51 protein-coding genes and 4 tRNA genes (1 of these 55 running past the window's edge) are annotated in these 57671 nt (G+C 38.1%); 13 read left to right on the top strand and 42 right to left on the bottom strand.

Features of this window, described 5'->3' with window-relative positions; translation table 11 throughout:
• Both AKG34_RS22325 and AKG34_RS22320 read right to left on the bottom strand, forming a co-directional pair.
• Positions 1 to 183 carry the beginning of a pyridoxal phosphate-dependent decarboxylase family protein gene (locus AKG34_RS22325; protein WP_053348345.1) on the bottom strand. Its footprint begins 1326 nt before the window's first position, so only the first 183 of its 1509 coding nucleotides appear in the window; the start codon lies at positions 181 to 183; its stop codon lies off the left edge, out of view.
• A 7-nt stretch (positions 184 to 190) separates the two neighbouring features.
• Positions 191 to 1543 (bottom strand): aspartate aminotransferase family protein, encoded by a 1353-nt coding sequence (locus AKG34_RS22320; RefSeq protein WP_053348344.1) that lies wholly within the window; start codon positions 1541 to 1543, stop codon positions 191 to 193.
• A gap of 273 nt (positions 1544 to 1816) precedes the next feature.
• Between AKG34_RS22320 and AKG34_RS22315 the strand changes: the two genes are divergently transcribed.
• The 3 genes from AKG34_RS22315 (at position 1817) to pepT (ending at position 5704) form a co-directional block, all read left to right on the top strand.
• Positions 1817 to 2287 (top strand): VTC domain-containing protein, encoded by a 471-nt coding sequence (locus tag AKG34_RS22315; RefSeq protein ID WP_053348343.1) that lies wholly within the window; start codon positions 1817 to 1819, stop codon positions 2285 to 2287.
• Between the two features lie 485 nt (positions 2288 to 2772).
• Positions 2773 to 4230 carry an alpha-amylase gene (locus AKG34_RS22310; RefSeq protein ID WP_053348342.1) on the top strand — a complete coding sequence of 486 codons (1458 nt, stop codon included), beginning with the start codon at positions 2773 to 2775 and terminating at the stop codon, positions 4228 to 4230.
• Between the two features lie 238 nt (positions 4231 to 4468).
• Positions 4469 to 5704, top strand: coding sequence for a peptidase T (gene pepT, locus AKG34_RS22305; protein ID WP_053348845.1), 1236 nt, complete (start codon positions 4469 to 4471; stop codon positions 5702 to 5704).
• A 195-nt stretch (positions 5705 to 5899) separates the two neighbouring features.
• On the opposite strand, the gene AKG34_RS22300 is transcribed toward pepT, so the two are convergent.
• The 4 genes from AKG34_RS22300 to AKG34_RS22285 form a co-directional block, all read right to left on the bottom strand.
• Positions 5900 to 6508 (bottom strand): hypothetical protein, encoded by a 609-nt coding sequence (locus AKG34_RS22300; protein WP_053348341.1) that lies wholly within the window; start codon positions 6506 to 6508, stop codon positions 5900 to 5902.
• Complete coding sequence (locus AKG34_RS22295; protein WP_053348340.1) at positions 6505 to 7146, bottom strand: hypothetical protein; 642 nt, start codon at positions 7144 to 7146, stop codon at positions 6505 to 6507. The genes AKG34_RS22300 and AKG34_RS22295 overlap by 4 nt, the downstream gene beginning before the upstream one ends.
• Positions 7147 to 7429: 283 nt before the next feature.
• A complete protein-coding gene (locus AKG34_RS22290) occupies positions 7430 to 8329 on the bottom strand; it encodes a LysR family transcriptional regulator (protein WP_053348339.1) in 900 nt (299 codons plus the stop codon).
• Positions 8330 to 8699: 370 nt separating this feature from the next.
• Positions 8700 to 10148: a DEAD/DEAH box helicase gene (locus AKG34_RS22285; protein WP_053348338.1), complete on the bottom strand. Its 1449-nt coding sequence runs from the start codon at positions 10146 to 10148 to the stop codon at positions 8700 to 8702.
• A 374-nt stretch (positions 10149 to 10522) separates the two neighbouring features.
• On the opposite strand from AKG34_RS22285, the gene AKG34_RS22280 reads away from it, so the two are divergent.
• A complete protein-coding gene (locus tag AKG34_RS22280) occupies positions 10523 to 10855 on the top strand; it encodes a heme oxygenase (protein WP_053348337.1) in 333 nt (110 codons plus the stop codon).
• Between the two features lie 309 nt (positions 10856 to 11164).
• Here AKG34_RS22280 and rlmN read toward each other — a convergent pair whose 3' ends face one another.
• The 25 genes from rlmN to AKG34_RS22160 form a co-directional block, all read right to left on the bottom strand.
• Positions 11165 to 12232, bottom strand: a complete 1068-nt coding sequence (gene rlmN, locus AKG34_RS22275) for a dual-specificity RNA methyltransferase RlmN (protein WP_053348336.1) — start codon at positions 12230 to 12232, stop codon at positions 11165 to 11167.
• Between the two features lie 81 nt (positions 12233 to 12313).
• Positions 12314 to 12793, bottom strand: a complete 480-nt coding sequence (gene rlmH / locus AKG34_RS22270) for a 23S rRNA (pseudouridine(1915)-N(3))-methyltransferase RlmH (protein WP_053348335.1) — start codon at positions 12791 to 12793, stop codon at positions 12314 to 12316.
• Between the two features lie 738 nt (positions 12794 to 13531).
• Positions 13532 to 13696, bottom strand: a complete 165-nt coding sequence (locus AKG34_RS27240; protein ID WP_376182820.1) for a CxxH/CxxC protein — start codon at positions 13694 to 13696, stop codon at positions 13532 to 13534.
• Positions 13697 to 13867: 171 nt separating this feature from the next.
• Positions 13868 to 15091 carry a S1C family serine protease gene (locus tag AKG34_RS22265; RefSeq protein ID WP_053348334.1) on the bottom strand — a complete coding sequence of 408 codons (1224 nt, stop codon included), beginning with the start codon at positions 15089 to 15091 and terminating at the stop codon, positions 13868 to 13870.
• Between the two features lie 267 nt (positions 15092 to 15358).
• Positions 15359 to 16153: an exodeoxyribonuclease YycJ gene (locus AKG34_RS22260; RefSeq protein WP_053348333.1), complete on the bottom strand. Its 795-nt coding sequence runs from the start codon at positions 16151 to 16153 to the stop codon at positions 15359 to 15361.
• A 6-nt stretch (positions 16154 to 16159) separates the two neighbouring features.
• A complete protein-coding gene (locus AKG34_RS22255; protein ID WP_053348332.1) occupies positions 16160 to 16957 on the bottom strand; it encodes a two-component system regulatory protein YycI in 798 nt (265 codons plus the stop codon).
• A complete protein-coding gene (locus AKG34_RS22250; protein ID WP_053348331.1) occupies positions 16944 to 18281 on the bottom strand; it encodes a YycH family regulatory protein in 1338 nt (445 codons plus the stop codon). The genes AKG34_RS22255 and AKG34_RS22250 overlap by 14 nt, the downstream gene beginning before the upstream one ends.
• Positions 18278 to 20110: a cell wall metabolism sensor histidine kinase WalK gene (gene walK, locus AKG34_RS22245; RefSeq protein ID WP_053348330.1), complete on the bottom strand. Its 1833-nt coding sequence runs from the start codon at positions 20108 to 20110 to the stop codon at positions 18278 to 18280. Before walK ends, AKG34_RS22250 begins: the two co-directional genes overlap by 4 nt.
• Before the next feature lie 5 nt (positions 20111 to 20115).
• Positions 20116 to 20823: a response regulator YycF gene (gene yycF / locus AKG34_RS22240; protein ID WP_034316131.1), complete on the bottom strand. Its 708-nt coding sequence runs from the start codon at positions 20821 to 20823 to the stop codon at positions 20116 to 20118.
• Positions 20824 to 21107: 284 nt separating this feature from the next.
• Complete coding sequence (locus AKG34_RS22235; protein WP_053348329.1) at positions 21108 to 22529, bottom strand: M23 family metallopeptidase; 1422 nt, start codon at positions 22527 to 22529, stop codon at positions 21108 to 21110.
• A gap of 412 nt (positions 22530 to 22941) precedes the next feature.
• Positions 22942 to 23014 (bottom strand) — tRNA-Phe (locus AKG34_RS22230).
• A gap of 42 nt (positions 23015 to 23056) precedes the next feature.
• Positions 23057 to 23132 (bottom strand) — tRNA-Asp (locus AKG34_RS22225).
• Positions 23133 to 23155: 23 nt separating this feature from the next.
• A tRNA-Glu gene (locus AKG34_RS22220) sits at positions 23156 to 23227 on the bottom strand.
• Between the two features lie 7 nt (positions 23228 to 23234).
• Positions 23235 to 23310: transfer RNA gene (locus AKG34_RS22215), tRNA-Lys, on the bottom strand.
• A gap of 406 nt (positions 23311 to 23716) precedes the next feature.
• Complete coding sequence (locus AKG34_RS22210; protein ID WP_053348328.1) at positions 23717 to 25009, bottom strand: adenylosuccinate synthase; 1293 nt, start codon at positions 25007 to 25009, stop codon at positions 23717 to 23719.
• A 507-nt stretch (positions 25010 to 25516) separates the two neighbouring features.
• Entirely contained in the window at positions 25517 to 26881 is a 1365-nt protein-coding gene (dnaB, locus tag AKG34_RS22205; protein WP_053348327.1) for a replicative DNA helicase, read from the bottom strand.
• A 150-nt stretch (positions 26882 to 27031) separates the two neighbouring features.
• On the bottom strand, positions 27032 to 27481 hold the full coding sequence (gene rplI, locus AKG34_RS22200) for a 50S ribosomal protein L9 (protein WP_053348326.1): 450 nt from the start codon (positions 27479 to 27481) through the stop codon (positions 27032 to 27034).
• The gene (locus tag AKG34_RS22195; RefSeq protein WP_053348325.1) at positions 27478 to 29448 is read right to left on the bottom strand and encodes a DHH family phosphoesterase; all 1971 of its coding nucleotides are present in this window, start codon (positions 29446 to 29448) and stop codon (positions 27478 to 27480) included. The genes rplI and AKG34_RS22195 overlap by 4 nt, the downstream gene beginning before the upstream one ends.
• 35 nt (positions 29449 to 29483) lie before the next feature.
• The gene (locus AKG34_RS22190; protein WP_053348324.1) at positions 29484 to 30425 is read right to left on the bottom strand and encodes a YybS family protein; all 942 of its coding nucleotides are present in this window, start codon (positions 30423 to 30425) and stop codon (positions 29484 to 29486) included.
• A 277-nt stretch (positions 30426 to 30702) separates the two neighbouring features.
• Positions 30703 to 30942 (bottom strand): 30S ribosomal protein S18, encoded by a 240-nt coding sequence (gene rpsR, locus AKG34_RS22185; RefSeq protein ID WP_053348323.1) that lies wholly within the window; start codon positions 30940 to 30942, stop codon positions 30703 to 30705.
• Between the two features lie 47 nt (positions 30943 to 30989).
• A complete protein-coding gene (gene ssb, locus AKG34_RS22180) occupies positions 30990 to 31520 on the bottom strand; it encodes a single-stranded DNA-binding protein (RefSeq protein ID WP_053348322.1) in 531 nt (176 codons plus the stop codon).
• Positions 31521 to 31589: 69 nt separating this feature from the next.
• On the bottom strand, positions 31590 to 31874 hold the full coding sequence (gene rpsF / locus AKG34_RS22175) for a 30S ribosomal protein S6 (protein ID WP_053348321.1): 285 nt from the start codon (positions 31872 to 31874) through the stop codon (positions 31590 to 31592).
• A gap of 208 nt (positions 31875 to 32082) precedes the next feature.
• Entirely contained in the window at positions 32083 to 33183 is a 1101-nt protein-coding gene (gene ychF / locus AKG34_RS22170; protein WP_053348320.1) for a redox-regulated ATPase YchF, read from the bottom strand.
• 168 nt (positions 33184 to 33351) lie between these two features.
• Complete coding sequence (locus AKG34_RS22165) at positions 33352 to 33549, bottom strand: DUF951 domain-containing protein (RefSeq protein ID WP_053348319.1); 198 nt, start codon at positions 33547 to 33549, stop codon at positions 33352 to 33354.
• 20 nt (positions 33550 to 33569) lie between these two features.
• Entirely contained in the window at positions 33570 to 34406 is an 837-nt protein-coding gene (locus AKG34_RS22160) for a mechanosensitive ion channel family protein (RefSeq protein WP_053348318.1), read from the bottom strand.
• Between the two features lie 394 nt (positions 34407 to 34800).
• Here AKG34_RS22160 and yyaC point away from each other — a divergent pair, with 394 nt between their 5' ends.
• Positions 34801 to 35436, top strand: coding sequence for a spore protease YyaC (gene yyaC / locus AKG34_RS22155; protein ID WP_053348317.1), 636 nt, complete (start codon positions 34801 to 34803; stop codon positions 35434 to 35436).
• Positions 35437 to 35503: 67 nt separating this feature from the next.
• Here the strand turns inward: yyaC and AKG34_RS22150 are convergent, their stop codons facing one another.
• From AKG34_RS22150 to rpmH, 11 genes are all read right to left on the bottom strand, one after another.
• Positions 35504 to 36205: a DUF554 domain-containing protein gene (locus AKG34_RS22150; protein WP_053348316.1), complete on the bottom strand. Its 702-nt coding sequence runs from the start codon at positions 36203 to 36205 to the stop codon at positions 35504 to 35506.
• 76 nt (positions 36206 to 36281) lie between these two features.
• On the bottom strand, positions 36282 to 37142 hold the full coding sequence (locus tag AKG34_RS22145) for a ParB/RepB/Spo0J family partition protein (RefSeq protein ID WP_053348315.1): 861 nt from the start codon (positions 37140 to 37142) through the stop codon (positions 36282 to 36284).
• Entirely contained in the window at positions 37135 to 37896 is a 762-nt protein-coding gene (locus AKG34_RS22140; protein WP_053348844.1) for a ParA family protein, read from the bottom strand. Before AKG34_RS22140 ends, AKG34_RS22145 begins: the two co-directional genes overlap by 8 nt.
• Before the next feature lie 225 nt (positions 37897 to 38121).
• The gene (gene noc, locus AKG34_RS22135) at positions 38122 to 38982 is read right to left on the bottom strand and encodes a nucleoid occlusion protein (protein WP_053348314.1); all 861 of its coding nucleotides are present in this window, start codon (positions 38980 to 38982) and stop codon (positions 38122 to 38124) included.
• Positions 38983 to 39392: 410 nt separating this feature from the next.
• Positions 39393 to 40109 carry a 16S rRNA (guanine(527)-N(7))-methyltransferase RsmG gene (gene rsmG / locus AKG34_RS22130; protein ID WP_053348313.1) on the bottom strand — a complete coding sequence of 239 codons (717 nt, stop codon included), beginning with the start codon at positions 40107 to 40109 and terminating at the stop codon, positions 39393 to 39395.
• Positions 40110 to 40139: 30 nt separating this feature from the next.
• The gene (gene mnmG / locus AKG34_RS22125) at positions 40140 to 42026 is read right to left on the bottom strand and encodes a tRNA uridine-5-carboxymethylaminomethyl(34) synthesis enzyme MnmG (RefSeq protein ID WP_053348312.1); all 1887 of its coding nucleotides are present in this window, start codon (positions 42024 to 42026) and stop codon (positions 40140 to 40142) included.
• 20 nt (positions 42027 to 42046) lie between these two features.
• Positions 42047 to 43432, bottom strand: coding sequence for a tRNA uridine-5-carboxymethylaminomethyl(34) synthesis GTPase MnmE (gene mnmE, locus AKG34_RS22120; protein WP_053348311.1), 1386 nt, complete (start codon positions 43430 to 43432; stop codon positions 42047 to 42049).
• A gap of 345 nt (positions 43433 to 43777) precedes the next feature.
• Positions 43778 to 44398: an RNA-binding cell elongation regulator Jag/EloR gene (jag, locus tag AKG34_RS22115; protein ID WP_053348310.1), complete on the bottom strand. Its 621-nt coding sequence runs from the start codon at positions 44396 to 44398 to the stop codon at positions 43778 to 43780.
• Positions 44395 to 45183 (bottom strand): YidC family membrane integrase SpoIIIJ, encoded by a 789-nt coding sequence (spoIIIJ, locus tag AKG34_RS22110; protein WP_053348309.1) that lies wholly within the window; start codon positions 45181 to 45183, stop codon positions 44395 to 44397. The genes jag and spoIIIJ overlap by 4 nt, the downstream gene beginning before the upstream one ends.
• A 181-nt stretch (positions 45184 to 45364) precedes the next feature.
• Positions 45365 to 45721, bottom strand: coding sequence for a ribonuclease P protein component (gene rnpA / locus AKG34_RS22105; protein WP_053348308.1), 357 nt, complete (start codon positions 45719 to 45721; stop codon positions 45365 to 45367).
• 80 nt (positions 45722 to 45801) lie between these two features.
• Positions 45802 to 45936, bottom strand: a complete 135-nt coding sequence (gene rpmH, locus AKG34_RS22100) for a 50S ribosomal protein L34 (protein WP_034316183.1) — start codon at positions 45934 to 45936, stop codon at positions 45802 to 45804.
• A 984-nt stretch (positions 45937 to 46920) separates the two neighbouring features.
• Between rpmH and dnaA the strand changes: the two genes are divergently transcribed.
• The 8 genes from dnaA to AKG34_RS22060 all read left to right on the top strand — a co-directional run bounded on the left by dnaA (position 46921) and on the right by AKG34_RS22060 (position 57435).
• Positions 46921 to 48270: a chromosomal replication initiator protein DnaA gene (gene dnaA, locus AKG34_RS22095; protein WP_053348307.1), complete on the top strand. Its 1350-nt coding sequence runs from the start codon at positions 46921 to 46923 to the stop codon at positions 48268 to 48270.
• 193 nt (positions 48271 to 48463) lie between these two features.
• Positions 48464 to 49600: a DNA polymerase III subunit beta gene (dnaN, locus tag AKG34_RS22090; protein WP_053348306.1), complete on the top strand. Its 1137-nt coding sequence runs from the start codon at positions 48464 to 48466 to the stop codon at positions 49598 to 49600.
• Between the two features lie 220 nt (positions 49601 to 49820).
• Positions 49821 to 50033, top strand: a complete 213-nt coding sequence (gene yaaA, locus AKG34_RS22085; protein ID WP_053348305.1) for a S4 domain-containing protein YaaA — start codon at positions 49821 to 49823, stop codon at positions 50031 to 50033.
• 21 nt (positions 50034 to 50054) lie between these two features.
• Complete coding sequence (recF, locus tag AKG34_RS22080) at positions 50055 to 51173, top strand: DNA replication/repair protein RecF (protein ID WP_053348304.1); 1119 nt, start codon at positions 50055 to 50057, stop codon at positions 51171 to 51173.
• A 12-nt stretch (positions 51174 to 51185) separates the two neighbouring features.
• Positions 51186 to 51449, top strand: coding sequence for an extracellular matrix regulator RemB (gene remB, locus AKG34_RS22075; RefSeq protein ID WP_053348303.1), 264 nt, complete (start codon positions 51186 to 51188; stop codon positions 51447 to 51449).
• A 77-nt stretch (positions 51450 to 51526) separates the two neighbouring features.
• A complete protein-coding gene (gene gyrB / locus AKG34_RS22070) occupies positions 51527 to 53452 on the top strand; it encodes a DNA topoisomerase (ATP-hydrolyzing) subunit B (protein WP_053348843.1) in 1926 nt (641 codons plus the stop codon).
• A gap of 95 nt (positions 53453 to 53547) precedes the next feature.
• On the top strand, positions 53548 to 56112 hold the full coding sequence (gyrA, locus tag AKG34_RS22065; protein ID WP_053348302.1) for a DNA gyrase subunit A: 2565 nt from the start codon (positions 53548 to 53550) through the stop codon (positions 56110 to 56112).
• A gap of 327 nt (positions 56113 to 56439) precedes the next feature.
• Positions 56440 to 57435 (top strand): HD-GYP domain-containing protein, encoded by a 996-nt coding sequence (locus AKG34_RS22060; protein WP_152952394.1) that lies wholly within the window; start codon positions 56440 to 56442, stop codon positions 57433 to 57435.
• The last annotated feature ends 236 nt before the right edge of the window (positions 57436 to 57671 follow it).

The following is a 57671-nucleotide window of genomic DNA, read 5'->3' as shown; positions in this document are numbered from 1 at the left end:
ATTTAATCTCGCTTCTATTTCATGCGGTTTTTTCCCAGAATACGGCTGATTATTCTCTTTTAAAAAGTCGGTAAGTCTTTTTTCGATGATTTTTAAAGAATCGGTGTAATTATTGAAACCGGCCTCGTTATTCAAGAAAAATGGAGAATAAGCAAAATTAGTTTTATTAATCGTTTCAATCATTTATTCTTCACCCTCTTGCAACAGCTGCACGAACAGCTTCTTCAAAAATTGCAGTAGCTTCTCGAAGCTGGGATTCCGTTACGATTAATGGAGGCAAAAACCTCACGACGCTACCATGTCTGCCACCGACTTCTAAGATTAATCCTCTTTGGAAACATTCCTGTTGAATGGTGCTGGCAAGTTCAGAATTAGCCGGATAGCTTCCATTCGAGTTTTGCGGTTCTAAATGGTTAACCAGTTCAACACCGACCATCAATCCCCGGCCTCTAACATCCCCAATTTGTTGGATATCTTTTTGCAAATCTTTAAGAATATTCTTTAAGATTTCTCCCATTTTAGCTGCATGCTCCACAAGATTTGTTTCTTTCATGAACTTTAAAGTTGCTGTTCCTGCTGCCATTGCCAATTGATTTCCGCGGAACGTACCAATATGAGCACCCGGAGACCATAAATCCAGATCTTTGTTATAAATCACGACGGATAATGGAAGGCTGCCACCTATTGCTTTTGATAGTACAAGAACATCTGGAATGATTCCTGCATGTTCGAAGGCAAACATTTTACCTGTTCGGCCGATACCTGATTGAACTTCGTCGATAATTAATGGAATGCCTCTCTCTTTTGTAATTCTCCTGATCTCCTTAAGCCACGGAATTGGTGCTGGAATGGAACCTCCCTCACCCTGTACTGCCTCTAAAATCATTCCTGCAGGTGCTAATAATCCAGACTCAGGATCGTTCAACAAGTTTTCGATATACTGGCTACTAATTTTGTGACTTTCCTCTCCGCCAATTCCAAATGGGCAGCGATACTGGTATGGATATGGTAGGAAATGCACGTCTGGCATTAACCCTTGAACTTTTTCCTTTGGTTTTGTATTACCGCTAATTGACATGGTCGCATGTGTTGCTCCGTGATAAGCACCTTGGAAAGATAAAATGCTTCGGTTGCCTGTAGCTGTTTTAACTAATTTAAGTGCCGCCTCAATAGCATCTCCGCCAGTAGGACCACAGAATTGAATCTTTGCATTTTTTCTGAATTCTTCAGGCAGACATTCAAAAATTTCATCAACAAACTGCTCTTTGATTGGCGTAGTAAAGTCCAATGTATGTAAAGGTCGTTTAGCTTTTAGAACATTTTCCATTTCTTCTAGCACAGCCGGGTGATTGTGTCCGAGCGCTAATGTTCCAGCACCGGCAAGAAAATCAATATATTTTTTTCCGTCCATGTCTGTTAGGTATATTCCCTCCGCCTGATCGATGGCCATAGGTAATCTTCTAGGATAAGATCGAGCATTTGATTCCCTTGTGTTTTGTTGTTCCAGTAATTGATCATTTTTGGTAAGTGTGGTTGTTCCCATAATGAGCCTCCCTGTATATTAATTAATTGAGAATAATTATCATTATCACACAATTCATTCTAATGATAATGATAATTATTCTCAATAAGTAAATCCGCTCATTTTTCTTCTAATAAATTCCAATAATGTTAAACAGAGGTTAAAAATGGTATTTAAATGGTTGTAACTAGGATATTCTGTTCATTTTATGACCTGGAAATTTTTCTTAAGGTTTAATTAAGATTATATAAATAAGCTTGACCTAGATAAAAACACAGAAAAGGAGGAACAAAAATGAATGGTTTGAAAGGCAGGCGTGAACTCAAACATGCAATTACCAAAGCGGATTGTTATCTATTAAGAAATAACCTACAGAACTTTATGAAGCTTGATCCCCATGGACATGATGGAAAGTATTTAATTCGCAGTGTCTATTTCGATAACTTTGACAATAAAATACTAAGGCAAAAAACAGAGGGCTTCTATCATAGAGATAAATTTAGAGCCAGACTTTATGATTATGATTCCGACTTTATTAACCTAGAAAAAAAGAGTAAGCGGGATAATTTAACCTATAAACAGAAATGCAGGCTCTCTGCTGAGGAATATGAACGAATTCGTTTAGGGGATATAGAATGGATGTTTGGGGATTCAAGGGATTTACTTCGAGATTTATATATTCAAATGACCCTTTTTCAGATCAAACCGACAACCGTCGTGGACTATGAAAGAGAAGTCTTTATCTATGAATATGGAAATGTCTAAATTTTGGGATACCCTTTTTTATTTCATTAGTTAATACCCTCTATTTATTTCCCAACCAAATGAATCTACGTACAAAAATAATTTCTTTCCCTATTATTCTTTATTTCTATAAAAGTTCACGAAAAAAACCAAAAATCAACTTGGACAGACGCCAAAAAAAAAATCTAAAAAAATAAATACCTTGATTTCCTACTAATATGATTAACCACGTTCCAAGCGCCTTTTCATAACTTTTCATAACACTTTCTTGAGCTTATTCCTCCCTCTTCTTGACTTAACAAACTGCTCTCATCGATTATTTTTAAACTTATAATTACCCTTATTTGGTATAAAATAGTAAAATAGAGAGAGGATTTGAACCTCTATTCAGAGAGACTGGTTACTTGTTTATTATTTTTATATACGGGGTAAAGATTTCCATCATTAATTTTCCGATTGTCCATTACCAATCTTGTCAAAACGTGTCGGTGTCAGGGGGGGAACGAATGAAAAGAAATCATACAATGATGCAATTTTTCGAGTGGCATCTTGAAGCAGATGGCTCTCATTGGGACAGATTGAAGTATGAGGCTTCCAAGTTGAAAGATATAGGAATTGACTGTGTTTGGCTTCCGCCAGTTACAAAAGGGCAATCCGTAGGGGATAACGGCTATGGAATTTATGACGGATACGATTTGGGTGAATTCGACCAAAAAGGATCCGTTCGAACCAAATACGGAACAAAAGAGGAATTGCTTCAAGCAATAGCTACATGTCATAACTACGGTCTTTGCGTGTATATCGACCTAGTTATGAACCATAAGGCTGGAGCTGATGGAACTGAAAAATTTGAAGTCATTGAAGTCAACCCGGACAACCGGATGGAAGACATTTCAGAACCATTTGAAATTGAAGGTTGGACAACATTCGATTTTCCAGGCCGTAATAATCAATACTCTGATTTTAAATGGAACCATACTCATTTTAATGGAACGGACTATGATGCCGGAAACGACAAAATGGGTGTGTACCGGATAACAGGGGAAAATAAACATTGGAATAAGCATGTTATTGATGAATTTGGTAATTACGATTACTTAATGTTTGCGAATATCGATTACAGTCAGCCAAAAGTTCGCCAGGAGATGATTAGCTGGGGAAAATGGATGGTCGACACGTTAAAATGCGATGGTTTTCGATTGGACGCTGTAAAACATATTGATTATGATTTTATTAATGATTTTTTACAGGAACTCCTCCCTTATACAAAGGAACATTTCTTCATGGTCGGAGAATTTTGGAAGGCCGATGTGAAGGCTTGCCAAACTTACTTAGAACAAACAAATCATGACCTCAGCTTGTTCGATGTTTCTCTGCATTATAAATTTCATGAAGCCTCAAAAGCAGGCTCTAAGTTCGACCTCTCAACCATCTTTGATCATACCCTCGTTAAAACCAATCCGGCACAGGCCGTTACTTTTGTCGACAACCATGACTCCCAGCCACATGAATCACTAGAATCCTGGGTAAAAGACTGGTTTAAACCATCAGCATATGCCCTTATCTTGCTGAGACTTTGCGGTTACCCCTGTGTCTTTTACGGAGACTATTACGGAATCGGCGGACCTTCTCCAGTTCCTGGAAAAAAGGATATTTTAGACCGCCTCTTATTTGCTCGATATGAAAAAGCCTATGGAAAACAAGAAGACTATTTCGATGATCCAAACACGATAGGCTGGGTCCGACTTGGAGTCGAAGAACTAGAAGGGTCTGGATGTGCTGTTATTGTTTCCAATGGAGACCACAACAGTGAAAAAAGGATGTTCGTCGGTGAACATCGTGCTGGTGAAATCTGGATTGACCTGACCTTTCATAGAGATGATCATATCACCATTGAAGAAGATGGTTTCGCAACCTTTCCTGTTCATGGTAAAAGTGTATCTGTTTGGGCATTGAATATGTAAAAGTACATGCTCTTAGACCCATACTTTCAAAAAACAACAGCAAAGAACAGCATGTGGGTACTAACATGCTGTTCTTTGCATTTTTGTACAAAATCTATTTTAAAGTTCATATCTAAAAAAGATAGAAGGACGAATCATTCATCCACTAGAACAAAATATACATACAGGGAAAATGAAAGATGATTTTTTCATCCTAATCAAACATGGTAAGATAAGGGAAAAAGGAGCTGAGGGAAAAATGAAAAATGAAATTATTAAAAGATTTACTTCCTATGTAAAGGTGGATACGCAATCCAATGAGGAAAATCCCACATGTCCTTCTACAACCGGACAGCTAACTCTGGCAAATACATTGGTAGCGGAATTACAAGCAATCGGGATGACAGAAGTGACAATTGATAAAAATGGCTATGTTATGGCGACTTTGCCTGCCAATTCAGAAAAGAAAGTACCGACTATCGGATTTTTGGCTCATATTGATACAGCGACGGATTTTACTGGGAAAGATGTAAAACCGCAAATTGTTGAAAATTATGATGGTAGTGATCTTACTTTACATGAAAAATTGAATGTCATCCTATCACCTAATGATTTTCCTTCGCTTAACGACTATAAAGGGCATACCTTAATCACAACAGACGGAACAACCCTACTCGGCGCAGATAATAAGGCTGGCATTGCCGAAATTATGACAGCTATGGACTATTTAATTCATCATCCAGAAATCAAACATGGAAAAGTCCGCGTGGCCTTTACCCCCGATGAAGAAATCGGTAGAGGACCACATAAGTTTGATGTAGCTGCTTTCGATGCTCAATTTGCCTATACAGTAGATGGCGGTCCACTTGGTGAACTTGAATATGAAAGCTTTAATGCGGCATCAGCCAAGATCACTATCAAAGGGACGAATATACACCCTGGTACTGCCAAAGGGAAGATGATCAACTCGGCTAAGATTGCCATGGAGCTCCACAGCAAGCTCCCTCGAGAAGAAGCACCGGAATATACAGAAGGTTACGAAGGATTTTATCATCTCCTTTCATTTCACGGAGATGTTGAGGAAACCAAGCTTTCCTACATTATTCGAGATTTTGACCGCCAACAATTTAACAACCGTAAGAACTATATAGCGAAAGTCATAGAAGAATTAAGAGAAAAATATGGTCAAAATCAAATCCTTCTTGAATTGAATGATCAATACTACAACATGAAGGAAAAAATCGAGCCGGTCAAAGAAATCGTCGACATTGCCTATGAAGCAATGGAGAAACTCGGAATCAAACCAAAAATCTCACCAATCCGCGGTGGTACGGACGGTTCTCAACTATCGTATATGGGCCTACCAACACCAAATATTTTTACAGGCGGCGAGAATTTTCATGGCAAATACGAATTCATTTCCGTCGATAATATGATGAAGGCCACCAATGTGATTGTTGGAATTGTCTCTCTCTTTGAGGAAAAAGCAAATTAAAGATGTGGAGAGTTATTACAATAATAATTTCTAAATCACACTAAAAACCCAGACTCCTTAAAGTCTGGGTTTTTACATTCAAGAATTAAGAACGTGCCCAATGACGGTGCTGAGCAATCGCATCGATAAAGGCAGCAGTAGATTCACTATTTGTATCCGAAACGCTACCTTTTGGAAGATTTTCAAATTACATCATTATACATCGCCTTCAGCAAGCCAAGGGAAGAATCCATTCAGAAACCTTTCCGTTGCTGGCATAAAATAAGAGCCATAATGGTAATCAGGGTCAAGAGTCATAACTACCCAAGTACCTTTTGTACTGACCTTATCAATATAAAGAACGGCTCCACCATCCTCAGTAGAAACAAGGATATCTGAACCTTTAGGCGGCCAATATACGCCATGCTGATGCCAAGTCGAATCAGCAAGTGTTAGATAGCGGCTGAATAAATCATGGTCAGGCTTTTGGAGGACTAAACCGCTTTTGGGATCCTTTTCAAGCCACCACCAAAAATTCGTTTCCCTGAACTCCCAATTATGGCCTGGAATCCATTCATTCAGCTGTGGACCAAAGGACACAATGATCCCACCCCTATTAGCGAATTCATATATTTTATCCATGGACTTCATGAGAAGGCCCATATGTAGTTGGGAAGGAAGGAGCAGGACATCAAATTCATCAATTGACGTTTCAACTAGATCAGGAAGATAAATTAGTGTATCAATATTTTTACGATATTTCGGCTCGGTATATGTCCGATGGTGCTGTGAACTACCACCGTCAATTACTGCAATTTTCCTCATTTCACTTCACTCTTCTCTTGAAGTATTTGGTATTCATTCCGTACCCACTGCATGAGTTGGAAGCTAATACGGACTGTTGTTTTTTTCACATTCATCGAACCAAATAAATCGTTTCCTGAATGAACAAGAATTGTTCCTTTTGTGCTGTGCCTATCAATATATGTGATTGGTTCTCCACCAGGCAACGTCAACAAAACCTCAGATCTATCAGGAATTGGATGATGACCTCTTGCAAAAAAGCCTGAAACCCCTTTATTATAGGTCATATCATCCTCTTCCACCCCTTCAAAAATCGGGTGGGGTTGGTGGACTGATACAACATAGTCTTGAAAACTGTGTATCGTTTTAGGGATAAAGTTCGAGCCCCCTGGTAGCCAATCCATAAATATGTTGCCACAAAAAACGATGACTTTTTTATCATTTAAAAATTCATGAATTAACTCTTTATGTTTATATAAAAATTTCTGATCTATCAAACCCTGGATAACCAGGCATTTAAAAGGTTTTAAATCAATATCTGGTAGTTCGTAAGTATCAATAAATGTAAAATCCTCCTGATACTTAGGGTCGTTCACCCTTGCTTTTCCAAAATAGCTTCCTGTATCAAGCATCAGAAAGTCGTTTTTTTTCTCATTCATTTTTTTCCTCCTCAACAATGCATCTATCAAACTTTGCTTAAAACAGATGTTGGCGATATCTTCATAGCTTCCTTTTACATCCTTAATTATCAGAATCACCTTTGTGTAATCTCAAACTACCAAAGTTGATAATGATTATCAATATCGATTATTCTGCTTTTTTATGATAATCCTTAGTTTCATTGCCGCCATATTCCTTTTGTAATATTTATGAATGGCACTATTCATTTTCTTAATACAAAGGTTAGATATACAAATAAAAAAAATCCTCTCGATGAGGATCTTAAACGAATTGAAGGAAATGTTGCTTTAACTTATTACAAAAATCCTGTTCATAATCTGTAAGCTGAGTATTCTTACGGATTACTAATCCGTTTTTCCGCTTAATTGATAGCCCTGATACCGGCCTTGAAACTAACTCTCCTTTACTTAATTCCTCCGCAACAGCAAAGCTGGGTAGAAAGGCAATCCCATGTCCAGCTTTTACAGCCTTTTTGATTAATTCAAAGTTGCTCATTTGTAAATACCTCACCTTAACTTGTCGACTACGTAAATGACTCTTGATATATTGCTGTAAGTAATGACTCTTTGGCAAGAGGACGGTTTGGTTATGTAAATCACGGCAGTAAAGTGTTTTTCTTGTATCCCATAAATAATCGTTTGGGAAAATCAGGGATAGTTCATCCTCGAATAAAACTGACGTGTCATAGTGGTCCATTAAATAGTAGTCTTCAGGATAGATTGGCATGATTGCAAAATTGGTCAAGTTATCTTGAAGGCTTCTTTTTAAATCATCGTAACAAAAACTATTGATTTCAATGCACTTCTTTCGTGAAATCTCCTTGTATTGATGGAGAAGATCCGCAAAGAAGTAATCCGCAATATAATTGCTGACGAATACCGAGAGTGTCTGTTCAAAGTAGTCTACTTTTTTTATCGTTACTGAAGCCTCATCCACAAGACTCAGAATCTGTTTTGCATAAGTCAAGAGAACTTCCCCTTGCTTCGTTAACTCTACTTTCCTACCAGTACGATGAAAAAGCCTTGAATCAAAGTCTTGTTCTAAGTGATTGATATGATGACTAATAGTAGGTTGTGAGCAATAAAGTCGGCGGGCAGCCTCTGTGAAAGAGCGACACTCGGCAAGTACGATAAACGTCTCCATTTTCTCCAGTGTATTCATGTGTTTTTTCCCCCTCAAGACCGTCCTTTTATGAAAATGATAATCATTATCATTTATATATTATCAGGACATGCTTATCCTGTCCATGTCAAAAATGCATCTATGCTTTCTCTTTCATATGCTGTTCCTTAAAATTCAGCTTAAAGGAATATTTCTATGTAGTTTCCTTTATACTCCTGCCGCTATGAGCCTTTGTATAATGAAAAGATGTTAAACATCCCTTAATTGAAGTTACTTTTCTAGCATGTGATTGCCCTATCTACCGCTATATAACGTAGTAAAAATTTCTCATAAATAATCAATAACAAAAATAAAGAAGCGGCAAAGACCAATCATTCATCTTTACCGCTTCTTTATTTATCATTCTCTTTTAGTTCTTAAAGGCCTCTGAAACCTTTAAAAGCTTACCTTTGACTTTCGTATTTTTCATCACTTTCAAAACTAGAGGTCCCTTTTCATTCAATATTTCCACATAGGAAACATTGTCCTGAATGGTGATAATTCCAATATCTTCGGCTTTAACACCATCAATCTTCGCAATTGTACCCACGAAATCAACGGCCCTGATTTTCTTTTTCTTACCGCCATTAAAATATAGCTTCATGATTTGCTTATTCAATTGTTCACTTTTATCTTTTTTTATTTTGGGACGAGCCTCTAGTTTCGCTTCAAAATCATTCATCTTATTCGAGACATCTTCTTCTGATGGAGGCGAGATTTTAGGGATGTCAAATCCGATATAGCTTTGAATCTCTTTAAGGAACTTATCTTCGTACGGTGTCACGAAAGTAATAGCTTTCCCTTTTTTACCGGCTCGACCTGTTCTTCCAGTTCGATGTACATAGCTTTCTTTTTCTAGTGGAAGATCATAATTAATAACATGAGTAATATTATCAATGTCAATTCCCCTTGCAGCTACATCTGTAGCAACTAAATAGCGGAATTCACCTCTTCTGTACTCGTTCATCACAGCAAGACGATCTTCTTGAAGCATACCTCCATGAATCATATCGCAAGGATAATCTAAATCCATTAACTTTTCACATACTTCGTCCACCCGATCTTTCGTCCGACAAAAAATGATACAGCTATCCGGATTCTCAGTGATTGTAACGTCTTTAAGCAAGGAAAACTTATCATCTTCCTTCACTTCGATTAGGGCATGTTCAATCTTTTCAGTCGTTATGCCCGTTGCCTTAATCTCAATATCTAAAGGATCGTTCATATATTTTTGACAAAGTTTCTTTATACTCTCTGGTAAAGTAGCAGAAAACAACATGGTAACTCGGTTTTTTGGAAGCTCTTTAATAATGGCTTCCACTTGTTCGATGAACCCCATATTTAACATTTCATCCGCTTCATCAATAACCAAATGTGTTAATCGCTCCAAAACAAACGTACCTTTTTCAATATGATCGAGTACTCGTCCTGGCGTTCCTACAACTACATGACTTTTTTGTTTAAGTTCTGCTTTTTGTAGAGCAAATGGAGATTTTCCATAAACCGCTGTTGCTTTAATTCGTTTAAATCTACCTATATTCGTAATATCCTCTTTCACCTGTACAGCAAGCTCTCGCGTAGGTGTTAAAATAAGTGCCTGCGGCTTATTCTCCTGCCAATCAACCATATCGCAGATCGGTATGCCAAATGCAGCTGTCTTACCACTCCCTGTTTGCGACTTCACGACAAGATCCTTTCTTTTCAATGCAACAGGAATCACTTCACGTTGAACCTCCGTTGGTTGCTGATAACCCAGACTCTCCAATGCCCTTACAATTTCATCACTTAATGTATAATCAGTAAAACTTAATTCAGTCATATAATAGCCTCTTTTGTTGTTTAGTATCTTACTTTATTGTTTCCACAATCGTTATTTCCTTATACTGATTTCTATTATACGCGATATGAAGTGATAAACCTCGTAATAACCAAACTACTAGATGCTTTTTTCATGTAATCTATTCTTCGATTTTTAAAAGACATGTCTTTAAAAAATAATAAAATGAAGCTCCTTTACCTATTTTTTAGTGAAAGGTTGCCTTCTGAAAAATTTATTTCTTTCAACCTTCTTAACCTTTGCTTTGATTAATCAAAATAGATTATATTCCTGCTAATATGCTAAAATATGTATGATACAAGAGAGTTAAAAAAAGGGAAAAACCATTAAATTCTATCTAAAAGGAGCGTTGATTTATGATAATCGTAACGAATAGAATTAGAGTTAAAAAAGGGATGGGTGCAGTTATGGCCCCAGGATTTACCGCACCAGGTCCACTTGATACAACAGAAGGCTTCGTAAAAGTAGAAGTATTATTAACACAAAACTTAACAGATCATGATGAACTAAACGTAAATATGTACTGGGAAAACCTTGATAACTTTACTGCTTGGAGAAATAGTGATGCGTTTAAAGCTGCACATAAACGACCTGAACCTAGTTCCGATGAAGCAAAAAAAGAATCACCTATTCTAGGCAGTGAACTTACTACTTATGAAGTTGCCTCAGTAAAAGAAATAGCTAAATAAGGAACTTCAATAAGAGTTTTGAACGAAGTTCGACCTTCACGAAGTATATTTCGACCTTCTGAGTGATTTTTCGACCGTCGCGAAGTATATTTCGACCTTCTTGGAGATTTTTCGACCTTCACGAAGTATATTTCGACCTTCTGGAAGATTTTTCGACCGTCGCGAGGTATATTTCGACCTTCTGAGTGATTTTTCGACCGTCGTTACAATTAAATCGACCTTCCAGTATTTAATAAATCAGAAAAAACAGTATGTGTTCAATAACATACTGTTTTTTCTGTTGGATTTTGGCTTTTATTCATCAAATTCTTATTGAACTTCAGCCTTTTTAATTTGTTTACTTCTTAACTGTCCGCATGCCGCATCAATATCCGTTCCATGTTCTTGGCGGATTTTACAATTTACGCCTCTCTTTTTCAACGTATCATAAAACGAGAGAACTGACTCTTTCTCACTTCTTTGATATTGACTATGTTCATCTACAGGATTATATGGAATTAAGTTAACATAAAGCCGATGTTTTTTGTCATCAAGAAGATTGGCAAGTTGCTCGGCTTCTTCTTTATGATCATTTACATCTTTCAATAGGATATACTCAATAGTAATTCTTCTGTTTGTTTTTTCTAAATAATAATCAAGCGATTTCATTAATTTTTCTATTGGAATACCTCGGTTTATTTTCATTATCCGGGTTCTAAGTTCATTATTCGGTGCATGCAATGATATTGCCAGGTTTACCTGTAATTGAGTATCTGTGAATTCATAAATCTTGTTGGCAAGTCCACTAGTCGATACAGTGATACGCCTTGCAGCGATAGCAAGCCCTTTATGGTCCATAATTACCTTTAAAAAGTCTATCATATTTTCAAAGTTGTCAAACGGCTCGCCAATTCCCATTACAACTACATGACTAACAATGTCTTCTTGTTCCAATTTATCTAGATGCAGTTGAACGTTCATAATCTGTTCTACAATTTCCCCACTAGATAAATCACGACTTTTGGCTAATAGACCACTTGCACAGAAACTGCAACCAATATTACATCCTACCTGTGTGGTGACACAAACCGAAATCCCGTATTTATGCCTCATCATAACCGTTTCGATAAGGTTTCCATCCTGTAATTTAAACAAGAACTTAATCGTTCCATCCGCTGACTCTTGCTTAACATGCTCAGTTAAAGTTTGGATGAAAAAGTTATCTTTCAGTAATTGAATGCACTCTTTATTTACATCTGTCATTTCAAAGAAATCTGTTACACGCTTCCTATAAAGCCACTCCCAGACTTGTGAAGCTCTAAACTTTTTATGACCATGTTCCAAAAGCCACGCTGTCAATTGATCGAATGTTAAACCATAAATGGACTCTTTATTCATACGTTACCCTCTTTTCATAACATTAAAATTTAATTCTACAACTCAAAAAACCTTATAAGCAATTCCTCTGAATTGGCAAATTTATTTATGATACGGTTCATTTCTATTTATTCTAAACGCTCGATATATTTGCTCCAACAGAACCAACTTCATTAGCTGATGCGGAAAGGTCATTTTAGAAAAGGAAAGTGCATAATCACTTCTTGAAATCACCTCTGAGCTAAGCCCCAGAGAACCACCAATAATAAAAGTAATTTTGCTTTTTCCATAAGTAGCTAGCTGGTCAATATGAGATGCTAGCTGCTCAGAGGTGAGCTGTTTGCCATTGATTTCAAGTGTAATAACGTAGGTGTCTTGGCTGATTTTAGCTAAGATTCGCTCACCTTCCTTTTGTTTTACAATGTCCATATCTGCTTCACTAAGGTTCTCCGGGGCTTTTTCATCTGGTACTTCAATAAGTTCTATATTAGCATAGGCACTTAAACGTTTTGTATATTCAGCAATTCCTTGCTTTAAGTATTTTTCTTTTAGCTTGCCAACAGTAATAATCGTTATTTTCATATATATCCTCTAACTTTCATTATGTTTTAGTATCATTTGTTGGATTTGCCTACCTATTATCATACCTTAGAGGGACCTATAAGCAAAACAAGCATATCCTTTCCAGTTTTGGATAAGTCCATTATTACATTTATAACCACTATAAATAATGATTCAACTATCATCTTTATATTAAAAAGCCGCTTCCTCCTTAAAAAAGTGGCAACGGCTTCCTTCATTCATAAGTGAATAATGTACATTTGTTTCTTTTCTAGAATAACTCAAGAGTAATGTAACCAAAAGTAGAACCAACAAAAAATGAAAATAAAAAATCAAACCTATTGAACTAGAACGCCTTAATATAACAGTAATCCAGTCATCATTATTCCAATATGACTATTATTGACGCTTTATATAATTTTGAACTATGATATTCCTTCATAATATAATCCCATTAAATCTTGATATGAATTTTATCGACAAATTTTGTATGAAACTAAGGTTGCCTAGAAAGGCAGAGCTGATTATTTTAATAAGAATTCGCTACCCTAACTTTATTTTGCAGCCTTACTACTCTTTTTTTGTTCTAATGACCTTTTATCTCATATAAAGCACCAAAGGCTTAAATGTACGACAATTCCATGCTCTAGTTTCTACTTTATAAAATGTTAAGAACATGTTAAGAACAGGTTACAAACATGTTATCCACAAAAGTTATCCACATATCCACATTTTCTATCCACATCTTGTATGGGAATATTAGTTCCCTACTAGATATATTGCCACGTTTCGACAATATTCACAGGTTGTTGATAACTGTTTTTCTTCAGAAATGAATGTTAAAACAGGGTAGGTTTCACACTCATATACCACTTCATCCAACGCCATATCCACGTGTTCCTGACAGCAATATAATTCCATCATACATCCTCCTCTTCTTTATTCATTTTTACTAATAATGCTGTACCTATTTATCCACACTTTAGTTGGTATCTTTATCTTTTAGCAAATATCCACAAGTAATCGTATCAAAAAATAAGAAAATCGCAAGCAAAATAAAAGACAGGAAGTAGTCGCTCCCTGCCCTTTTTTTCTTTAGATTTCGCTGCTTGAAAGCGTGACTTCCGTGGTTTCTTTCTTTCCATCACGGTAATAGGTGATTTTAACCTTGTCACCGATTTTCTTATCATTGTAAAGATACTTTCTTAATTCTACTACGTCATGGATTTCTTCATTATCCATTCCAACGATGACGTCAAATTCTGCTAGACCTGCTTTATCAGCTGGAGAGTTACTTTGAACACCTGTTATTGCAACGCCCGCAGTAACTTTCTTTGGCAACTTTAATGTATTCTGCTGATGGTATTGAGAAATTTCTTCTACAGATGCTAAATTCACACCTAAGAAAGCACGTTTAACTTCACCAAATTCCTCGATATCATTAATAATTGGAATAACCGAATCAATCGGAATGGAAAGTCCGATTCCTTCCACTGCATTTTCTGCTATCTTCATCGAATTGATTCCGATGACCTGCCCGGACATATTAACAAGTGCCCCTCCACTGTTTCCTGGGTTAATCGCCGCATCTGTTTGAATAACCTCTGCATTCCAATCCACCTGTCCGTCTTCATTGATATCCACTTCAATTGTACGTTCCAAACCGGAAATGATCCCTTGTGTAATGGATCCAGAGAATTGAAGACCTAGCGGGTTACCAATGGCAATGACAGGCTCTCCAGGTTTCAATTTTCCAGATTTCCCGAACTCGGCAATGGTCTTAATTTTATCTCCATCTACTACAATGACGGCAAGGTCTGTCCATGGGTCGCTACCTTGTAGTTCAGCTGGTAATTTAGTTCCATCACTTAACGTGACTTCCAATTCATTTGCGCCTTCAATGACGTGATTGTTTGTAACAATATAGGCTTTACCGCCATCTTTCTTATAAACGACACCAGAACCAGTACCCGCTTCAGCAGAACTGCTCTCATTTTTTCCCTGCTGGCCCCAGAAGGTTGTTTCCTGAATATTTGTGATGCCGACTACCGCATCGCTAGCCTTATCAACAGCATTAGTAACGGCACTTGTTACATCTACAGACAGTCTTTGCTGCGTCTGCTTCATCGATTCATTACCTGTTGAATTCTCCGTTGTATTTTCGCTGCTTTCGTTAATCAACAGTCCACTTCCCGGAAAAGCTAATAAAATAAGTAATGCCCCAATGATGGCGCCTCCTAAGCCTGAAAGAAAATAGCTCGTATGGCTCCTCTTTCTCTTTTTGTTTTGGTTCTCATCATTCTGATCATTATAACTCAAGACAGCTCCACCCTCTCATTTTAGGAATGAATTATAGCAATTACTATTGTTTGGTATCCTCCCTTAATTATACTCATTTAACCGAATTTTTCTAAAAAAATGTACGCCCTTATTTAAGGGTAAACTTAAAATTGAATAATATGTAGCAACTTTTCTATTTTCCTATACAGTTCTAACCAAACGATACCCCTTTTAATCCGGTTTGTAACTTATATATTTTATAAATAAAAAGGAATGAACAAGGTTTCCCTCATCCATTCCTTTTATTTATAAAGTAACAAGCTCTGTCGGTTTTTTCGGATCCGTATCATACAGAGAAAATTGTTCACCGACGATGATTCCTTTTGTCTTTAAAGTTTGTTCTACTGACATTCTTGCTAGGTCCTTCATATTGTTATCAAGACTCAAGTGGGCCAGGTAAATCCGCTTTGTCTTATCTCCGGCCACTTCACTCATTGCAAGAGCAGCGTCTTCATTACAAACATGTCCAACATCACTTAAAATTCTGCGTTTAATACTCCACGGATATTTTCCCATCCTCAACATAGATACATCATGATTACTTTCAAATACATAGGCATCAGCATTCGAGATAATACCTTTCATCCGATCACTTACGTATCCTGTATCAGTAATAACCACAAGCTTCTTATCTTCCTGATGAAACACGTAAAACATCGGTTCTGCAGCATCATGCGATACACCAAAGGATTCTATATTAAGACTGCCGAACGTTTTGACTTGTTCCATTTCAAATGTGAATTTTTGTTCGACAGAAATTTCACCGATTGAACGCTCCATGGCACTCCATGTCTTTGCATTCGCGTATATCGGGAGTTTATGTTTTCTAGCAACCACGCCAAGACCTTTAATATGGTCGCTGTGTTCATGGGTAACAAGGATTCCGGATAGCTTCGACATATCACGGCCTATGTCCTGAAACAACGCTTCCAAGGCTTTACCGCTTAAACCGGCATCGACAAGAAAAGATTGATCCTCCGTTTCCACGAAAAAGGCATTTCCTGTACTCCCGCTTGCGAGAACACTAAAATGCATAGTCATCTATACTCACTCCAGTATTTTTTCTTCTGTATTTAATTCAATGACCTCTCCATCAAAAGCATTCACAAATAGATCCGTTTCGTTATCCAAGACCACCCACCATGTTGGCACAAGTAAATGTGACACAGATGTCGTCTGCAGGGAATTATAAAAACCTAGTTGTACATTAGTCACTTTGCTTTTGGGATCAATATCACCATTATCATACAATGCTCCAATAGCATTTAAAGCAGATACCAATTCTTTAGGTTTATTGAATTTTTCAATCCCCTCTAAATACATCTGTTCATAGGAAACGATTTCACCCTTCTTGTTCAGATATAAAGTGACCTTTCCCTTACTATTATTATAAAACATCTTTTTATCTGCCACTTGATAGCAGATGATGGTCTGGTTGATTCGATCATAGCTCCAAAAGCGATACTCATTTCCATTTAATATATACTCCTTCAGGAATATCTCAACGTCTGAAGCATGAATTTCCGCTTTCATACCAACCGGTGTTTTAAATGTACCGACAAGGTTCTTATCGTCTATAATTTTCGCTTTTTGATTTTTCAGGTACTGTAAATCTTTCTTCTCGAAATTTTTACTTTTAGCAATCAAGAATTGATCCTTCACTTTTTGTTTCGGAAGTGAGACTTCTATTGAAATATCATCTTCCTCCAAGAGTTCTTCCGTTGAGGACTCCGTGAAATTTTCAATTTGGGAGTCATTAATCTTTTCCAGGAATTGATAAAGAAGAAAAATATTCAAAACGAAGAAAACCATGATGAAAATTGACTTTGTATTATTCCAATCCACTTTGATCGCCTCCCGAGTCTTCATCAAAAGGCACAATAAACCATTTATCGCCGATACGATAATACCAAGTGGGGTCAAGTGTAACAAGAGTGACAAGCTTGGAATCTAACGACTTATTCAGCTTATAACCAACCGAGATGTCCTCCACACTCTTGAAATCAATATTTTCCTTAGATTTCAACTGATTCAGTACTTCCCTGCCATTTGGCAAAGTTTTTACCGATCCTTCTGAAGGAAGGACAGAAGCAAGTGAAAAGTAGGGACGCTCATAGCTATAAATTTCTTCTTTTCCCCAAATTTGCTCGATTTCTGTCATTCCGGATTCATTGAAGGCCGGATAACCATTTACGAATAAGCGGAATACCACTCGCTGCTCATTCTCCGACATATAGGCAAAGCGGTAATTGTTATCTTCCCAGCCGGCATGATCATTGATGAAATCAATGCTTTTTTGGAGAAGGTCACTGGAACTGTCAAATAACTTGCTCTTTTGTGCCGGATTGATATAAGAAATTAGGTAATTTTCTTTATTGACCGTCATCAGTCTTGTTCCATCCGTGTATTCCTCACCGACCGAAACGGAATCCTGGCGTACATACTTCGGATAATTAAATAATGCATTTTTCAGGTTTCCAATATCCAAATTGTCGATATAATATTGAAATTTGTTGATCTTCACTGATTTTTCAGGAACGAACAACGTCCTTTTGCTGTTTATGGTTTCGGCCGTGTATACGGGGTGCTTACTGTAAGAACCCGTATAAAAATCATCCATGAAATCTCTTACTCTTTTAGATTCGACCATACCTTGATAGATTTTCTCTTGATCATAAGAAACAAAATAAACGGCAGATTCATTACCACTGATATCCTTTTGTTTAATGATAATGCGATCAAAAGAAAATCCTGGCGCGTCCTTATCCGTAATATTCAATACCGTTTTATAAAGAGCGATGGGAACATCATCGGAAAATTTGATTTCAATCGACCCATCTTCGTGGACAAAATCATCAAATTTCCTTTGCAGCCTTTTTACGGATATCTCTTTTACGCCGCTAAAACGCCATTGCGAAAATTCTTTTTCCATTTTACCTATTTCATCTGGATTGAAAGTCTGGAAATGTTGCCCATTGCCATGGAAAAGGATACTGACAGGTTTAATGACATCACTGACAATCTGGACATCGCTTTTAATCTTTATTAAATCCGACGATTGGTCAAATTGATCATATTCAGGCTCGTACGTCCAAATGCTCCATGTCAAAAAAATGCTTGTCCCAACCAAAATAATCAGTATGATACTTTTTGCACGTTCAAAATTCATGACCAATCATCCTCTTCTTCCTGTTCGTAAGGAAGTGTAAAGAACACCGTAGTTCCTTTTCCATCCACACTTTCCGCCCAAATTTTCCCACCATGCGCCACGACCATCTCTTTTGCAATCGCTAAACCAAGCCCTGTCCCACCTAAGTTCCGGGCCCTTGCTTTATCCACACGGTAGAAGCGGTCGAATATTTTATCAATGACGTTTTTCGGGATGCCCACTCCTTGATCTGTAATGCTGACAACGATAAAGCCATCCGATGCCCTGACGCGGAAGGTCACTTGACCCCCTTCAGGTGAGTACTTTAATGAGTTGGAGATTACATTATAAAGAACCTGGGTGATTTTATCTTCATCAATATCCACAAAATAAGCTTCCTTTGGCAGATCACGCTTAAACGTGATGTCATCATTTTTCGTCATTTCAAAACGATCGATGATATGGTCATAGAATTTATTGAAATTCACCCAGCCCGTTTTAAGCCTGTAATCTTTACTGTCCATTTTCGAAAGCTGTAACAGATCATTAACAAGCCTGATCATTCGCTCCGTTTCATTTTGCGTGACACTTAAAAAGGATGGAGCGATTTCCTCGTCCTTCCATGCACCTTCAGCCAATGCTTCCAGGTAGCTCCTCATCGTTGTAAGCGGTGTTCTTAGCTCATGCGACACGTTGGCAACAAACTCCCTACGCTCACCCTCAATTTTCTCCTGCTCTGTAATATCATGCAAAACAGTGATCAATCCATTAACGAATCCCGTTTCCTTTTGAATGACCGAAAAGTTCCCCCTCAAAATGAACGGCCGATCCTTTTTGCTGTAATCAAGGATTACGGACTCACGTTCTTCCAGTAAATCCTCAAATTTATATTCTTCTTCAAGGCCCAAAACCTCAATGATAGGTTGGTTCATGACGGTTTCATGTGAGACATTAAGTAATTGTGCAGCTGGTTCATTAATCAAGTTCACTCTACCGCGTCTATCAGTTGAAATAACACCGTCTGTCATATTAGCGAGGACAGATGAAAGTTTACGTCGTTCTCCCTCTGTGCTAGATTGCGACTCTTGAAGCTTTTTAGTCAAATTATTGAAAGTGACAGCAAGCTGACCAATTTCATCATCGCCATATACCCTAACCTTTCTAGAGAAATTCCCTTTCGCCATCACCAGTGCCTGTTTTCTCATATCCGACATGGGGCGGGTGATCGTTCGTGCGAGCAGAATTCCCAAGATGGCAGTAATGACCAGGGCGATGGCCGTACCCGTCATGAAGATACTATTGATTTCTTCCATCTGTTCAAAGACATTCTCCATCTCAGCTATTACATAGACGGCGCCAATGACCTCTCCATTTGCTTCAATGGGTGTCGAAAGAACCCAAAGCCGCCTGCCAGTTTTCTGATCTCGAAATACATCACTATCTTCTTTTCCATAAATCAGCGTATTTTTAATAAGGACCTCTGTTGTCTTCTTCCCTACGATTTCCTGGTTACCCGGGGCGGAGGTTCCAATTACGCGTCTGCTGCGTGTGTCAATAACACGTACTTCCGAAATATCGTTCGATGAATTATCGCGATCCTTCAGTACCGTATTAATCGCTTCTTCGAGGGTTGGGTCTTCCTCTCCCCTCTCTTTTTCCATTTCTTCACCAATACTGTAGGTAAGCAGGTTAACGTGGCCTTTGATCGATTTCGTGAAGTTCCCGACAAGATTTTCTTCCAATTCCCCAACAAAATAAACCCCGATTATTTGCATCGCTACGAAAATAAGCAACACATAAATCAGAACAAATTTAAAATGAATTGAGCGAAAAAAACCAACCTTTTTCATAAGAACTACTCCTGTTCAGGGTTACGCAGGTAATAACCGACCCCTCTTCTAGTTACAATCCAACCCGGATGGCTTGGATTATCTTCAATCTTCTCACGAAGACGTCTTACCGTTACATCGACTGTCCGTACATCTCCAAAGTAATCATATCCCCAAACGGTTTGTAATAAGTGCTCCCTTGTCATAACCTGGCCGATATGCTTTGCTAAATAATGGAGCAATTCGAATTCGCGATGAGTTAATTCAATCGTATCGCCACGCTTAGAAACCACATAGGCATCAGGATGGATAGTAAGAGTGCCTATTGTAATTTCCTTCGGTTCATTTTCTTGATCCGGAACCGGGACAGCTTGCTGGCGTCTTAAGTTCGCCTTAACACGGGCGATTATTTCCCGGGTACTAAATGGCTTTGTCACATAGTCATCTGCACCAAGCTCTAACCCTAATACTTTATCTATCTCAGAATCCTTAGCCGTTAACATGATGATTGGCGTTTCATATTTCTTTCTTACTTCTCTACAAACTTCCATCCCATCACGCTGTGGTAGCATGATATCAAGCAAGATCAAATCAGGCTGCCGTTCTTCTACCATTTTAAGAGCTTCGTTGCCATCATAAGCACAAAAAACCTCATAACCCTCTTTTTTCAAATTGAATTGTAAAATATCCGCGATTGGCTTTTCATCATCCACTACCAAAATTTTCTTATCCATGTACTTATCTCCTTTTTAATGACTAAACTAAATCTATTAAAAACCTTGTCCTTATCCGGGACCTTTTTTCATATTTTCCTACTGATTACACCGACCTATCGTCTTAGTCCAACAACGTTCACTATATATACCCTATTAAAAGGTCTAAACACCTAAATGTAAGCAAATTGTATCTATTATACTTTATCATTTTACAGGCATTAAATCACCTTTTTCCTATTATTCTCATCTATGTATGTAGCAGAAGAAGAAGTCTTCGAATATTTTTCGAAGACTTCTCTCAATTACTGACTTATATAATTTAGCGGATTTGCAAGAGACCCGTTTTTATATACTTCAAAGTGAAGGTGGACACCGGTGGAATGGCCTGTTGAGCCCATCATCCCAATTTTCATTCCTTTTCCAACCTTTTGTCCTGCTTTTACATCTATTGAATCTAAATGGGCATACAACGTTTTAAATCCATTATTATGATTGATTATTACTTTATTACCATAACCTCCGGAATCTCCTGCGAATTCGACTATTCCATGATCGGCTGCCGTGATGGTCCTTGTTGTTGGTCGGGCAATATCTATTCCTTTATGTAGTTTCCCCCAGCGCTGGCCCTGCTTACTGGAAATATAGCCCCCGTCTGCAGGCCACGAATAGGTGCCGCTTCCGTTTGAAGGAATGACCTTTGTTCCTTTTCTAGTGATCTCTGTGATCGCTTTTTCCGTAACTTCTTTTTTTACGATAGTTTCACTGATTTTTTTACCATTTGTTTCTTCAACTGTATAGGTGAATGCCTGAACGCCATCGTTACCCTCTTGTTCAATAACGAGCTCATCCTTCAGAAGATCATCATCCTTTTTTACTTTCTTTTCAAAAGGAATCCTCTCTTCTTTCAAAACTTCTCTTTCTACCATTACGTTCACATAGGGTGTAGCTTGGGTCACATAGACGCTCTCACCTGCTTTAAGCCCCTTATCCTTATTAAAGTCCGGGTTTAGCTCCAACAGCTGAGTTAGGTCCATATTATGCTTATTAGCGACCTCTTCAAGTTCCTCATCTTCCTTTACCTCATAGATAGCCTTTTCTTCTTTTCCTTCTTCTATCATGGAAAGGGTCTTGTTAACCGTCATAATCTTTTTAGGATCAACAGCGGTTTCATTAAACGTAATTGGATGCGAAAATTCGATATTTAGAATTCTGCTTCCTGGTTCTTTTAACGTTTCAACCGTATCCGATTCACTTTCTCTCTTGCTGGATTCATATTCAGCGTATTCTTCCTCATCTACATATAATAAGGTGATTTTTCTTACAACTTCCTCAGCATCTTCCTTAGAAGGAACATAAGCGACCACCTGATTATCAATGTTAATCTCATACGCGTCTGCCTTCACATCCAACTGATCGTCAATTTCCTTTAAGACTTGGTCCTCTTTTACTTCTTCACTAAATACTTCCTCGCCCACAAATGCTAACTGCGTCTCACTATCAAATGTATAGTCAGGATAATCCGCCTCTGCTTCTGCAACTTTATCCGCTACAATCTTTTCTATTTCCGCTTCATCCGTTACACTTCCCACGAATTCATTGTTGAGATAAACATGCTGAATGGTTTTAATTTCCGATACGCCTGCTGCTGTAGCTCGATTTCCTGCAAGCAATAACATTACGGATATCATAAACAGAAAGATTCCTTTATTTTTTGAGATAAACATATATTGTCCTCCTTAAACGGCCCAGTCACCAATTAAGAAACTAATCAAATTTATATGAGATATATTAGTTCAATTTCAATATTTCAATATTCACGCGTACATGACTAATTTCTATAACCATTTTTCCACTCATAACTCTATCATAATAATAAAAAAATCAAGAAATAGACTTCATAATGTAATAGAACTGTATAAATGGTGACAACAAGTACCAATAAATATGTTTTTAGAAAAGGTATCTTTCGAAATAAAAAGGGAGGTAGACGTAAGCCTGATAAGGAATAGCGAACCATTTATATAAATGGTTAAAATTGGATTGTTACAAATCGATAACAATCTATTAACAGGATTTAACCCGTTTGTAAATTAATATATAACAAAAAAAGCGCCCAAAAGGCGCTTTTCAAAAGGATGGCTCAGGACGGAATCGAACCGCCGACACAAGGATTTTCAGTCCTTTGCTCTACCGACTGAGCTACTGAGCCAAATATTCTATTTTAAATGAAAAAATCATGTAAAAAATAAAATGGCGGTCCCGACGGGAATCGAACCCGCGATCTCCTGCGTGACAGGCAGGCATGTTAACCGCTACACCACGGGACCAGCATATAAATTATATAAAGAAGTGACCCATACGGGATTCGAACCCGTGTTACCGCCGTGAAAGGGCGGTGTCTTAACCGCTTGACCAATGGGCCGGAAAAATGGTGAGCCATGAAGGATTCGAACCTTCGACCCTCTGATTAAAAGTCAGATGCTCTACCAACTGAGCTAATGGCTCGTTCTAATAAATTTTCGCCACATAATTTCCGGATTTTCTGTTTACCTTCTGCAAGATGTAAACTCCGCTACTCGCGCTACTCGTGGAAGCTTTGCTTGTTGCTCTACCGTGTTATTAGCTTGTTCTATTGTGACGACGCTTTTGATAATATCATAGTTTTTATTGTTTATGCAATAGTTTTTTAAAATAAAATTTATTTTATTTTATATTTTTTCCTTTTCACTACTGTTTTAAATAAAATTCACCCTTTAAAAACATCATTTCGTTGTTAGTATCTCAGTACATATTGTTTAATCATAATTGTACAAACTGACATACTAGCCAATTGCAAACCTCACATCACCAAGGAGTTAGTTTTAAATAAAAAAGGAGCTGGCAAAAAAAACCAGCTCCTTTTTTTCATGAATTACGCTAGACGCCAAGGGCTTCTTACGATGTTTGTTTGGTTACGGTCAGGACCGACAGAGAAAGTAGTCAAAGGAATGCCCACTAATTGAGATACGCGCTCTACATAATGACGAGCGTTCTCTGGTAGTTCATCCAATGATTTGCATCCCGTGATGTCTTCTGGCCAGCCTGGCAGCTCTTCATAGACTGGTGTACATTCGCCAATCGCTTTCAAAGTCGCTGGAACCTCATGAATGATTTCGCCTTTGTATTCATAAGCCACACAAATTTTGACCGTATCAAGACCTGATAACACGTCAATGGAGTTTAAAGATAAATCGGTAATCCCGCTAACACGGCGTGCATGGCGAACAACAACAGCGTCAAACCAGCCGACACGGCGCGGTCTGCCTGTAGTAGTACCATATTCACGGCCTACTTCACGGATTTGATGACCGATTTCATCATGTAATTCTGTAGGGAAAGGACCATCACCCACACGGCTTGTATATGCTTTACATACTCCAACCACATGGTTAATTTTCGTAGGTCCAACACCTGAACCAATCGTTACGCCGCCTGCAACTGGGTTAGATGAAGTAACAAATGGGTATGTTCCTTGATCGATATCAAGCATAACCCCTTGAGCCCCTTCAAATAATACGCGTTTTCCTTCATCAAGTGCGTCATTCAATACAACGGATGTATCGCAAACATATTTCTGCACTTGTTGTCCGTACTCATAGTATTCTTCTAAGATATCTTCGATTTTAAAACCTTCTGTTTCATAAAAACGTTCAAACATGCGGTTTTTTTCGACAAGATTTTGGGACAATTTTTCTTCAAAAATTTCACGGTCCAAAAGATCTGCCATACGGATGCCGTTACGAGCAGCTTTGTCCATATAAGCAGGGCCGATTCCTTTTTTCGTCGTACCAATTTTATTAGCACCTTTACGATCTTCTTCAACTTCATCCAATTTAATATGGTAAGGAAGAATGACATGTGCACGGTTAGAGATACGAAGATTATCCGTGCTCACTCCGTGACTATGTAAATATGCAAGCTCTTCTACAAGCGCTTTTGGATCAACTACCATTCCATTTCCAATAACACAAATTTTATCACTATAAAAAATCCCTGACGGAATTAAATGCAGTTTATAAGTAACACCGTTAAATTTAATCGTATGTCCTGCATTATTCCCACCTTGATAACGAGCAATGGCTTCCGCATTCTGGGATAGAAAATCTGTTATTTTACCTTTACCTTCGTCTCCCCATTGTGTACCGACTACTACAACTGATGACATCTGAATAAAGCACCTCCAAAGGATCACGTAATACCGGTTATTAACCGGTTCTTATCAAACAAACCTATTTTATCAATAATTCAAAGAGGAAGTCAATACAAAATCCGAACATTATATAAATTAATAAATAATTCGTTCGTAAATATGCATTTTACCTACTTTCTTACAGTGTAAATATAAGGTATTAGCCTTCTGTAGTGTTTTTTCATACTGATAATTCTGAAAAATAAAAAGATTATCACTTGGTAATAATTAGGTTGCATTCTTATCTTTTTACTGATGGGGAATGAAGCAACTAAGATGAAAATAGTGTTTTTAAGGTATTTATAGCGGCTTTTTTTCTCATTTCGATTTAGATTATTCTCTTCAATATTTCAATATCATTTATTTTACCCATGGAAATCCTGTATTATTTACGGTGGCTTTTCTTTTTTATCATTTTCTCTATAAAAACAGCCCGCACTTCAAAAGTGGCGGGCCGTTTTCTATGAATAACATTAAATCTATTTAAGCCCCGGGAGACATCGAGTCATCATCGAAGCGCCGTTCCAGGTTAACGAATTTATTGTATTCTTTAACGAATGCAAGCGAAACCGTCCCAACAGGGCCATTACGCTGTTTGGCAATAATGATTTCGATTATATTTTTATTCTCAGATTCTTTATCATAATAATCATCACGATATAAGAATGCCACGATATCAGCATCTTGCTCAATACTCCCTGATTCCCGGATATCTGACATCATGGGGCGCTTGTCTTGGCGCTGCTCCACTCCACGGGAGAGCTGGGAAAGGGCGATAACAGGTACTTGTAGTTCACGAGCAAGCGCTTTGAGTGAACGAGAAATTTCCGATACTTCTTGCTGACGATTGTCGCCTGAACGGCCATCTCCTTGAATCAATTGAAGGTAATCAATCAATATCATGCCAAGTCCATGTTCCTGCTTCAAACGACGGCATTTTGAACGAATTTCACCAATTCGGACTCCTGGCGTATCATCAATATAAATACCGGCATTCGACAAGCTTCCCATCGCCATTGTTAGCTTGCGCCAGTCCTCATCTGTTAAGGAGCCTGTCCGCAAATTTTGAGCGTTAATGTTTCCTTCCGCACAAAGCATACGCATAACAAGCTGCTCGGCACCCATCTCAAGACTAAAAATCGCAACGTTCTCTTCTGTTTTCGTTGCAACATTTTGAGCGATGTTCAAAGCAAAAGCGGTCTTACCGACAGAGGGACGAGCACCCACGATAATAAGGTCATTACGTTGAAAACCTGCTGTCATTCGGTCCAGTTCAGCAAATCCGGTTGGAATTCCTGTGACATCACCTTTACGGGTGGTCAATACCTCGATATTATCGTAAGTCCGTACTAATACATCCTTAATATTTTGAAAGGACCCGGAATTTTTCCGCTGGGCTACTTCCATGATCGTTTTTTCTGCTTCCCCGAGCAGCTCCTCGACCTCATCCTCGCGGCTATATCCTTCCTGAGCAATATTCGTTGCTGTCCTGATCAATCGGCGTAGTAACGACTTCTCTTCTACGATGCGGGCATAATATTCAATATTGGCTGCGGTAGGTACCGACCCGGCCAATTCACTTAAATATGAAACCCCACCCACTTCTTCAAGGTTCTTTGCAGCGGCTAGTTCTTCAGTCACCGTAATCAAATCGACAGCTTTTCCTTCGTCATTCAACTTAATCATCACATTAAAGATTTTTTGATGCGAGCTTCTGTAGAAATCCTCTGGAATCAAAACTTCCGATGTAACAGTTAGTGAAGAAGGCTCTAGAAAAATGGCCCCTAGCACAGCTTGTTCTGCTTCTATATTTTGAGGGGGAACTCTATCTTGAAATTGTTCTATCAAATCTTAAAACCTCCCATTCTAAGAGGATACTTTTTGCTTATTTATATGTTTCTAGTTAAAAAGAAAAAAGTGAAAGGACAACATGCCCAATCACATTTTTTTCGTCTATCTCTATTTTATCAATTTTTCACAGATATGAAACCACTAAAATTAGTTAATTTCTTTCACTTGCACAGTGAGTGTTGCTGTAACCTCAGGATGCAGCTTTACAGGAAGCTTCGTATGTCCTAAAGAACGAATTCCGTCAGCAAGCTCCATTTTACGTTTATCAATCTTGATGCCATGTTTTTTCTGAAGCTCTGAGGCAATTTGTTTCGTCGTGATAGAACCGAATAAACGCCCGCCTTCTCCAGCTTTAGCAGATAATTCAACAGTTAGCTTCTCCAATTGTACTTTCAATTCTTCTGCATGTTGTAGTTCTTCGGCAGCAAGAGACTCTTCTTTATTCTTCTGCGCTTCCAAAGTTTTTACATTTGTATTATTTGCTTCTACAGCTAATCCTTGTTTAAGCAGGAAATTATGTGCATAACCATCTGCAACATTTTTGACTTCCCCTTTTTTTCCTTTACCTTTAACATCTTTTAGAAATATAACTCTCATTCTTTTTGTCCCCCTTCTAAATAATCATCAATTGCTGCTTTTAATCGACTTTCGGCTTCTTCAATGGAACACGCCTGTTGAGTAGCGGCATTTGTTAAATGTCCGCCTCCATTCAACATTTCCATTATCACCTGGACATTGATATCACCGAGAGAACGTGCACTTATGCCAACTGTATCATCAGATCTCTTAGCCATTACAAAGGAAGCGACAACGCCGTCCATAGTCAAAAGCGTGTCGGCTGCCTGAGCAATGAGCACCTGATTATGGACCTGATCAGTTTTTGCCGAAGCAATTGCAATACCCTTTTTATAGAAGACAACCTCTTCAATCAGCTTCGACCGTTTAATATAGGTGTCTACGTCTTCCTTTAAGAATTTCTGAACAAGTACCGTATCTGCTCCATGAGCCCTTAAATAAGAGGCTGCATCGAATGTTCGTGAACCAGTTCTTAAAGTAAAACTTTTCGTATCGACAATAATCCCGGCAAGCAGTGCCGTAGACTCAAGCATATCAATTTTGCTGCGTTTTGGCTGATATTCAAGCAGTTCAGTCACAAGTTCAGCCGTTGAGGATGCATATGGCTCCATATAAACGAGCAATGAGTTTTTGATAAACTCCTCACCTCGGCGATGGTGGTCAATGACAACTACCTTATCAATCCTATTTAATAATCGCTCTTCAATCACCATTGAAGGTTTATGCGTATCAACTACAACGAGCAACGTTTCATCCGTAATCATTTCAAATGCTTCTTCGGGAGTTATAAACCGTGCATACAAATCCTCTTTATGTTTAATTTCTTCCATTAAACGAAGGACACTGCTATCAAGTTGCTGTGTGTTTATGACAATATATCCTTCACGTTCATTCATTTGAGCCACTTTTAAAATACCGATGGCTGAACCTATTGCATCCATATCCGGATTTTTATGGCCCATGACAATGACTTTATCGCTATCCAAGACTATATCCTTTAATGCATGCGAAATGACGCGTGCGCGGACCCTCGTGCGTTTTTCCATTGGATTGGTTTTACCACCATAAAATTTCACTTTTCCGTTTGCCTGCTTAATAGCAACTTGATCTCCGCCCCGCCCCAAAGCTAGATCTAGGCTAGACTGGGCAAGTGATCCCAGTTCCGGTAGGGAAGATACAGCCGAGCCAACCCCAATGCTCAAGGTAAGTGGTACATTTTGCTTGGCTGTCGTTTCCCTAATTTCATCTAAAATAGTGAATTTACCCTTTTCAAGTTGATGAAGGATATGTTCATTAAAAACAGCGATAAACCGTTCCGAGGAAACCCGTTTAAAGAAAACGCCATTATCCCTTGCCCATTTATCAAGCAGTGAGGTAACCAAACTGTTTATACTACTTTTACGCTGATCATCCATTCCCTGCGTCAAATCATCATAATTATCAAGCAGAATAATGGCGATTGCTGTCCGCTCATCTTCATATAATTTTTCAATTTCAACTTGCTCTGTTACATCAAAAAAGTAAAGAAGTCGTTCCTCACGCTTATGGACCACTTTAAATTTCCGGTCATGGAGTGTAAGCGTCTCTGTCTCAATCTCTTGCTTAATTAACGGTACAATAGAATCAGCGACATCGTAGAGAGATCTTCCTGCCAATGAATCTTCACTAAAACATGAAGCCAGAAATGGATTGGTCCATTCAATGTAAAAATCGTCATTAAAGAGCATAATCCCAATTGGCATTTCCAGTAACGCTTCTTCCCCCACCTTCTTTAGACGGTAGGATAACGTTGTTATATATTCTTCTGTCTTACGCTGTTTTTTTTCTTCCACTTTTAATGTTAAATAAAATAAACCAGTAAGAATCAATAATCCAACAAGTGCAACAACCCAATTATAATAAGCCAGTACGCCCAAAAGTAACAAGCCTGCAGCCAGCACCCCATATAATGGGGACTTAATCGAGTACTCTTTCAAATAAGATGGCATAGTTTCAGCTCCTAAAAGCATCTGTTTTACAAGGACTATTCCTTTTTCTTGATTGTCTCCCTAAAAGGAAATCCTAAATCTATTATACCTAAAAATCGAATGATGGTTATGAAAATCGGATGTAAAAGCGAAGCAACCACGATTAAAATAGGTATAGCTTTAGTCCAAGACTTCACACGACTGATATAAAATACCAGCGAATATCCTTGTATCAAAATGAAAAACTGCAGGATAAAAAATAGGTTTGTTATGGCCATATATACATAACTATTCTTGTCCGTATTCACAAAAAGAGCCAGAAGCATCGTAATTAAATAATACCATAAAAGGCTTTTCGGGAGTCGCAGATCTCGAAAATGGGGCCACTTTAAAGTTTTATCGCTGAATCTCTTCAAAATAGGATGGGCCGCAAAGAAAATCAGTAAAACCATGATGACAGAAGTCACAACGAACAAACTTGGCATAAGCGTGTTCAGCAAATCTATTGTTTCATACATTCTCTTTTTGATTTGCTCTGTCGATGCCTGATCAAAGGATTCCATAATCCCAACAGAAGAATCAATGGACTCCTCAACCATGACCATCGATTTTTCTATGTAGTTTACATCGAATACTAATACAGATGCCGCATATATTAATAATGTACCCCCTAGGAATACAAGGACAGCGCTTATAAACATAGGTGCCATTGGTTTATCTTTTTTCAAAAAATAACCAATGGTAATACCCGTTGCCCCCATAAGCAAGGTCATCGGCACGGATAATATCGTCGCAATAAGTATCGACAATAACGAAGCAACAAATAAATACCCCAGAGCCCATGATATCTTTTGTTTATTTGTCACCAGAATGAAAGGAACTGGTAAAAAGAAAAGAGTGAAGATACCCACTATTGGAATATGAACTGTGATGAACAATAAAATGCAATATAGTGCCAAAAGGGCCCCGCCCTCAGCAATTCGTCTCCCGCTATTCATTTATTTTCACCCCCGTTTTTATAAAACTAAAAATAATGTCTCCAGTCTCCATCTTTATATTGTATCCGTTAAGCATAGGATATTTCAAACATCACAATCTTTTTTCATGATATAGAATTTTTTCTTTGGAAAGAGACTATTTTCGTTTATAAAAATTCCTTCAAAAAACAAAAAAAACCGCATTTTAGCGGATTTTTAATAAAAGGGCTATTTTTATACGTCACTCCTATTGCATAAAAAAAGCACATTAAGGACTGCTCCTCAATGTGCCTATTAATTATTCACCAGATACGTATGGTAGTAATGCCATAGTACGTGAGCGTTTAATAGCAATCGTTAATTTACGTTGATATTTAGCGCTTGTGCCAGTTACACGACGTGGTAAAATTTTACCGCGTTCTGAGACGAATTTTTTAAGAAGATCTGTATCTTTGTAATCAATTTTAGTGATTCCGTTAGATGTGAAATAACAAACCTTTTTACGCTTACCGCGTCCTTTACGTCCACCCATTGCCATAATAAATTTCCCTCCCTGCTTGTTGAATTTTCATTTTAAACGGCTGTTTAAAACGGAAGATCATCATCTGAAATGTCGATTGTTTTACCGTCATTTGCAAATGGATCATCATCTACACGAGTGTAGTTGTTGTTGCTCCGTTGATTCTGATTAGGATTTTGTCCATACGAATTGTTGTCATTTCCGTTATTATTGTTGTTATAACTTCTTTGACCTCCACCGTAAGAACCGCCTTCATTTCTTTCACCCGCTGAACTGCTTCGTGGTTCAAGGAATTGAACGCTCTCAGCCAGAATCTCCGTCACATATACTCGTTTGCCGTCTTGTCCTTCATAATTACGTGTTTGGACACGTCCATCCACGCCAGCTAAACTGCCTTTTTTCAAGAAGTTAGCTACATTTTCTGCCGGTTTACGCCAAACTACACAGTTAATGAAATCTGCTTCACGTTCACCCGACTGATTCGTAAAACTACGGTTCACAGCCAAAGTAAAGGTAGCCACAGGAACTCCATTAGGTGTATATCGTAATTCAGGATCTTTAGTTAAGCGTCCTACCAAAACTACGCGATTCATCATCAGAATCAACCCCTAGGTTTCAAACTTGTTTCACGTGAAACAAGATTAGAATTTATATTAAATATCGGATTATTCTTCTTCTCTAGTAGCCATGTGGCGAATAATGTCTTCACTGATTTTAGCAAGACGATCGAATTCTTGAATCGCAGCACTTTCAGCGTTAACTTTAAGAAGCATGTAGTAACCATCACGGAAATCATTGATTTCGTATGCAAGACGGCGTTTACCCCATTCTTTTGCTTCTACTTCCGCACCATTATCAGAAAGGATTGTGTTGAAACGTTCAACTAAAGCTTTTTTAGCTTCTTCCTCAATGTTTGGACGGATGATATACATAATTTCGTATTTTCTCATCACTGTCACCTCCTTTTGGTCTAAGCGGCCCAATTGGGCAAGGAGCAATTATTTATAATTACTCACAAGAAGAAATTATAGCATAGTTAAAGGGGCTTTGCAACGAACGGTTAGACTTATTACAATTTATTGAAATCAAATGTTTTAGACTTAAACTATACCGAAAAAAAAGACTCTACAGATTGGGTCTGTAAAGTCTCTCTATGCCTTATACGTTAAAACGGAAATGGATTACGTCGCCGTCGTTAACGATATATTCTTTACCTTCTAATCGTACTTTGCCCGCGTCCTTTGCAGCGCTATGGCTTCCTGCTTCAAGTAGGTCATTATACGAAACGATTTCGGCACGGATGAAACCGCGTTCGAAGTCTGTGTGAATGACACCTGCACATTGAGGTGCTTTCATACCTTTACGGAACGTCCAAGCACGTACTTCCTGAACTCCAGCAGTAAAGTATGTTGCCAAACCTAGCAGGTTGTATGAAGCACGGATCAATTGATCAAGACCGGATTCCTCGATGCCGAGTTCAGATAGGAACATTTCCTTTTCTTCACCTTCAAGCTCCGCAATTTCTTCTTCAATTTTTGCGCAAATTACGATAACTTCTGCGTTTTCTTTCGCAGCATATTCACGAACTTGTTGAACATATTCATTATCAGCAGCATTAGCCACTTCATCCTCACTTACATTCGCTACATAAAGAGTCGGCTTCGCTGTAAGCAAGTGCATGCCCTTCACGATTTTTTGCTGTTCTTCAGTAAATTCAACTGAACGAGCTGGTTTTTCTTCTTCCAATGCTTCTTTCAAAGCGACAAGGATTTCATGCTCAGCCACTGCGCCTTTATCTTTCTGCTTGGCCATTTTTCCAACGCGGTCGATTCGTTTATCAACAGATTCCAAATCAGCAAGAATCAATTCAAGATTGATGACTTCAATATCATCTATTGGATTTACTTTTCCAGAAACGTGAGTAATGTTATCGTCAGAGAAGCAACGAACGACTTGACAAATTGCATCAACTTGACGAATATGAGAAAGGAATTTATTCCCAAGACCTTCCCCTTTACTAGCTCCTTTTACAATCCCAGCAATATCCGTGAATTCAAACGCCGTTGGCACTGTCTTTTTCGGCTTCACCAATTCAGTCAATTTTTGCAAACGATGATCAGGCACTTCTACAATCCCGACGTTTGGATCAATTGTACAAAAAGGATAGTTGGCAGATTCCGCACCTGCCTGAGTTATTGCATTAAATAAAGTGGATTTACCTACGTTAGGCAAACCAACTATACCAGCTGTTAAAGCCATTTATATTTCACTCCTTCAAGATAATTCGTACATATGGAAAAAGATAAATCTTCTATAAAAACAAAATCTAATTACCTAAACCTTTCCCAATTATAGATTTCACTTCTTAAAAAGACAAGTAAATCATTGAGATAGTAAGACCGCTCTCTCTCCATGAAAAAAGCATGATCAATCCTCATGCTTTTGTAGAACTTTTTTCATTTTCTTTGCAAATTCACGTCGAGGCAACATCACGCTATGACCGCAGCCTTCGCATTTTATCCGGATATCCATACCCAGCCGGATAATTTTCCACTTATTGACCCCACATGGATGTGGTTTTTTCATTTCGACAATATCCTTCAGTGCAAATTCTTTTTCATCCATAACCATGAGCCCCCTAGTTCCTACGACTCGCTGCCGCTATATGTAGATTTAATTCCACTTAAATCAAGAGCAGCACTTATTTCTTTTCTTAACATTCTACTAATTTCGACATGATACATCGGCTTTGTTTCAGCTGTAACTCGAAGGACGATTTCATCAGGACCTACTGTTTCAATTCCCAAAAATTCAGGGGCATTAATTAAGGCTTCGTATTTACCTTCCATACTACTTAAAAGATCGATCAGCACTTTTTCAGCAAGCTCGACTGATCCATCATTAGGTATGGTCACATCAACAACAGCCATACTGTTTAAGATAGAATAATTTGTAACTTGGATAATACTACCGTTAGGTATGAAGTGCAATTCCCCTGAGCTACTTTTAATTTTTGTTGTACGAAGCCCAATTTCGAGAACTTCACCCTCAAATGTATTAATTTTAATATAGTCCCCAACCGAGAAGTGATCTTCAAAAATCACAAAGAACCCTGTGATAATATCTTTGACCAAACTTTGAGCACCAAACCCAATGGCCAAACCGAGTACACCAGCACCAGCAAGTAACGGCATTACCTCAATTCCAAAAATATCCAGAATCATTATCAAGGCAATGAAATTGATGACATAGGTAATGATATTTTCCAGCAATTTAATGAGTGTCGCTTCCCTGCGCTCCGATACCCGAATGGGACTTCTTAAACGTGCTTTGAAAAATTTATTCAGAATAGTCTTTCCTATTCTAATAATAATACGCGATAACAACAGAACAAGGAAGATTTTAATAATTCCCTCACCCATCAGTAGCCATACTTTTTCATCCAATATTTCTTTTATAATGTTATTATAAATGCTATCCATCTTTTCCTCCTGCCTATTGCAAAATCCTGCAAAACTTTTAGATTCCCTATGACCTTCCTATTTTGGACGTATTCCTTCTACCCCTCAAGCCGAAAGATAACCCTAAATAAGAAAAGTTTTCTCTATTTTATCAATAAATATGGGTTTCTGTACAAAAAAAATATGGATATATAGGTAAGATAATTAGAAGTTTTTTCTATTTCCATGAATGATTTTTTGCTAGAGAGTATACATAACGACAATTGGTAGAGGAAGAAGCATCTTACTATTTCCCCTTCCCCCGTTTGCGTGTTCTTATCAAATAAATCCCCCACCGATTTTACATTAAATACCGTATATTTTTCCTTTTTTATCCGTATACTGTAATACCAAACGAAGTAAAGGAGTTGAGCCGATGAATCTGAATTCTAGTCTATTTAATAATAATAAAAATAGATTGAGCCGCATCCTACATGAAGATACGGATGCATCTAAACAAATTTCTCAAGAATTAATCAACCTTCTTCCAACTGGAAAGCTTCAACCTATCGTAATTGTCTGTATTGGCACAGACCGTTCTACTGGCGATTCCCTCGGTCCACTTGTCGGCACTCTGCTTAATGAAAAAACAGAAGACGGTGCCTCTTCTTTCCATGTTTATGGAACTCTCGATAATCCTATACATGCTATGAATTTACAGGAAAAATTAAATGAAATTAACAAAATCCATACCAATCCCTTTATCGTCGGAATCGATGCTTGCTTAGGAAAATTGAAAAGTGTCGGCATTGTTCAAATTGGCCAAGGTCCGGTGAAACCTGGCGCTGGAGTCAATAAAGATCTACCTTCTGTTGGTAATGCCCATATTACTGGAATCGTGAATGTCAGTGGATTCATGGAGTTTATGGTCCTACAAAATACTCGTCTTAATCTAGTCTTAAAAATGGCCAAAACCATTGCAGAGGGTATTTATGAAGCACAAAATCATTATCCAGTAAAACCAACTTTCACTCCATTCTCCTGGTCATTCAAGCAGGAAAAAACTCTTTGATTCTAATGTTCCTGAAAAGTTTGGCCGAGTATAAAAATAAAGGAAGGGGTTCACCCCTTCCTTATTTTTATAAATAATACATGATTGTAACTAGAATTGCTGTAATCATTATTCCTGGAAGCAGGTTAGCCACCCTGATTTTGGTGACACCGATAATATTCAAGCCAATCGCTAAAATCATGACTCCTCCAGTTGCTGTCATTTCAAGAATGAATGAATCCATTAACGCAGTTGGGATCAAAGTATTAATTTGCCTTGAAAAAATGGCAATGAATCCTTCATAAAGAATGATAGGGAATGCTGAAAAAAGTACACCAATGCCAAGAGTACTGGACAGAACTAGCGCTGTAAACCCATCAATAATCGATTTTGTTATTAAAACATCATGATCATTACGGATCCCACTATCCAAGGCACCGATAATGGCCATCGCTCCAATGCAAAATATGAGCGTGGCTGTTACGAATCCCTGTGATATCGAAGTTCCTTTTTTCGCTTTCATCCGACGTTCAATCCAATTGCCTAAAGAATTAAGCCTGGCTTCAAGATTCATCCATTCTCCAAGCACAGCGCCTCCCACAATACTTATAATGACCATGATAAAATTATCACTTTTAAAACCCATCTGCAATCCTAAGACTATAACGGTCAAACCGATACCACTCATAACCGTTTCTTTTATCTTCTCAGGTATATGCTGTAAAAACATTCCCAAAATCGACCCGATTAAAATACAAGCCCCATTCACAAAAGTCCCCAATAAAACCAACTTATTCACCTAATTCTCTACAGTAAAGATCCCCTGTCGTATATCTTCATTAAAAAATCGTCTCTCAAAGAAGGGACTAAGAGGAAAGGTTTTCTTGATCAATCAAGTCTAATATTCTCTCTAAATCTTCTTTGGAAAAGAATTCGATTTCTATTTTCCCTTTTTTCTTGCTTTGTTTAATAGTCACGCTTGTTCCTAGTCTTTCACGTAGACTTGACTCCCGCTGCTTTATAAATATGTCTTTTTTCACTTGTTTCGCAGGTTTAGTTTCACGTGAAACCGTATCATTTAATTGATGAATATATTGCTCTAGCTTTCGGACATTCATTCCTTCTTTGAGAATTTTGTCTATAACTGGCTGAAGCAACTCTTTTTTCTTTAATCCTAGTAATGCACGACCATGCCCCATAGAAATTTCACCTTCAGAGATATAACTCCTTATCTTTTCAGGCAAAGATAGTAATCGAACATAGTTAGCAATATGCGGCCGACTTTTCCCCAAGCGAATAGCCAACTGTTCTTGAGTGATTTCTAATTTTTCAAGCAGGGTTTGATAAGCAGCCGCTTCCTCGATTGGGTTTAAATCTTCCCGTTGAAGGTTTTCCAAAATGGCCAGTTCCATCATCTGTTGTTCATTCAGTTCCCTCACAACAACCGGTACTGTCTTTAAACCAGCTTCTTTTGCGGCACGATAACGTCTCTCCCCAGCCACAATTTCATAGCCTTTAATACTTTTCCGGGCAATAATCGGCTGTAATATCCCATGCTCTATGATTGATTGCTTAAGTTCTTCTATCGCTTCAGGTCGAAAACTTTTCCGGGGCTGATAAGGATTTGGCCTTAATTCCCTCAATTTAATTTCCCGCACGATTTCATCTTTACTGATTTCCCCATTGTTGAATAGTGCGTTTAGACCTTTGCCAAGTCCCTTAGCCATTTGACACCACTTCCTTTGCCAGTTCTAGATAGACCTCCGCTCCTCGTGACTTTGGATCATAAATAATTATCGGTTCTCCATGGCTCGGCGCTTCACTCAATCGGACATTACGTGGAATGATGGTTTGATAAACTTTATCCTGAAAGTATTTTTTGACTTCCTCAATAACTTGAAGACCCAAATTTGTTCTAGCGTCCAGCATCGTCAATAGCACACCTTCGATTTTCAAATCATGGTTTAAATGCTTTTGCACGAGACGGACCGTATTTAAGAGCTGACTTAAGCCCTCCAATGCATAATATTCGCATTGTACAGGAATTAAAACAGCATCAGCAGCTGTTAATGCATTTAGGGTAAGCAGTCCTAATGATGGTGGACAATCGATTACAATGTAATCATACTGACTCTGCACCTCTTCTAACGCCCTTTTTAAACGGACTTCCCTAGAGATGGTTGGAACAAGTTCTATTTCAGCACCTGCAAGTTGAATTGTCGCAGGTATAACATATAAGTTTTCAACCTTTGTTTCCAAGATAACGGTACTGGCTTCGACATCATCAACCAATACATCATAAATACATTGTTCTACATCTGCTTTATCAATACCTGCACCGCTTGTCGCATTTCCCTGCGGATCGATATCGACCAATAAGACTTTCTGTCCTATGTATGCAAGACAAGCACTAAGGCTGACAGAAGTTGTCGTTTTTCCAACACCGCCTTTTTGATTGGCAATGGCGAGAATCTTACCCACGAATTCACCTGCTTTCAACTATCTTTATACTCTATATCTAAATGCATTTACCGTAATTTTCTTTCTTTCTATTTTATCATGAATAATCCTGGAAGAAATCGTTTTCTGAAATTCCTCTTAAAATTTGGAATTTCCCTAAAAATGACCAAAAGATGCTGTTGAAAAGAGAGAATAAAAAAAGCTTGGTAATCGAAGACTACCAAGCGGGGGCTAAGGAAAAGGGGATCAAGTTTTCTTCTTAGGAATTTTAATCGTAAATTGATAATATTCCTCGAATTCCTCTTCCTCTGCATCCAAATTTATTCCATTGTCTGTTACCATATTCAACGATTGACGGATGGTATTTACCGCAATCCTCATGTCTTTACTAAACGCCTTTCGTTTTGGCTTCGGCTTAAGTACCGTTCCGGTGAGTAGCTTGACGACCCGCTCTTCTGTCTGCTTAACGTTATAGCCTTTTTCGATGATTTCCAAAAGTAGTTTGATCTGCTTTTCCGGACTTTTTAAAGGAATTAACGAGCGGGCATGACGTTCCGTAATTTGCTTTTGAAGAAGTGCATCTTGGACCTCCTTCGGCAGCTTAAGCAGCCGAAGCTTATTTGCCACGGTAGATTGGCCAATTCCGAGTCTTTGTGCCAGAGCTTCTTGAGTTAAACTATGAAGCTCTAATAGTTTCCCATAAGCTAATGCTTCTTCAATCGGTGTCAGCTCTTCACGCTGAAGGTTTTCTATCAGCGCAACTGAAGCCGTTTCTGTATCCGTAAGATCCTTAACAATAGCAGGTGCCAATTCCCAACCAAGCTTTTGCATAGCACGAAAACGACGCTCGCCTGCAATGATTTCGTATTTCCCCTGACCATGTGCCCTTACTACAATCGGTTGAATGATCCCGTGTGTATGAATCGTTTGAGCCAATTCTGCAATTTTATCGTCATTAAAAACGGTCCTTGGTTGAAATCGATTAGGCACAATATCAGAAATGGAAATTTTTCTTATTTCTTCGTTATTATTGCTAGGTGTCTCCATCTCTAGTTGCTGTTCTTCTTTTTCGCCAAACCCAAAGAACCGCGAAAAAGGATGCTTCATCTTCCTACACCACCTTTTAAAACTCCCAAATAACATATTCTCTATTGAAAGGACAAGTCCTTCATACATTTCCCGACATGGTTATACATATGGTCCATCGTTGTAAAAAACATGTCGACTATCGTCATTAAAGCAATAATGAGGCATAGACGCCCAGATATTATAGATATCTGCCGGTATGCCCGAGATTATTTCCCTGATTTTTCAAAAAGATAAAACTCCGACTTTCTCGCTCTGTAGGTAAACGAGGCATATGGTTGTAAAGAACACTTTGTCGGATATTCTCCTTCAGGTTTACTTATACATTTTTAAATGGATAAAAAAATCCTACATTTATAGTAAAAGAAAATTAGAACAAGTGCTAGCCAAAATCTATCTATCAGCCACAATGAATAGCCATAGTAAAAGGATTATTCAATGGGCTGTTTATTTGGTGTACCAGGTTTTCTAGGGTATTTTTTAGGAGTCTTCTTTACTTTTTTTACCGTAATGATGTTTCTTTCACTATTCTCTTCGGGCAATGTGAAGGGATAAATTTCTTCAATTTTTCCTCCTAATGTAAAAATCGCCTTCTTACCTGTATCCATTTCATCTTGTGCACTTGCCGCTTTCATGGCAATGAACGTCCCATCCGGTTTGACAAGCGGCAAACAAAGCTCACTTAAGACAGACATCCTCGCTACCGCTCTTGCCATAACAATATCATAGGATTCACGATGCTCTGGTTTTTGAGCGAAGGTTTCCGCCCGGTCATGGTAAAAGGAAACGCCCTTTAATTGTAACTCATCAGCAAGATGATTTAAAAAGGAGATCCGCTTATTCAAAGAATCCACGATAGATACGTGGATATTTGGGAAACAAATTTTCAAAGGAATGCTCGGAAATCCAGCTCCAGCTCCAACATCGCAAATCTTATAAGGCTTGTTAAAATCGAAATAGAAAGCTGCACTAATTGAATCATAAAAATGCTTTAAATAAACTTCTTCTTTATTCGTGATGGCGGTTAGGTTCATCTTTTCGTTCCATTCCACCAATAATCGATAATAGGTGTCAAACTGTTCAAGCTGACGAGGAGAAAGCTCGATACCCTTCTCCTGTAGTGCTTGTTGAAATTGTTCAATGTTCATGAATTCTTCAATCCTTTTCGGGTATTTCCGTTACTGAGAAACTCTGGCAATCTTACCTTGTTCCAAATAAACAAGCAAAATGGAGACATCAGCAGGATTTACACCGGAAATTCGTGAAGCCTGAGCTACTGATAGCGGGTGGACCTGTTTTAATTTTTGACGTGCTTCCGTTGCAAGACCGGAGATGGCATCATAGTCGATGTTCTCTGGAATTTTTTTATTCTCCATTTTTTTCAGACGATCGACCTGTTGCAGAGATTTCTCAATATATCCCTCATATTTAATCTGGATTTCGACTTGTTCCGTCACTTCGTCGCTTAGTTCGACATCACTTGGAGCCAGCTTCTGAATATGAGAATAATCCATTTCAGGACGTTTCAATAAATCGGACGCACGAATTCCATCCTTCAACTCACTGCCACCACTTGTGATAATAACGTCTTGCACTTCTTGCGTTGGTTTAATGAAGGTTGATTTCAGTCGTTCTTTTTCTACTTCAACTGCTTCCTTTTTCAAAAGAAAACGTTTGTAGCGGTCTTCTTTGATCATTCCAATATTGAAACCAATTTCCGTTAAACGTAAATCCGCATTGTCATGACGCAACAATAAACGATATTCTGCACGTGAAGTCAGCAAGCGATATGGTTCATTCGTACCTTTCGTAACAAGATCATCAATTAAAACTCCAATATAGGCATCCGAACGGCTTAAGATCAGTTCTTCTTTACCTATCGCATTCAATCCTGCATTAATACCAGCCATCAACCCCTGGCCCGCTGCTTCTTCGTAGCCGGACGTTCCGTTAATTTGGCCTGCTGTATACAAGTTTTTAACTTTTTTCGTTTCTAGTGTAGGCCAAAGCTGTGTAGGAACGATTGCATCATATTCAATTGCATATCCCGCACGCATCATTTCCGCCTTCTCGAGCCCTGGAACCGTTTGAAGGATTTTCACTTGTACATCTTCAGGTAGACTTGTTGACAGCCCTTGCACATAAACTTCCTTTGTATTGCGCCCTTCAGGTTCAAGGAAAATTTGATGGCGCGGTTTATCATTAAAACGTACAACCTTATCTTCTATTGATGGGCAATAGCGTGGTCCAGTTCCCTTAATCATCCCAGAATACATCGGTGAACGGTGTAAATTCTCATCGATGAGCTGGTGTGTTCCCTCATTCGTGTATGTTAACCAGCATGGCAATTGATCAGTGATGAATTTCGTTGTTTCATAAGAAAAAGCACGTGGAACTTCATCACCAGGCTGTATTTCTGTTTTGCTGTAATCAATGGATGAACTATTGACGCGAGGAGGCGTTCCAGTTTTAAAACGAACTAAATCAAATCCTAATTGCTCCAAATGTTCAGAAAGTCTGATGGAAGGCTGCTGATTGTTAGGACCGCTTGAATATTTTAGTTCCCCTAAAATAATTTCTCCACGTAAATATGTTCCTGTCGTGATTACGACAGTTTTCGCACGATACACTGCACCTGTTTTAGTAATGACACCCGTACAAACATCATTTTCAACAATTAATTCCTCAACCATTCCTTGAATTAATGTCAAATTTTCTTGATCTTCTATCGTCTTTTTCATTTCTTGCTGATAAAGATATTTATCAGCCTGTGCCCTCAACGCACGTACTGCCGGACCTTTAGCTGTATTCAACATCCTCATTTGAATATGGGTTTTATCAATATTTTTTCCCATTTCACCGCCTAAAGCGTCAATTTCTCTGACAACTATCCCTTTTGCCGGTCCGCCAATAGACGGATTGCATGGCATAAAGGCGACCATATCTAAATTAATGGTAACCATCAAAGTTTTAGCTCCAACTCTTGCAGCTGCAAGGCCTGCTTCACTACCAGCATGTCCAGCTCCAATAACAATAACATCATAGCTTCCTGCTTCGTATTGCATGTTTTCTCCTCCTTTTACTGTTATTTTCCTAAACAAAATTGCGAGAACAATTGGTTGATCAAATTATCCTGAACACTTTCACCAATGATTTCGCCGAGAAGCTCCCAGGCCTTTGTGAAATCAATTTGAACTAAGTCAATCGGCGTCCCCATGTCAATCGCTTCAATTGCATCCTCAATTGACTGTAATGCTTGACCAAGTAAGGCTATATGACGAGCATTCGAAACATAGGTTAAGTCTCCTGATTCTAAAGAACCCTCAAAGAATAAAGAAGCAATCGCATCTTCCAACTCATTGACTCCTTGATCCTCAAGTAAAGACGTAGAAACAATTTTATGCGATGCTGCCTTTTCCTTAACCTGATCCAAATTGATTTTTTGCGGAAGATCAGTTTTATTGATAATAACGATAACATCCATTCCTTTAACGGCTTGGAATAGTTTTTCATCTTCAGGTGTAAAGTCATCGGAATAGTTTAAGACAAGTAATATTAAATCTGCCTCTTTTAATACCGCACGAGAGCGTTCAACACCAATTCGTTCAACAATGTCCTCTGTTTCCCGAATCCCTGCTGTATCGACAAGTTTAAGCGGTACTCCGCGAACATTGACATATTCCTCAATTACATCACGTGTTGTGCCGGGAATATCAGTAACAATGGCCTTATTTTCATGAACTAAGCTGTTAAGCAAAGAAGATTTTCCGACATTTGGGCGTCCGATGATAACCGTCGCCAGCCCATCTCGCAGAATTTTCCCTTGCTGTGCAGTATGCAGGAGTTTCTCTATCTCCGTCTTCACATAGCTGCCTTTTTCCAAAAATAAACGATGTGTCATTTCTTCGACATCATCATATTCCGGGTAATCTATGTTTACCTCGACTTGTGCGAGGGTCTGTAAAATTTCCTGACGTAACTTTTGAATTAATTTCGAAAGCCGCCCTTCCATTTGCCCTAAGGCTACATTCATCGCTTTATCTGTTTTTGCCCGAATTAAATCCATAACAGCTTCTGCTTGGGAAAGATCAATCCTTCCATTCAAAAAAGCTCGTTTCGTAAATTCACCAGGTTCTGCTAAACGTGCTCCCTGTGAGAGGATAAGCTGTAATACCCGATTGACCGAAACGATCCCGCCATGACAATTTATTTCGACTACATCTTCTCTTGTAAATGTCTTTGGACCTTTCATAACAGAAACCATAACTTCTTCTATGATTTCACCTGTTTTCGGTTGAGTTAAGTGTCCGTAATGAATCGTATGTGATTTCACTTCGAGCAAACTTTTCCCGCCTGGTCCTTTAAAGATTCTATCGGCTATTTCTATGGCCTCATCACCGCTGATTCTTACGATGGCAATTGCCCCTTCCCCTAAGGGAGTAGAGATAGCGGTGATTGTATCGAATTCCATGCTTTCACCTCTTATATATTGATGTTTCTATATTTTTCCCATAATAAAATCGTCGAATTCCCTAAATAACTACAATACCACAGTATATTCATGAAAAAAAGTAGATACTCCTTCCTTTCAAGAGTTATCCACATGCATTAAAACCCATATTCTGTATCACTTATTTTAACTTATCCACATGTGAATAACAAATATAGCCCGCTTTCCCTCTTGCTCTTTTCTTAAATCCTTACTAATTACGAATGGTCAAAACAGAAACATGTCGAATATTGTTGAATTTTTCTTTTATTTTTAAAGAATTCAACAGACAACCAAAAAAAGAACCTCCGCTTAATAGCAGAAGGTTCATCTGATTGGAGTAATGACCAAATGGCGATATGGCTCTGTACCATTGGAATTTGTTTTGATTTTTGGGTAATGCAGTAGAGCATTATGAATGACCTTCCGTTCAAAGGATGGCATCGGCTCCAGTGAAACAGATTTACCAGTTTTTATTGCTTTATTTGCCATTCTTTCAGCCAATTGGATTAAAGTATCATTGCGGCGATTTCGATAATCTTCTGCATCTACAGTTACATTCAAAAACTGCTTCGAATAGCGATTTGCAACCAGCTGCGTTAAATACTGAAGGGAATTTAATGTTTGCCCCCGTTTTCCAATTAATAAAGCAATCTTTTCACCTGATAAATGAAACGTTACATTCTTACCTTGACGACGGACATCAATTTCTGCATTAACTCCCATGTTTTCACTGACATTCTTCAAAAATTTCAGTGACTCTTCAATAGGATCGGCTGGCAAAGTCACATGGACGATTGCCTTCCTTGCACCAAATAAACCAAAAAAACCTTTTTTGCCTTCATCTTCAATTTCAATCTCCACGCGATCCCTAGTGCTGTTCAGTTGAGCTAAAGCTAAATTTACTGCTTCTTCGACAGATTGTCCTGCAGCAGTTACTTTTTTCACTTTTTCTTTGCTCCTCCCGCGTTTTCCGCAGCTGCTTTTCTAAGATCTGGACCTTTAATGAAATACGTTTGAACGATACCGAAAATGTTACCTACTACCCAGTAAAGTGAAAGAGCAGCGGGAAATTTAATTGCAAAAACAACAATCATAATTGGCATGATGTAAAGCATCATTGTCATTTGTGCTGCCATTTGTGGATTAGAGTTCATTCCAACCATGGATAATTTTTGCTGAATAAAAGTCGTAATACCTGCAACAACCGGTAAAATATAATATGGATCCGGGGAACCTAAATCAAACCAAAGAAAGCTATGAAGAGCAATTTCTTCCGTACGGCTGATAGCATGGTAAAAACCGATCAAAATCGGCATTTGCACCAATATTGGTAAACATCCCGCCAATGGATTCACATTATATTTTGAAAATAAAGCCATCGTTTCTTGCTGTAGTTTTTGTTGTGTGGCAGCATCTTTTGAGCTGTATTTTGCTTGAAGTTCTTTCATCTCAGGCTGAATGGCCTGCATTGCTTTCGAGCTTTTCACCTGTTTGATCATAAGTGGAAGTAATGCTAAGCGAATGATTAGGGTAACACCGATAATCCCAAGACCATAGTTTTCCCCGAATGCTTCAGAGAGCCAAATAATCAGAGCTGATAATGGATAGACAATGTATTGATTCCAGAACCCTTCACTTTCTGCAGTTATAGGTTCTTTAATTTCCGTACACCCTGCTAACAACATCATTATAGAAGCTAGTCCAATAATGAGTAATATTCGTTTTTTCAACCGTAATTTCCTCCTAACTGCAATCAATCTTTTTTGAAACAATTTTGAACTATTTACAAGCAGACTTCAAGGAAAAGTCATCCACTTTTTGTACAGTCCAATAAGGAATTTTCTATGATATTTTTCTCAATGTTTACGACATTATCTGAGGAGTACTTAGTTTTCGATATAAAGGAGAACTTTATTGTTTTTTCATTATAAAGTTTAGTGATTTAGAACGTTTTAGGACATGGATCAAGCTGCTTTTCACTTGGGAAAAGTCCATTTCCGCCGCTGGCTTTCGAGCAATCACAATATAATCCTTACCATCTTCTATATCATCTTTCAATTCCAAAAACGCTTGCCGTATGTATCTTTTAATCTGATTCCGAACAACGGCATTCCCGATTTTTTTACTGACAGAAAGGCCTATCCGGAAATAATCCTGTTCGGGCTTTTCAAGGACATAGACAACGAATTGCCGATTAGCAGAGGATTCGCCCTTTTTAAACACAAGCTGAAACTCGTCCTCTTTCTTAATCCTTAACTTTTTTTTCATCTTTACACCTTCATTAAATGAATTGAGTCTCAGTAAATCCCTTATTTTGCGAAAAAAGACCACTGAGACTTTTCAGTGGTCTATGCAGATAATACTTTTCTGCCCTTACGGCGACGTGCAGCAATTACTCTACGTCCGTTTTTCGTGCTCATACGTGCACGGAAACCGTGAACTTTACTATGCTTACGATTATTCGGTTGATAAGTTCTTTTCATTATATGACACCTCCCTGAGGAATAACAGTTAAAGACAGTCTTTACAATTATATAGATGATGGTTTCTACTTGTCAACCTCATCCAAAAAAATATTTCTTTTTATGCTCAATGTCCAGTAGGTCTTTTTTTACTACCTAGCCTATTGTAAATGATTTTGCCTCGAACTGATATAGAAATTTTTGGTGAGAGGGAAATTTCCATGAATTTTTCCCTTAAACACATTTAAGCAGATCTCTTAGTTTACACGCTCCACTCTGAAAAGGAATCAGCAAAAATATAGGGAAGGCCTGGTTGTTTTTAAATGAACCATTGGGTTTGTCAGGATAGGTTTTAATATTTACGTTTTTGATAGCTATAACAACATGTTTTTCTGTCCTATTCGTTTTAAAGAAGCAGAGAAATAAATTTATATAATTCGTGCCAAAACTTCAGTCTGTGGATAAAATTCGACATGATTTTTCCTATCCACAACCTGTTTTATAGACTTTTGCACATAACAATAGCCTGTGGAAAAGTTTTTCCCACAGGCTCGGTAAGTTGTGGATAAAGTTTTCTAACCCATTGCAAGACGCCTGAATTTCTGATATTATATTTGTGTTTTCACTCTGAATAACTTTATCAACAGGTAAGGTTTATCCACAGACTGTGCATAACATGTGGATAGCTTATTCGACCTGTGTATATTAATCTGTCCACAAACGGTGGATATTGTCGAAAACCCTTTTTTCTTCTTTATTATATATTTCTCCAAATACCTGTTGATGAATAATCATCCAAACCTACATCACCTTACAAGATGTAGTCTGTACAAAGGTTGTACAGCGCAAGATATAGTAATAGGGACATCACATTATAGAACACTCCCTTATACAGCTCACCGAACCTTTGCTGTCAAAATTTATATTAAGACGGCAATCGATGAGTTTATTTGTGCCTATACATTTTAGATATTATTAAAAATATTTTGCAAAGGAGGGATAAGTTTGGATAACATCGATAGCCTCTGGAACCAGGCGCTCGGAAAAATTGAAAAAAAGATCAGTAAACCAAGCTTTGAAACTTGGCTTAAATCAACCAAGGCTTATTTACTACAAGGTGATACATTAACAGTCACCGCTCCCAATGAATTTGCCAGGGACTGGCTTGAAGAACGCTATTCACATCTTATTTCTGATGTATTGTTTGAACTTACCGGTGAGGAATTGGAAGCAAAATTCATCATTCCTCCCAATCAAGAAGATGGTGATTTTACTGTTCCTGTTCAGCCTAAAAAGATTAAAAAACAGGATAAAGAACATAATGCATTTCCTCAGCATATGTTAAACGCGAAAAATACCTTTGATACGTTTGTCATCGGCTCCGGCAATCGTTTTGCCCATGCCGCGTCTCTCGCTGTCGCAGAAGCTCCTGCTAAGGCCTATAACCCATTATTTATTTATGGAGGCGTAGGACTAGGTAAAACCCATTTAATGCATGCAATTGGGCATTATGTACTTGAGCATAATCCGAAGGCAAAGGTCGTTTATTTATCTTCTGAAAAATTCACGAACGAATTTATCAATTCAATCCGAGATAATAAAGCAGGCGAATTCCGTGATAGATACCGAAGTGTAGATGTTTTACTAATTGATGATATTCAATTTCTAGCAGGAAAAGAACAAACTCAAGAAGAGTTTTTCCATACATTTAATGCACTACATGAAGAAAGCAAACAGATTGTCATCTCGAGTGACCGTCCTCCAAAAGAGATCCCAACACTCGAAGATCGCCTCCGTTCCCGCTTTGAATGGGGTTTAATTACGGATATCACACCGCCTGATTTAGAAACGCGAATTGCTATTTTACGTAAGAAGGCAAAAGCAGAAGGTCTTGATATCCCAAATGAAGTTATGCTTTATATTGCCAATCAAATTGACTCGAATATTCGTGAACTTGAAGGGGCACTTATACGTGTTGTTGCTTATTCTTCGTTAATTAATAAGGATATTAATGCTGATTTAGCAGCCGAAGCATTAAAAGACATTATTCCAAGCTCGAAACCTAAAATAATCACCATCTTAGAAATCCAAAAAACAGTTGGTGAGCATTATAGTGTGAAATTGGAGGATTTCAAAGCGAAAAAACGGACTAAATCTGTAGCCTTTCCAAGGCAGATCGCCATGTATCTTTCCAGGGAGTTAACGGATTCATCTCTGCCAAAGATAGGGGATGAATTTGGTGGTCGCGATCATACGACCGTTATTCATGCGCATGAAAAAATTTCTAAACTCATGCAAACAGATACCCAGCTTCAACGTCAGGTCAAAGAAATACAGGATCAGTTGAAGGTATAGATGATTCTGGATAATGTGTATAACTGATGACTACTTACACACAGTCTATCCACATGTGGATAGACTGTTTTTCCTTAGGTTGAGTCGACTTATCCACATATCAACAGGCCCTACTACTATTACTACTATCTTTTTTAATAAAAATTATTAATAAATATGCCTATTCGGCAATTAAAAATTTGGAGGATGAAACATGAGATTTATAATTCAAAGAGATCGATTAGTTCATAGTGTCCAAGAAGTAATGAAAGCAGTCACATCAAGGACAACGATTCCTATTTTAACGGGGATAAAAATAAGTGTTACAACTGAAGGTGTTACTTTGACAGGAAGTGATTCCGATATTTCCATTCAATCATTTATTCCAGCTGAAGTAGACGGTGATGAAATTGTTGAAGTGAAAAATAGCGGCGGAATTGTCCTAAATGCTCGTTTTTTCAGTGAAATTGTCAAAAAATTACCGATGGATACTGTAGAAATTGAAGTCGAAAACAACTTTCAAACAATTATTCGCTCAGGTAAAGCTGAATTTAACTTAAATGGACTGGATCCTGAAGAATACCCTCATCTTCCAATCATTGAGGAAGAAAATATTTTCAAGCTTCCAACAGACCTATTAAAAACTCTTATTCGTCAAACTGGCTTTGCAGTGTCCACCTCAGAAACACGCCCTATCTTAACAGGTGTAAACTTAAAGGTTCAAGATGACGAATTGACCTGTATTGCAACAGATAGTCACAGGCTGGCAATGCGCACAGCAAAAATTGAAAATAAAATTACTGGGACCTATAGCGTTGTGATTCCAGGCAAAAGTCTAAATGAATTAAGTAAAATCCTTGATGATACAAACGAACTCATAGAAATCGTCATTACCGAAAATCAAGTCTTATTCAAAGCAGAAAATTTATTATTCTTCTCCCGCCTACTTGAGGGGAATTATCCAGATACGTCCCGCTTGATTCCTTCGGATAGCAAAACGGATGTAACTGTTCACACAAAAGATTTTCTGCAAGCAATCGACCGAGCATCTTTATTGGCCAGAGAAGGCAGAAATAATGTGGTCAAACTGACAACTTTAGAAGGCCGCATTATCGAAGTCTCTTCTAATACACCTGAAATTGGTAAAGTAATTGAGGAAGTTCAAGCAGAAGCCATTGAAGGTGAGGATTTGAAAATCTCCTTCAGTGCTAAATTTGTTATGGATGCCTTAAAAGTTTTAGAAGGATCGGATATTAAAATCAACTTTACAGGTGCGATGCGTCCATTTGTAATTCGTCCGCTTCATGATGATTCTATGCTTCAATTAATTCTGCCTGTAAGAACTTATTAAGCTAAAATAATATTTCAAAAAAATTAAAGGCTTGCTAAACAAGCCTTTAATTTTTTTATACTTAAATATAGGCCCCATAAGGTTTTTTACAGCGTTTTTAATTCTGAATAAAACCTAGAACTATAAAAAATAAGAGCGAAAAAAGCTATACTTTGTCTTAATGGGATTTATTTAGTAAAATGAAGTATTAAAGACTACTTAGAAATGAGTGAGGCATGAAATGGACTCCATAAAAATCAGCACAGAATATATTACGCTTGGACAATTCTTAAAATTAGCCGATTTGATTCAAAGCGGCGGAATGTCGAAATGGTTCTTAAGTGAATACGAGGTTTTCATTAATGGCGAATTAGACGTGAGAAGAGGCAGAAAATTAAGATCAGGTGATAAAATAGAGATTCCTGGATTTGGCGTCTTCACAATTACAAGCTAAAACATAAGGGAAGAGCGGAATATGTATATTGAAAATATAAGTTTGAGAAATTACCGCAACTATACCGAATTGAACCTGACTTTTGAGAATAAGGTCAATGTAATCCTCGGCGAAAATGCTCAAGGAAAAACAAATGTCATGGAATCTATTTTTGTTTTAGCAATGGCAAAATCTCACCGGACTTCAAATGATAAAGAACTTATTCGCTGGGATGAAGAGTATGCTAAAATAGAAGGAAGAGTTAGAAAGAGAAATACCTCAATACCACTTGAGCTGACCATTTCAAAAAAAGGGAAAAAGGCGAAGTGCAACCATATTGAACAAAGAAAATTAAGTCAATATGTTGGAAATATGAATGTGGTCATGTTTGCGCCTGAGGATCTTAACCTTGTAAAGGGAAGTCCTCTAGTCAGACGCCGTTTTATAGATATGGAAATTGGCCAGGTTTCTCCCGTATACCTTCATGATATGAGCCAATATCATAAAATACTTCAACAAAGAAATCATTACTTAAAGCTTCTGCAGACCCGGAAACAAACGGATACGACGATGCTTGACGTGCTAACTGATCAATTTATTCAGTATGCAGCGAAAATTGTCGAAAGAAGATACGAGTTTCTTTTAAAGCTCCAGCAGTGGGCAGAGCCAATTCACTCGGGGATCTCCAGAAATCTAGAAGTATTGAAAATCCAATATAAACCGTCGCTTGATGTATCAGAATCTATGGATTTGACGAAAATGATAGAAGTATACACAGAAAAATTTGATAAAATAAAAACAAGGGAAATTGAACGGGGTGTAACACTGGTAGGTCCTCATCGTGACGACCTGGTTTTTTTTGTGAATGACCGTGATGTCCAGACATATGGTTCACAAGGACAACAACGCACAACTGCCCTGTCATTGAAACTTGCCGAAATTGAGCTGATTCATGAAGAAATCGGCGAGTATCCCATTTTATTATTGGATGATGTGTTATCGGAACTTGACGATTTCCGTCAATCTCATTTACTGAATACGATACAAGGGAAAGTGCAAACATTCGTGACGACACCCTCTGTTGATGGAATCGATCATCAAACCCTAAGAGAAGCGTCCACCTTTTATGTTAGTCAAGGAAGTATAAAAAAGGTTAAATGATGAGGTGAATGTATGTATCTCCATATTGGTGAAGACATTCTTGTGAAAACGGACGATGTCATAGCCATTTTAGATAAGAAGCTGCTCCAGGCCTCACCAATCATGAGTGAGTTTTTGGAGAAAAAGTCTGATGTAACTTACCATTTAGCAAAAAACTCGGTTAAATCGATTGTAGTGACGGATAAACAGGTCTATTATTCACCGCTTGCGTCGTCCACTTTGAAAAAGCGTTCACTGCAGCCATCGTTATTAATCGATGATATAGATTCTCTTTAAATTTAAGCGATAACGTAATAATTACTCCTGAAAAATTGATAAATGCCAAAAGAAAAGTGTAGGTGATACGTATGACAATGGAACAAAAAGAAGTACAAGCTCAGGCATACGATGAGAATCAGATACAGGTTTTAGAAGGCTTAGAAGCAGTTCGTAAACGTCCGGGGATGTATATCGGTACTACCTCTGCAAAAGGACTTCACCATCTTGTTTGGGAAATTGTCGATAATAGTATTGATGAGGCACTAGCAGGTTTCTGTACTGAAATCAAAGTGACAATCGAAGAAGACAATAGCATAACAGTAGTCGATAATGGTCGGGGAATTCCAGTAGGTATCCATGAAAAAATGGGACGGCCAGCAGTAGAAGTAATCATGACGGTCCTTCATGCTGGCGGTAAATTTGGAGGCGGGGGTTATAAGGTCTCCGGTGGTCTGCATGGTGTAGGAGCTTCAGTAGTTAATGCCCTATCCACGGTATTGGAAGTGTATGTTCATCGTGAAGGCAAAATTCATTATCAGCAGTTTAACCGAGGGGTCCCTAGAGAAGATTTGAAAATTATCGGGGAAACCGATCATACAGGGACAACAGTACACTTTATTCCGGATCCTGAAATTTTCAAGGAATCCGTGGAATATGATTTCGATACATTAGCCACACGTATCCGTGAGCTTGCATTCTTGAATAAAGGCTTGAAGCTCATCATTGAAGATAAACGTGAAGAAGAAGATAAAATCAAGGAATACCACTACGAGGGCGGTATCAAATCTTATGTTGAGCATTTGAATCGTTCAAAAGAAGTCCTTCATGAGGAACCGATTTTCATGGAAGGCGAGAAAGAAGGTATATCTGTCGAATTAGCTTTGCAATATAATGACAGCTATATCAGTAACGTTTTTTCCTTTGCCAATAATATTCATACGTATGAAGGCGGTACACATGAATCAGGATTCAAGACTGCATTGACACGGGTTATCAATGATTATGCACGGAAAAACGGGCTCTTAAAAGAGGCCGACACCAATTTCTCTGGTGAAGATGTTCGTGAAGGGTTAACGGCAATTATTTCTATTAAGCATCCTGAACCTCAATTTGAGGGGCAAACCAAAACCAAACTTGGAAACTCAGAAGTAAGAACGGTTACTGATTCCATTCTTTCGGAAAGGTTGGATTCCTTCTTATACGAAAATCCTTCAGTTGCTAGAAAAATTGTTGATAAAGGGCAAATGGCGGCAAGAGCTCGTTTGGCAGCCAAGAAAGCACGTGAGTTAACTCGAAGAAAAAGTGCCTTGGAAGTCTCCAGTCTACCTGGTAAACTGGCAGATTGTTCGTCGAAGGATCCGTCTATCAGCGAATTGTACATTGTAGAAGGAAACTCGGCTGGTGGCTCAGCTAAACAGGGACGTGACCGCCATTTCCAAGCTATTCTGCCGCTAAGGGGTAAAATCCTAAATGTGGAAAAGGCGCGATTGGATAGAATCCTTCATAATATAGAAATTGGTACAATTATTACTGCACTCGGAACAGGTATTGGCGATGAATTCAATATTGAAAAAGCTAGATACCATAAAATTGTTATCATGACCGATGCGGATGTAGACGGTGCCCACATTAGAACTTTAATGTTGACATTCTTCTATCGCTATATGCGGAAAATTATAGAGTATGGTTATATTTATATTGCCCAACCACCTCTTTTCAAAATTCAGCAGGGTAAACGAGTGGAATATGCCTATAATGACCGCCAGCTAGAACAAATCATGACAAGTCTACCAAGCACTCCTAAGCCTAACTTACAGCGCTATAAAGGGTTGGGTGAAATGAACCCAGAGCAACTATGGGAAACAACAATGAACCCTGATACGAGAACGCTACTTCAAGTTAGTTTGAAAGATGCCATTGAGGCAGATGAAACTTTCGAAATGTTGATGGGAGATAAAGTAGAGCCGCGTCGTAACTTTATTGAGGAAAATGCGATTTATGTGAAAAACCTCGATATCTGATTTTTTTGACAGGATGAATTTACATCCTGTTCTTTACATAATGAAAGATCAGTTAAAAAAATGAGAGTAAAAGCTTTATAAAGGAGGTTGGCTCCATGTCAGAAAATGAAAGATCAGGTGTAAAAGAAATAAATATAAGTACCGAGATGCGTACATCTTTTTTGGATTACGCTATGAGCGTTATCGTATCCCGGGCGTTGCCTGATGTAAGGGACGGCTTGAAACCGGTACACAGAAGAATTCTTTATGCGATGAATGATCTTGGTATGACGTCGGATAAACCATTTAAAAAATCAGCCCGTATTGTCGGAGAAGTAATCGGTAAATATCACCCGCATGGTGACTCTGCTGTTTATGAAACGATGGTCAGGATGGCTCAGCCATTTAACTATCGTTATATGCTCGTTGATGGACACGGGAATTTCGGTTCGGTCGATGGTGACCAAGCGGCCGCCATGAGGTATACAGAAGCGAGAATGTCAAAGATTTCGATGGAATTGCTTCGTGATTTGAATAAGGATACGGTTAACTATCAGGATAACTATGATGGTTCAGAACGAGAACCAGCTGTTATGCCAGCCCGTTTCCCAAACTTATTAGTGAATGGTTCGTCAGGGATAGCAGTCGGAATGGCTACCAATATTCCGCCCCATCAATTAGGTGAGGTAATTGACGGTGTATTGGCTTTAAGTAAGAATCCTGATATAACGATTCCAGAATTGATGGAATTTATCCCTGGTCCAGATTTTCCAACTGCGGGTTTAATTTTAGGGCGCAGTGGAATTAGAAAAGCCTATGAAACTGGAAAAGGGTCAATCATTCAGAGGGCGAGAGTCGAAATTGAAGAGAAGTCCAATGGAAAACAGGTTATTCTAGTTAAAGAAATCCCTTATCAAGTGAACAAAGCAAGATTAATTGAAAAAATTGCAGAACTTGCTCGTGATAAGAAAATTGAAGGTATTACCGATTTACGGGATGAATCAGATCGTAACGGTATGCGTATTGTTATGGAACTACGAAAGGACGTAAATGCAAATGTCCTTTTAAACAACTTGTATAAGCACACTGCAATGCAAACAACCTTCGGAATCAACTTGCTTGCACTGGTGGATGGACAGCCTAAAGTATTGAACTTAAAGCAATGTCTGCACTATTACTTAGAGCATCAACAGGTAGTTATACGTCGTAGAACTGAATTTGAACTACGTAAAGCGGAAGCGCGTGCTCATATTTTAGAAGGTTTGCGAATTGCCCTTGATAATTTGGATGCGGTCATTACATTAATCCGTGGTTCCCAAACTACAGACATTGCCCGAGAAGGGTTAATGACACAATTTTCACTTTCTGAAAAACAGGCGCAAGCCATTTTAGATATGCGTTTACAACGCTTGACCGGTTTGGAACGGGAAAAAATTGAAGATGAATATCAAGCGTTAATGGCATTAATTGCAGAATATAAAGCTATCCTTGCTGATGAGGAAAAGGTTCTTGAAATTATCCGTGAAGAGCTTCTTGAAATTAAAGAACGCTTTAATGATAAAAGAAGAACTGAAATTACATTAGTCGGTTTTGAGAGCTTAGAAGATGAAGATTTGATTCCAGAGGAAAATATAATCGTGACATTGACTCATAACGGTTATATTAAACGTTTGCCTGCAACCACGTACCGCAGCCAAAAACGCGGAGGGCGAGGTATACAGGGAATGGGTACGAATGCAGATGACTTTGTTGGTCACTTGTTAACAACTTCGACTCATGACACACTATTATTCTTTACTAATAAAGGTAAAGTTTATCGTTCTAAAGGATACGAAATTCCTGAATATGGTCGGACGGCAAAAGGACTGCCACTTATTAATTTGCTAGAAGTTGATAAAGGTGAGTGGGTCAATGCAATCATACCGGTGAAGGAATTTGTCGATGATTGGTATTTATTCTTCACAACCAGACACGGTATATCAAAGCGTACACCACTGTCATCCTTTGCAAATATCCGCAATAACGGTTTAATTGCTTTAGGGCTACGAGAAGATGATGAATTGATCTCTGTACGTCTTACGAATGGAGAGAAACAGATTATTATCGGAACAAAAGACGGAATGATGATTCGTTTCCCTGAAACGGATGTACGCACAATGGGACGTACTGCAGCTGGAGTAAAAGGGATTTCCTTAAGGGCAGATGACGAAGTAGTCGGCATGGAAATTCTTGAAGAAAATGAAGAAGTCTTGATTGTTACGAAAAATGGTTATGGAAAACGGACATCTGCTGAGGAATACCGTATTCAAAGCCGTGGTGGTAAAGGGATAAAAACATGTAATGTCACAGAGAAAAATGGTGAACTTATTGCCGTGAAAACAGTGACAGGAGAAGAAGAGGACTTGATGCTGATTACAGCAGCTGGTGTGTTAATCCGAATGGAAGTCGAAGGTATTTCTAAAACGGGTCGTAATACACAGGGTGTTAAGCTCATTCGTCTCGAATCTGCAGACAATGAATATGTTTCAACGGTGGCCATCGTTGGAAGAGAAGAAGAAGAAAAAGAAGAATTCGTTGAACAAGAAGAAGGAATAGAGCAGAATTCAACGAGTATTGATTTAGATTCTGATTCTAACGAAGTAGTCGAAAACGAAGAACCTGAAAAAGATACGGAAGAATAATCGTTTAATAATAGAGACCCAGCCATTATGCTGGGTCTTTTTTATGAAGTAATTGAGGGCTTTCAGGCGAATTCTCTCTAAAAGATAAAGTAAATGATGGGTATATAGTCATGTTTTTTGAGGGAAAATAAAGGTTTTATACTAATAAAAAGCTTTTTTTTAGGTATTTAATCATGAAAAATATAGTTTGTTCCATGTTTTTCTAGTAAAATGATATTCATTAAATAACTGTTACAGAGGTGAACAGTTTTGCTAGTAAAAACTCACTATTTAGCTGAAGGATGTATTCTTTCAAAAGATATTAAAGGTCTTACGGACCGCCCTATCATGTATGAAAAAACAATATTGACTAAGGAATTAATAAAGACTTTGCAAGCCTTTTTAATAACAGAGGTTAGCGTTGAAAAAACATTAATTGATGGAAAAAATTTTTTACCGAAAGAAGTTATAGATAATGAACTGGTTGAAATAGAAGAGTTTTCAAATTTTATTAATTTATATCTGAAATCGGTTCAAACGTATAAGAGTTTATTTAAAAATTGGCAGGCTGGGAGCAAGGTAGAGGTAGCCATGATTCGTTCAATTCTTATTCCTTTAGTTGATAAAGTCTTGGAGAAACCAGGAAACATTCTGATACTACACCATTATTGCAATAAAGAAGATTACATGTATCATCATGCTATTTCAACTGGATTAATAGGGGGATATATTGCCTTTAAAATTCAATGCGATTTAGCGGATGTCTATCAAGTAGCTATTGGAGGCTGTTTGGCTGACTGTGGTATGGCTAAGCTGTCATCAAGGATTTTCAATAAAACGACGAGTTTAACTGTCGAAGAAAATGAGGAAATCCACAATCATCCCATTTTTAGCTATAAAATGATAAAAGATAGTTCTATCATTAAGGATAGTGTGAAGTTAGCTATTTTAGAGCATCATGGAAGGTTAGATGGAACTGGCTATCCCCAAACAATAAAAACTAAATCCATGCACGTATTTTCAAAAATCATTGCAGTTGCAGACGTTTTCCATGCCATGACTTCGGAAAGATTATATAGGAAAAAACAGTCACCATTTAAAGTAATGGAAATGATTTTACATGATGACTTTGGTAAATTTGATTTAGCGGTCGTTAAGACACTCTTATCAGGATTAGCTAATTTTTCTATTGGAAGTAAGGTCAAGTTGAACAATGGATCTATTGCTGAAATTGTTTTTATTGATCCAAGTGCTCAAACCAGGCCACTAGTTAAGGTAGTAGATAATGAACAAATAATTAATTTAGGGATAAATCGGGAGTTATATATAGAGGAAATCTTATAATGATAGAAAAAGCTTACTAATTTAATCAGGTAAGCTTGCTCTATTTTAAGTAGACAACCAAAGAATTGGGCGAAGTATTTTATTTATTTTAAAATAGCTCTTGCAATTACTTGTGATACTAGATATAATAACTAAGTCGACAGCGAGAGAAAAAAAGTTGTTGACAAAAAATAATATTATTGATATATTATTAAAGTCGCTTACGAGATAAACGACACTGAAATTGCTCTTTGAAA

This window comes from Peribacillus butanolivorans (assembly GCF_001273755.1).
In the GTDB taxonomy this organism is placed as follows: Bacteria; Bacillota; Bacilli; order Bacillales; family DSM-1321; genus Peribacillus; species Peribacillus butanolivorans.
This window is presented reverse-complemented; position numbering and strand designations above follow the sequence as displayed.

Excerpts from the sequence above, each read along its gene's own strand:
- AKG34_RS22320 (WP_053348344.1), bottom strand. The coding sequence starts at position 1,543 with ATGGGAACAACCACACTTACCAAAAATGATCAATTACTGGAACAACAA.
- AKG34_RS22315 (WP_053348343.1), top strand. The coding sequence starts at position 1,817 with ATGAATGGTTTGAAAGGCAGGCGTGAACTCAAACATGCAATTACCAAA.
- AKG34_RS22310 (WP_053348342.1), top strand. The coding sequence starts at position 2,773 with ATGAAAAGAAATCATACAATGATGCAATTTTTCGAGTGGCATCTTGAA.
- pepT (WP_053348845.1), top strand. The coding sequence starts at position 4,469 with ATGAAAAATGAAATTATTAAAAGATTTACTTCCTATGTAAAGGTGGAT.
- AKG34_RS22300 (WP_053348341.1), bottom strand. The coding sequence starts at position 6,508 with ATGAGGAAAATTGCAGTAATTGACGGTGGTAGTTCACAGCACCATCGG.
- AKG34_RS22295 (WP_053348340.1), bottom strand. The coding sequence starts at position 7,146 with ATGAATGAGAAAAAAAACGACTTTCTGATGCTTGATACAGGAAGCTAT.
- AKG34_RS22290 (WP_053348339.1), bottom strand. The coding sequence starts at position 8,329 with ATGAATACACTGGAGAAAATGGAGACGTTTATCGTACTTGCCGAGTGT.
- AKG34_RS22285 (WP_053348338.1), bottom strand. The coding sequence starts at position 10,148 with ATGACTGAATTAAGTTTTACTGATTATACATTAAGTGATGAAATTGTA.
- AKG34_RS22280 (WP_053348337.1), top strand. The coding sequence starts at position 10,523 with ATGATAATCGTAACGAATAGAATTAGAGTTAAAAAAGGGATGGGTGCA.
- rlmN (WP_053348336.1), bottom strand. The coding sequence starts at position 12,232 with ATGAATAAAGAGTCCATTTATGGTTTAACATTCGATCAATTGACAGCG.
- rlmH (WP_053348335.1), bottom strand. The coding sequence starts at position 12,793 with ATGAAAATAACGATTATTACTGTTGGCAAGCTAAAAGAAAAATACTTA.
- AKG34_RS27240 (WP_376182820.1), bottom strand. The coding sequence starts at position 13,696 with ATGATGGAATTATATTGCTGTCAGGAACACGTGGATATGGCGTTGGAT.
- AKG34_RS22260 (WP_053348333.1), bottom strand. The coding sequence starts at position 16,153 with ATGACTATGCATTTTAGTGTTCTCGCAAGCGGGAGTACAGGAAATGCC.
- AKG34_RS22250 (WP_053348331.1), bottom strand. The coding sequence starts at position 18,281 with ATGAATTTTGAACGTGCAAAAAGTATCATACTGATTATTTTGGTTGGG.
- walK (WP_053348330.1), bottom strand. The coding sequence starts at position 20,110 with ATGAAAAAGGTTGGTTTTTTTCGCTCAATTCATTTTAAATTTGTTCTG.
- yycF (WP_034316131.1), bottom strand. The coding sequence starts at position 20,823 with ATGGATAAGAAAATTTTGGTAGTGGATGATGAAAAGCCAATCGCGGAT.
- AKG34_RS22235 (WP_053348329.1), bottom strand. The coding sequence starts at position 22,529 with ATGTTTATCTCAAAAAATAAAGGAATCTTTCTGTTTATGATATCCGTA.
- AKG34_RS22210 (WP_053348328.1), bottom strand. The coding sequence starts at position 25,009 with ATGTCATCAGTTGTAGTAGTCGGTACACAATGGGGAGACGAAGGTAAA.
- rplI (WP_053348326.1), bottom strand. The coding sequence starts at position 27,481 with ATGAGAGTTATATTTCTAAAAGATGTTAAAGGTAAAGGAAAAAAAGGG.
- AKG34_RS22195 (WP_053348325.1), bottom strand. The coding sequence starts at position 29,448 with ATGCCATCTTATTTGAAAGAGTACTCGATTAAGTCCCCATTATATGGG.
- AKG34_RS22190 (WP_053348324.1), bottom strand. The coding sequence starts at position 30,425 with ATGAATAGCGGGAGACGAATTGCTGAGGGCGGGGCCCTTTTGGCACTA.
- rpsR (WP_053348323.1), bottom strand. The coding sequence starts at position 30,942 with ATGGCAATGGGTGGACGTAAAGGACGCGGTAAGCGTAAAAAGGTTTGT.
- ssb (WP_053348322.1), bottom strand. The coding sequence starts at position 31,520 with ATGATGAATCGCGTAGTTTTGGTAGGACGCTTAACTAAAGATCCTGAA.
- rpsF (WP_053348321.1), bottom strand. The coding sequence starts at position 31,874 with ATGAGAAAATACGAAATTATGTATATCATCCGTCCAAACATTGAGGAA.
- ychF (WP_053348320.1), bottom strand. The coding sequence starts at position 33,183 with ATGGCTTTAACAGCTGGTATAGTTGGTTTGCCTAACGTAGGTAAATCC.
- AKG34_RS22165 (WP_053348319.1), bottom strand. The coding sequence starts at position 33,549 with ATGGATGAAAAAGAATTTGCACTGAAGGATATTGTCGAAATGAAAAAA.
- AKG34_RS22160 (WP_053348318.1), bottom strand. The coding sequence starts at position 34,406 with ATGGATAGCATTTATAATAACATTATAAAAGAAATATTGGATGAAAAA.
- yyaC (WP_053348317.1), top strand. The coding sequence starts at position 34,801 with ATGAATCTGAATTCTAGTCTATTTAATAATAATAAAAATAGATTGAGC.
- AKG34_RS22145 (WP_053348315.1), bottom strand. The coding sequence starts at position 37,142 with ATGGCTAAGGGACTTGGCAAAGGTCTAAACGCACTATTCAACAATGGG.
- noc (WP_053348314.1), bottom strand. The coding sequence starts at position 38,982 with ATGAAGCATCCTTTTTCGCGGTTCTTTGGGTTTGGCGAAAAAGAAGAA.
- rsmG (WP_053348313.1), bottom strand. The coding sequence starts at position 40,109 with ATGAACATTGAACAATTTCAACAAGCACTACAGGAGAAGGGTATCGAG.
- mnmG (WP_053348312.1), bottom strand. The coding sequence starts at position 42,026 with ATGCAATACGAAGCAGGAAGCTATGATGTTATTGTTATTGGAGCTGGA.
- mnmE (WP_053348311.1), bottom strand. The coding sequence starts at position 43,432 with ATGGAATTCGATACAATCACCGCTATCTCTACTCCCTTAGGGGAAGGG.
- rnpA (WP_053348308.1), bottom strand. The coding sequence starts at position 45,721 with ATGAAAAAAAAGTTAAGGATTAAGAAAGAGGACGAGTTTCAGCTTGTG.
- rpmH (WP_034316183.1), bottom strand. The coding sequence starts at position 45,936 with ATGAAAAGAACTTATCAACCGAATAATCGTAAGCATAGTAAAGTTCAC.
- dnaN (WP_053348306.1), top strand. The coding sequence starts at position 48,464 with ATGAGATTTATAATTCAAAGAGATCGATTAGTTCATAGTGTCCAAGAA.
- yaaA (WP_053348305.1), top strand. The coding sequence starts at position 49,821 with ATGGACTCCATAAAAATCAGCACAGAATATATTACGCTTGGACAATTC.
- recF (WP_053348304.1), top strand. The coding sequence starts at position 50,055 with ATGTATATTGAAAATATAAGTTTGAGAAATTACCGCAACTATACCGAA.
- remB (WP_053348303.1), top strand. The coding sequence starts at position 51,186 with ATGTATCTCCATATTGGTGAAGACATTCTTGTGAAAACGGACGATGTC.
- gyrB (WP_053348843.1), top strand. The coding sequence starts at position 51,527 with ATGGAACAAAAAGAAGTACAAGCTCAGGCATACGATGAGAATCAGATA.
- gyrA (WP_053348302.1), top strand. The coding sequence starts at position 53,548 with ATGTCAGAAAATGAAAGATCAGGTGTAAAAGAAATAAATATAAGTACC.
- AKG34_RS22060 (WP_152952394.1), top strand. The coding sequence starts at position 56,440 with ATGTATGAAAAAACAATATTGACTAAGGAATTAATAAAGACTTTGCAA.